Consider the following 57,671-nt stretch of genomic DNA (forward strand, 5'->3'; position numbering starts at 1 on the left):
CATTGTTCCATGACATTCAGGCGGGCATCCTTAAAGTGCACATGCTTAATGCGGCCGATATGCTTCTCAAGCATCCCCATGTAATCGCCGTCAGAAATATACGCATGGCCTGTATCATAGAGGAGGTGTACATGCGCAGGGTCTGTTCCTGCCATCAGGCGGTCCACTTCTTCCGCTGTTTGGACACCAGTGCCGAGATGATGATGATAGACAAGCTTCAAGCCATGCTGAGCGGCAATTTCGCCAAGGTGATTCAGCCCTTCGCAAAGCCGCTCCCATTCATCATCCGTAAAGTGCGGCTTCTCTGTGAACACATTTTTCTCCAAGCCTTGCACGCTGTACGTTTGTTCAGAGACAACTGCGACATCCGCGTTTACTTGCTGCAAATACTCACAATGCAGGGTAAATGTCTTTGCCGCTTCACCAAGTCCGTCACGCAAAATAAAACTGCTGAACCATTTTCCTGCAATGCGTAAGTTCCGAAGCTTCAGCTCTTTGTTCAGGATGGCAGGTTCGGGGAAAAAGCCCCCGACCTCCGTGCCTTGAAAACGTGCGACAACGATATCACTTAACAAATGCTGAAGTGTATTTCCCGCTCCAATTTCAGGCATGTCATCATTCCGCCACCCAATGGGAGCGATTCCCCACAGGATTTCATTTTTGCCCATCTATGGTGCCTCCCCTCTAATACTGCTTCGCAGATTCCAGCTTTTTCTCTTTTGCTTCGTATGCTTTCTGAACGCTTTCTTGTTCAGATACCTCTGCCACCCCGACATGCCACCAGCTGTCATAGCCGTCCGTCATTGTTTTAGGCAGAACCTTCATTTCAATTAATGTTGATACATTCTGTTTCTTCGCATCCTCTAACGCCGCTTTTAATTCTTCTACTGTGTTTGCACGGTAGGTTTTCGCGCCGTATCCCTCAGCGACTTTCGCGTAATCGACATTCAGGATTTGGTTGTCATCTGTGCGGAACTCGCAATAGTAGCTGCCGCTGCCGTGATCCATTTGCAGGTTGTTGATGCATCCGAATCCTGAGTTGTCAAAGAGCAGCACATTGATTTTCTTGTTGTATTGAATCGCCGTGATCAATTCAGAATGAAGCATCAGGAAGCTGCCGTCTCCGACGATTGAATACACTTCTCTGTCAGGGTGGGCCAGTTTAAGACCGAGTGTCCCGGACACTTCATAGCCCATGCAAGAATACCCATACTCCAGGTGATACGTATTCGGAACATTAGAATGCCACAGACGCTGCAAATCTCCTGGGAGTGAGCCTGCTGAACAGATGATGACACTGTCTTCAGGAATCGTCTCGTTGATTGTCAGCAATGCCGTTGTTTGCGGAAGCTCAGTATTCAACGCGTCAGCATATTCATTCAGGACCTCTTGAGAAAAATGATTTTTGATTTCCGGATCAAATGCTTCCCGCTTAAACGTCACTTTGCTGAGACGCTCGCGTTCAGCTAGCCATTCGTCCTTCAGCTCCCGAATCGTTGTGCCGAACTCGCTCTCATAGCCTTCAAGCAAGCCATGCAGTTTGCCAAGCGTCACTTTCGCATCCGCTACCACTTGGAATGCATCAAGTTTATACGCCTGCATTCGGCTGACGTTAATGTTCAAAAACTTCGCTTTATCAAAATCAAAAGCGGTCTTAGAGGATGTCGCAAAATCTGTATACCTTGTGCCGATGCCGATAATCAAATCAGCTTGGCGGGCCGCTTTGTTTGCCGCAAGTGTACCTGTGATGCCCATTCCGCCAAGGTTGTTCGCAAAATCTGCCTCAACAGTGGACTTTCCTGCCTGCGTTTCAACTAACGGAATGTTATAGGCTTCAGAAATGGCAACCAATTCATCGCGCGCACCGGAATATTTTGCGCCTCCGCCGACGAGAATCACAGGTTTTTTGCTGGATTTAATCAGCTCCGCCGCTCCTTGAAGCTCGCGCTCGCTCGGCTGCATGCGATCAATATAGTGAACCCGTTTGACGAAGAAACTTTCATCAAAATCGTATGCTTCCCCTTCAACATCCTGAGAAATACAAATCGTTGCCGGACCTGCTTTTGCCGGATCAGTCATGACTTCAAACGCGCGCAGCAAACTGCTCATCAGCTGCTCAGGGCGCGTAATGCGGTCCCAGTATCTCGATACAGGCTTCAATGCATCGTTTGTCGTAATCGCCGCACTGTATTCTTGCTCCATTTGCTGCAGTACAGGGTCTGGCTGTCTTGTCGCAAATGTGTCTGCCGGAATCAAGAGAACTGGGATATTATTTGCCAATGCAGTGCCGGCTGCCGCCACCAAGTTAGCCGCTCCAGGTCCGACGGATGTAGACACCGCATATATTTTTCTTCTCAGCATTTGCTTGCTGTACGCCATGGCCGCATGCGCCATTCCTTGTTCATTTTTCCCTTGATAGACTTTCAAATGGCCTGCATCCTGCTCAAGCGCCTGCCCGATCCCTAATACGTTTCCATGACCGAAAATTGTGAAAATCCCTTCGACAAAAGGCTCTTCCTTTCCATCTACATGGATGTACTGCTGGTTTAAGAATTTAATCAGCGCCTGCGCAGTTGTTAAGCGAATTTTCTTACCCACAAACGATCCCACCTTTACTCGATCTTTTTCAATTATGACTGTGCTTCAATAAGCTGTACGATTTCATCCGCAGTCGGCATCGCTTCTGACGAACTGTGCTTGCTCACCACAATGGAAGCTGAAGCACTGCCGTATTTCAATGCCGTTTCGATGTCTTTTCCGGTGACAAGGCCATAGATAAAGGCTGACGCATAGGAGTCACCGGCCCCAAAGGTTTTCAGCACTTTTGTCTTGTACGCTTGAGCGCGGAATACCTCGCCGGATTTGCTGTATGCGTAAGAGCCTTCGACGCCGTGTTTGATGACAACGAGGTCGGCTGAATGGCCAAATAAATGATTGACGGATTCTTCATTGCTTCCGCCTGTGCGGTTTTCCATCACATCAAATTCATCGCGTGTGCCGATGACGATATCAGACTGCTCGGCAACCAAAGAATAATAAACGGCTGTTTCATCTGATGACTGCCACGTATACGGGCGGTAATCCAGTTCGAACACCACTTTAACCTGATGCTTCTTCGCGTATTGAACAGCTTTTAATACCGCTTCCCGTGACGGGCTTTTGGCGAGCGCTGTCCCGGAAACAAGCAGCATTTTCGCATTTGCGATGTAGTCCTCGCTTACCTCTGAAGGCGCAAGATAAAGATCCGCCACATCATCGCGATACATTAAAATGCTGCATTCTTCAGGGCTGAGGATTTCTGTAAATGCAAGGCCTGCTTTGTGTCCATCTTGATCAACAACCATCTGTGTTGTATCAACGCCGGTCTTTCTCATATAGGACTCTATGAATCTTCCATGCTGGTCATCCGGAATTTTGCCGATGAAGCCCGCTTTTAAGCCAAGCTTCGCGCTGCCGATCGCGATATTCGCAGGTGAACCGCCGACGTATTTGGAAAATGTCATCGTCTCTTCCATTGGGCGGTTGTATTCGACTGCGTTCAGGTCAATACATGCCCGGCCGATGGCAACAATATCAAAAGCCTTCTCTTCATTGAATGTATACTTCATCGTAAACAGCCACTCCTCACTTGTTAGCGTTCTAAAATCCACTCATGCGCCGGGTCGTTATGAAACTTCCATTTTCGCGTCGGCCCTGCCATGACATTTAAATAGTAGGATGTGTATCCGTCCGGAACGCCTACCGGGTGGTATCCCGCAGGAACGATGACAACGTTTTCATTTTCTACAGTCATTGTCTCGTCAATAGAACGGTCATCTGTGTATACGCGCTGAAACACAAAGCCCTGTCCCGGGTCTAACTCATGGTAGTACGTTTCTTCTAAGAAAGATTCTTCCGGCAAGTTGTCTTGGTCATGTTTGTGAGGCGGGTAGCTGGACCAGTTGCCGCTGTCTGTATAGACTTCAACTACTAATAGACTGTTAGCTGAAGGGTCTGAATCCGGAAGAATGTTATGAACAGTACGTTTGTTTGAAAATTGCCCGCGATGCTCAATTCCGTTGTCTTCCGCTTTGATCAGCTTTGTCGGAAGCTGCTTTTCCGATGGAGAATAGCAAAGCGCCACTCTTGCGTCGCTGACCGCTGTGATCTCAAATGCACGGTCATTTGAAATATAGACGCTGTCTGTCGGTTTTCGTTCAAATACGCTTTCGCGCGTGCCGATATTCTCAAAAGTCGACTCATGATCTGTCACTGTAATTTTCCCCGTTACCGCCACAATACAGATTTCTTGTTTTTTCAATTCTTCTGTATAGCTTGAACCTGATGCAAGATCTAACACTTTAAACTCTACATAAGTGAGATTAGAGTTGGATGTCGTTACTTCGTGCACGAGTTTGACCCCATTAGACACTTCATGCGACTGCGGCTTACGCAACAAATAACTCATAGAGAAGCCCTCCTCTTTCTATTGGCAGAATGAGTCCGAACAGCGCACATGGACGCCGTTCGGCTGTTCGTCGTTTAGTTGAAATCAGGTGCCGGATATCTTGCCGTCACCACTTTTTTACGTGTATAGAAGTCGACGCTGTCTTTTCCGTTCGCATGCAGCGTTCCAAAGAATGAAGATTTCCAGCCTGAGAATGGGAAGAACGCCATTGGAGCCGGCACACCAAGGTTGATGCCTAGCATTCCCGCATCAATGTTTTCACGGAAGTAGCGGATTGCGTTTGAGTTGGATGTGAACAAGCATGCGCCGTTCGCAAACTCAGACTTATTGGCGATTTCAATCGCTTCTTTCAGGTTTTTCACACGGATGACAGATAAGACCGGAGCAAAAATTTCATCTTTCCAGATCGTCATTTCTGTTGTGACATTGTCAAAGATCGTCGGGCCGACAAAGTAGCCGTCGTCAGACACATTTTCACGTCCGTCACATACGAGTCTGGCACCTTCTTCAAGACCTTTTTCGATATAGCTGAGCGTGCGCTTCTTGTTGTCTTCGCGAATCACCGGTCCTAAGAACACGCCGTCATCAAGGCCGTTACCGATTTTAATGTCCGCCACTTTTTCCTGCAGCTTCGCCATAAATTCATCGGCGATTCCTTCTTCAACCGTCACAACCGCACAAGCCATGCAGCGTTCACCGGCAGAACCGAAGGCAGCTCCGACGATGTTTGTGACCGTGTCTTCAAGATTCGCATCGTTCAAGACAATCGTATGGTTTTTCGCACCAGTCAGAGATTGAACGCGTTTTAAGTTTTCGCTTCCTTTTTTGTAGACGTATTCGCCGACTGGCTTGGAGCCTACAAATGAAATCGCTTTAATTTCGGGATGCTCAAGGATGCCGTTCACAACGTCATGCGCACCGTATACGACGTTGAATACCCCTTTCGGAAGGCCCGCTTTTTCAAAAAGCTCAACCAATTTCTCTGTTAACAGCGGAGTTCGCTCAGATGGTTTTAAAATAAATGTGTTGCCGAGCGCGATCGCCATCGGGAACATCCAGCAAGGAACCATCATCGGGAAGTTGAATGGCGCGATTCCGCCGACAACTCCGATTGGGTAACGGTAGTTCGCCGCTTCAACGTCCGTTGCGATGGAAGCAAGCGAGTCACCCATCATCAGGGAAGGTGCTCCAGCGGCGAACTCTACGTTTTCAATCCCGCGTCCCACTTCACCTAAAGCTTCTTTTGTGTTTTTTCCGTTTTCAATGGTAATTAGATGAGCCAGTTCTTCTTTATGCTGAGACAGCAGCTGCTGGAAGTTAAATAGAATTCTGGCTCGGCGCGGAACCGCCACCTTTGACCATGTTTCAAACGCTTCAGCCGCCTTTTGCGCTGCGTAATCAATATCCTCTTTTGTAGAAATCGGCACTTGGCATAGCACTTCTTTCGTCGCCGGATTGACGACATCTTCATATTGATCTGTTTTGCTTTCAACCCATTCACCGTTGATATAGTTTTTTAATTTTCTGATTTCTGCCATTCTTATTGCCTCCTTCATTAGTAAACACATACACTTGTATGGATGGTTCAGGATAGATTCATATCAATATCCACTTTTCAGTAAGCCAAGAATTAAACGCTTTCAAAAAAACCAAAAAAATAAATGGCGGATGCATATTTACATACAAGCAACCATCTCATGCACAACAGGTTACTTTTTGGTCATTTCTTGGTTATATTCTAATCGCATAATACCCATAAGTCAATCATAAACACTAAATTTTTTCATTATTTTTATTATATTAATCTTTTAATCAAGTAAGAGAGGTAAGAGAAGGCCGTCCAATCTTGCAAAAGATATACACCGATGTTATCATTTTTTAAGCAACTATTGATTAACTTTTGGTTTTTATTATATATTTATGTTACGTAAAGATTCAAGAAGGAGTTTTTTATATGAAACTGATGCGGATTCAGGAAATGGAGGAGTACATTTTATCGCATGGCACTGTTTCCTTAGATGAGCTGTGCCAGGTGTTCAATGTCTCCAAAAACACAGTCAGACGTGATATCAACAAGCTAACAGAAAAGGGTGCGATTGAAAAAGTATACGGCGGCGTAACATCTATTGAAAAAACCGCATTAGTTCCTTTTGAAAATCGCACCATTCAGCACCAGGATGAAAAAACAAAAATCGCCCATTATGCTTCCCGATTTATTGAAGATCACGATTTGGTCTTCATTGATTCAGGAACGACGACAAAGTCTATTCTTGATACGCTTGATCCAGCCAAAAATGTCACCATCTTAACCAACAGTTTAGACATTATCAATGCGGCGTCAGCTTTGAAGAATATCAACTTAATCATTATCGGAAACAACTATAAGAGAAAAACCCGCTCCTTTGTCGGCATGGACGACCCGGCTATGCTTGATAAGTACAATATCAACAAAGCCTTTATGTCCGCTACCGGAACGACGCTGACTCACGGATTGACCAACTCGGATCTGCTGGAGTATGAAATTAAAAAGAGGATTTCGGAAAAAGCAAAAGAAGTGTATCTATTGGCTGACCATTCTAAATTCGGAAAATCAACGCTTCTGACGTATGCACCGTTTGACAGGCTGCATTGCATTGTGACCTCTCAGCCATTAGACGACGAGTACACGCAGTACTGCAATGAGCATCAAATCGGCATTCATCTGGCCTAACGTTTACAATAGTGTTGAGAGTCTATCATCCATTTTATTCTAGGAGGCAGATCATGAAAAAAGCGAAGCTTGGAAAATCAGACTTGCAGGTATTCCCTATCGGATTAGGAACAAATGCTGTCGGAGGACATAACCTCTACCCGAACCTAAATGAAGAAACCGGAAAAGAATTGGTGCGCGAGGCGATCCGTAATGGCGTGACAATGTTAGACACCGCTTATATTTACGGGATCGGCCGTTCCGAAGAATTAATTGGTGAAGTGCTGCGTGAATTCAACCGTGAAGATGTTGTCATCGCGACAAAAGCCGCTCACAGAAAACAAGGCAATGACTTTGTCTTTGATAATTCACCAGAATTTCTTAAAAAATCAGTTGATGAAAGCCTGAAGCGCTTGAATACCGATTATATCGATTTGTTCTACATTCACTTCCCTGACGAACATACGCCTAAGGATGAAGCTGTTAACGCGCTGAATGAGATGAAGAAAGCCGGAAAAATCCGCTCCATCGGTGTATCCAACTTCTCTTTAGAGCAATTGAAAGAAGCAAACAAAGACGGTTTGGTAGATGTATTGCAAGGCGAATACAACCTGTTAAACCGTGAAGCGGAAAAAACATTCTTCCCGTATACGAAGGAGCATAATATTTCATTTATCCCTTACTTCCCGCTCGTATCAGGTTTATTGGCAGGAAAGTATACAGAAGATACAACGTTCCCAGAAGGCGACCTGCGAAACGAACAGGAACACTTCAAGGGCGAGCGTTTCAAAGAAAATATCAGAAAGGTCAACAAGCTTGCGCCGATTGCCGAAAAACACAACGTGGATATCCCTCACATCGTATTAGCCTGGTATTTAGCAAGACCGGAAATTGATATTTTAATCCCGGGAGCAAAACGTGCCGATCAGCTGATTGATAACATCAAAACAGCTGACGTGACGCTTTCTCAAGAGGATATTTCATTTATTGATAAGCTGTTCGCATAAGAAGAAAACAGCCTTCTCCAATGGAGAAGGCTGTTTTTTTGTGCGATAAATTCCTAAATAACTGATTTTGAAGCAAAACCTTACAAAATGAGCCATAAATCCGATAAAATAAAGGTAGTTTATCTCAGAAAGAAAGTGATTGAGAAAGCAAAAGTATGAAACGTTCATATCATCCAGCTCATATGAAATAAAGCTGACCCAGCTTCTTTTATTTGCTGGTCAGAATAGCGGACCGTTTCGATGGTCTATGGAGGAAACAGAATGAAACTTAAATATGTGAAAGCCTTAGTTGCAGTAACCGTTGCTTTAGGTGTACTGCTGCCATCAACGATTTCTCATGCAAAGAGCTTTAGCGGCCGCTCATCATCTAGTTACAGCAGCCGGAGTTCAAGCTCGTCATACAGCGGAAGCTATAAATCAAGCCCGAAATCAAGCTACAGCTCAGGATCAAGCTCTTCTAGCAAAAAATCCAAGACGTCGGACGATTCATCATCATCGATTTCGCTTAAAAAGAAGCCTTCGGAAAAGGCAAGCTCATCAAGCTCTAAAAAATCGTCAGGGACCTTTTCCGGCGCTACATCAAAAGTAAGCGGAAAGACATACAGCGGAAAAACGTCTAAAGCTTATGTTGGCGGACGTTATGTTTCAGTGAATCATTACTATCACGCAGGTTTCGCGCCATCAGGATGGTTTGGATATTATAGCGGATTTACAATGGGTATGTTCATGATCAGCATGATGCACCCATGGGGTTACACCTATCATCCAGTCGGAGGCCCAGGCTATGTTTCGTATGGCGCTTCACCCATTGCCTGGATCGTTGATATCATTGCTTTGATCATTATTTTAATCATTGTCATCGCATTGATTCGCGCATTTAAAGCACCGAAGACGTACAGAAGGAGATTTTAGGCGATGAGATTAATATTAAATGAGCAAGAAATTGTAGACGGAATTTGCGTGTATATTTCCAATGAAGAAGATATCTACCCTGAAGACGTTGAAGTAAAAGAACTATCGTACAACAAGCGTACAGGGTTCTTCGCTGAAGCCACATTTGGCCTGCACCACAAGCAGCTTATGTCAGATGACATTTCAGAAGGCATTATTCAGTTCTTAGAGGAATACCACAACTTCAATCCGGAAGTTACCGTCGTTGAATTGCAATTTGATAAGAAAAAAGGCTTCTCCGCCTTGGTTTTCGTCAACGAAGCAGAAGAATAAAAATGTCTTAATCAAAACCTTACTCCACGCGGGTAAGGTTTTTTATAATGGTTTTCCAGTAGACAGGTAGAGCATCTCCCCTTTAATCAGCAGACCGCCTGAGAGATAACATGCAAAACCTCCTTTTACTCATATCCTTGCGTCAAAAAGGTTTTGGCGCTTACAATGATTTTGAAAGGAATGATCACAATGGCAAATGCTCAATTCCCTCTTATCACACAAAACCTTTCTCTCGATCTCGTGAATACTGAAATTGTAAGCTATGATAAACGGCACGATCTCATCCAGTCAGAAAAAGATCTGATGGCATGGTTTGAAATAATGGGAGAAACTGCTCCTTTTCTCAATTCTTTGACGCTACAGGAAGTCCGAGGACAATTGCAGCGGATTCATCAATTCCGGGCTGAGCTGAGAAAACACTTTGAGCGTATCGTCGAAGGCAGTGAACCCTCTCATGCTTTTATCTCTTTCCTGCAAGATCAAATCGCCGCCGCTCCCTTTTCTTATCAAATCATAGATGGCAAACTAGCCCGCATTCCGAATGGAAAACCAGATGATTCCATTTTATCGCTTATCGCTTACGATGCGTTGTGGCTGATTCATACAAAAGAAATTCAACAGCTGAAACGGTGCGCAAACGAAAAATGCATTTTGCTTTTTCTTGATAAAACAGGAAGGCGAAAATGGTGCTCCATGAAGATATGCGGCAACAGGCATAAGGTTTCACGCCATCAGAAAAAAATGAATCATGAGTAAGAATCCGTTCCCCAGCGAACGGTTTTTTTATTGACTCAAAAAACTAACCTCTAAAAATAAAATTGACAGGTTAGTTTTTAACTATTATTCTATACATACTGGAGGGATAAATTTGGAAAACAACTTCTTTTTAAAAATGAAAGGAAATGGAAAAACACCCTTGCAGGTGAACGGCAAAGATGCTGTTACAGGGCTTATCGGAGGATTTATTACCATATTGACACTGGCTTCGTTGACCGCTTATACATCAAGCTTATGGTTAATGGCGCCTTTTGGAGCGAGCTGTGTGCTCGTATTCAGCGCTTGGAATGCTCCATTATCACAGCCAAGGAATGTGATTGGCGGCCATTTTATTTCCGCTCTTACTGGGATTGTTGTCCTTCACATATTCGGCGCCCACCCATGGACCTTTGCATTGGGGACAGGGCTTGCTATTTGCTTGATGATGCTGACCAAAACCACTCATCCTCCTGCCGGCGCAGATCCGATTGTCGTCATTCAAGGTGCATATGCTTGGAGTTATTTAGTATTTCCCGTACTCATTGGATCTGTCATCATCGTGATCATCGCTCTCATTATTAATAACTTACGCAAAAATCGCCAATACCCAGCATTTTGGCTTTAATGTTTCCGTTTGTTCAAAACAAATGTTTCAAATGAGATAGGAAATGGGTACTAATCTATTAACTTTGTTATACATTTTAGATACTCATTGGCTCAACAACTGAGGAGGAGACATTTGTGAAGAAAGACACAAGGAAATATATGATCTACTTTTTCGGCGCTTTAGGGGGACTGCTATATGGTTACGATACAGGCGTTATCTCAGGAGCACTCCTGTTTATCAATAACGATATTCCTTTAACGACATTGACAGAAGGATTGGTTGTCAGCATGCTGCTCCTTGGCGCGATTTTCGGTTCTGCCTTGAGCGGCACATGCTCAGACCGCTGGGGCAGGAGAAAGGTTGTATTTGTCCTTTCCATCATTTTTATTATCGGTGCGCTCGCTTGTGCATTTTCTCAAACAATCGGCATGCTGATTGCATCTAGGGTGATACTCGGGTTGGCCGTCGGCGGTTCAACGGCACTTGTGCCCGTGTATCTTTCCGAAATGGCACCGACGAAAATTCGCGGGACACTCGGCACAATGAACAACTTAATGATTGTCACCGGGATTTTGCTCGCCTATATCGTTAACTACCTGTTCACACCGTTTGAAGCGTGGCGCTGGATGGTCGGTCTGGCCGCAGTACCTGCCGTGCTTCTATTAATCGGCATCGCGTTCATGCCGGAATCGCCAAGATGGCTCGTGAAGCGCGGCCGTGAAGAAGAAGCGAGACGCATCATGAACATCACTCATGACCCCAAAGACATTGAAATGGAATTGGCAGAGATGAAGCAAGGAGAAGCGGAGAAAAAAGAAACGACACTTGGCGTGCTGAAAGCCAAATGGATTCGCCCCATGCTTCTGATTGGCGTCGGCCTTGCCATTTTCCAGCAGGCGGTCGGCATTAACACGGTCATCTACTACGCGCCAACCATTTTTACGAAGGCCGGTCTTGGCACATCAGCTTCGGCGCTCGGCACAATGGGAATCGGCATCCTCAACGTCATCATGTGTATCACTGCCATGATCTTAATTGACCGTGTCGGCCGCAAAAAACTTCTGATCTGGGGAAGTATCGGCATCACACTGAGCCTTGCTGCTTTATCAGGCGTGCTCCTAACGCTCGGACTTTCCGCATCAACAGCGTGGATGACAGTAGTCTTTCTAGGTGTCTATATCGTCTTTTACCAGGCGACATGGGGTCCGGTAGTGTGGGTGCTCATGCCTGAGCTCTTCCCGTCCAAAGCACGCGGAGCCGCGACAGGGTTCACGACTTTGGTGTTATCGGCGGCCAATCTGATCGTGTCGCTCGTCTTCCCGCTGATGCTAAGCGCGATGGGCATCGCATGGGTCTTTATGGTTTTCTCAGTCATTTGTCTTCTCTCATTTTTCTTCGCGTTCTACATGGTACCGGAAACCAAAGGGAAAAGCTTGGAGGAAATTGAAGCAAGCCTGAAAAAACGGTTTAAAAAGAAGAAAAGCACCCAAAACCAAGTGCTGAATGAGCGTACATTATAAAAAAAGGAATCGTCTCCTTATGGGACGATTCCTTTTTCTGTTTACACCATGACCTTGCAAATATTGTTCGTAAATTCCACAGGGTCCTGAATCGGCAGGCCTTCGATGAGAAGCGCCTGATTGTACAGAAGGTTTGTGTACAGGCTCAGCTTCTCTTTATCTTGTTCAAACGCGTCCTGCAGCGTTTGGAATACCTCGTGATTCGGGTTGATTTCCAGCACTTTTTCCGCCTTCACATTTTGGCTGTCAGGCATCGCGTTTAAGATTTTTTCCATCTCAATTGTCACTTCGCCGTCAGCAGCAAGGCAGACTGGATGTGATTTAAGCCGTTTTGAGATTCTGACGTTTTTCACTTTGTCTGACAGAATGTTTTTCATTTCCTCAAACAGATCCTTATACTTGTTTTCCTCTTCCTCGGACTGCTTTTGATCCTCATCCGTGTCTATGCCAAGGTCTCCGCTTGATACGGACTTGAATTCTTTTTCCTGATAAGAAGCCAGCATTTTAATTGCAAACTCATCGATGTCCTCAGTAAAGTAGAGGATTTCATAGCCTTTGTCCGCCACCATTTCCGTTTGCGGCAGTTTCTCAATGCGGTCGTAAGAATCACCGGTCGCGTAATAAATGTATTTCTGCTCCTCTGGCATTCTGGAAACATACTCGTCTAAGCTGACCAGTTTTTTCTCTTTTGAAGAGTAGAATAATAGGAGATCCTTCAATTGATCCTTATTCGCGCCAAAATCATTGTACACGCCGAATTTCAGCTGTCTGCCGAACGACTTGTAGAACGTCTCGTATTTCTCGCGGTCTTTTTTCAACAGGCTTTGCAGCTCGCTTTTGATTTTCTTGCTGATGTTTTTCGCGATCAGCTTCAGCTGGCGGTCATGCTGCAGCATTTCTCTGGAAATATTCAGCGATAGATCCTCAGAATCGACCATGCCCTTCACAAAGCTGAAGTGGTCCGGTAGCAGGTCTGCGCACTTATTCATGATCAGCACGCCATTGGAATACAGCTCCAAGCCTTTCTCATATTCCTTGGAATAGTAGTCAAACGGCATGTTTTCAGGGACGAATAGAATCGCGTTGTAGCGAACCGCTCCATCCACGCTGATATGAACGTGTGTCAGCGGTTTATCAAACCCGTAATGCTTTTCAGCATAGAATTTTTCATAATCCTCATCTGTCAGCTCGCTTTTGTTTTTTCTCCAGATCGGCACCATGCTGTTGACCGTCTGCTCTTCCTGCACCTCTTCAAATTCATTTTCGCTGCCTTCCTTCGGCTTATTAATGGTTGTATCCATTTTGATCGGGTAGCGAATGAAGTCGGAGTACTTCTTGATGATCGCTTTTAAACGATATTCCTCTAAAAACTCGTCATAGCTATCATCTTCTGTGTTCTCTTTGATTTTCAGGATAATGTCTGTACCGACAGAATCCTTTTCACACGGTTCAATCGTATAGCCGTCTGCACCCGCAGACTCCCATTTATAAGCTTCTTCGCTGCCAAGCGCTTTACTGATGACTGTCACGACATCGGCAACCATAAATGCCGCGTAAAAACCGACACCGAACTGCCCGATAATGTCATGTCCGTCTTTCAGCTCGTTTTCCTTTTTAAACGCGAGGGAACCGCTTTTTGCAATTGTTCCAAGATGCTGTTCAAGCTCATCCTTTGTCATTCCGATCCCCGTATCAGAGATGGTTAATGTTCTCGCATCTTTGTCAGCTGCGACCTTTATGTAGTAACTGTCTTTATCAAACGTAAGCGCTTCGTCCGTAAGCGCTTTGTAATAGATTTTGTCAATCGCATCACTCGAATTGGAGATTAACTCGCGCAGGAAAATTTCTTTTTGGGTATAAATGGAGTTAATCATCATATCCAGCAAGCGTTTAGACTCTGCTTTAAACTCTTTTTTCGCCACTCTTGATCGCTCCTTTACCATTATGTAAACCCTTTTCAGCATCTATTTATCACATAAGATGTCAATTGTCAATTAGATTGATAGATGCATATATATGTAAATTTAACATTAGTTGGATTTGTTTTCACTCTTTTTCTCACTCATTCTCATAAAAAAGAGAGGCTTCATCATCCTCTCTTTTTTTCTGTGTCATTCCAGCGGCCAAACTCCCGCTTCATCCATATATGCACCGGGTAGAAAAACAAACCGAACGGTATTAAAAACAATAGATTATGCCATGAAGCATTCAGAAATGCGCTTGCAGTCACCGGAAACGTAATCTCTTGCAATAAAAAAGAGATGACAGTCAGCACAACAAATGCAGATGGAATGGTAATGAAGCAATAAAACTTGAGCTCCTTCTTATGCTGTACCTTCAAACATACAAACCTCCCAACAATTTCTAATTCATCTTAACATATGCTGGCCTTTCTTTTCTCGCATGTTTATCACTGCACATAGCGGGAAGACAAATAGAAAAAGGAGGTCTCGTATCATGGGAAGACTTGAAAACAAAACAGCAGTGATCACAGGCGCCGCGACAGGCATTGGGCAAGCGACGGCAGAGGTTTTTGCCAATGAAGGCGCGCGTGTGATCATCGGAGATATCAATAAAGATCAAATGGAGGAAACAGTTGACGCAATCAGAAAAAACGGAGGACAGGCAGAATCCTTTCACCTCGATGTGTCAGATGAAAACAGTGTGAAAGCATTTGCTGATCAAATCAAGGATGCATGCGGAACGATTGATATTCTGTTTAATAATGCCGGCGTTGATCAGGAAGGCGGAAAGGTGCACGAATATCCGGTTGACCTGTTTGACCGCATTATCGCCGTCGACCTGCGCGGCACATTCCTTTGCAGCAAATATCTGATTCCGCTCATGCTCGAAAATGGAGGCTCCATCATCAACACCTCCTCCATGTCAGGCCGGGCCGCGGATCTCGACCGCTCCGGCTACAATGCTGCAAAAGGCGGGATCACGAACCTGACTAGAGCGATGGCGATTGATTACGCTCGAAACGGCATCCGCGTCAATTCTATCTCACCGGGCACGATCGAAACACCGCTGATTGATAAACTGGCAGGCACAAAAGAACAGGAAATGGGCGAACAATTCCGCGAAGCCAACAAATGGATCACGCCGCTCGGACGTCTTGGCCAGCCCAAAGAAATGGCAACAGTGGCACTGTTCCTCGCATCAGACGACAGCTCATACGTCACGGGAGAAGACATCACCGCAGACGGCGGCATCATGGCGTACACATGGCCTGGGAAGATGCTGATTGATGAGAAATGGAAGGAAGAAACGAAATAAGAGAGGGAGCCCCCTCTCTTTTTGTCTTTTAAAGCAATACAACCTTATATTTCTTCACATCCAAAAACTGCAAAAACTCCCTCGCCAGCACTTCTGGCTCATGTGTCTTTCCTTCATCCAGCCGAAACAATATCAGACCGATAATCATTGCGGATACATAGTAGGCATAAAGCTTTTTCTCCGCTGGAATATCAGTCTGCTGTTCCAGATAAAAGGATTCCAGCGCTTTGATCATCCCGGGTATCACATGAGGAACACCCCACTCCCGATTGAGAAAATGGACAATGGGCATGCGTTCCGATAAAGCAGAAAGCAGACTGGTGAGCGCTGTCTCTGCTTCCTCTAAGGAAAGCTCATTCGGATTGGATGCAATCGTCAGGTGTTCAATGATCTCTGTACACGACTGCTGAATCATGGTTTGCAGCAGTTCCTCTTTACTGGCATAGTGATCATAAAAGGTTGCACGGCGGATATTGCTTTTCCGGGTAATATCCGAAATTGTGATGGCTGCGTAGTCTTTTTTCTCCGCCAGCACGTCCAGAAATGCCTTCTGGAGCGCCTCTCTCGTTCGAACCACACGCCTGTCGATTTGCTTGTCCTTCTCTCGCTCTCCTGGCACAGCTTGTCCAAACAGCCAATAAAATCTCTTTTGAGAAACAAGCTCCCATACCTTTTGGCTGATAGCTTCCGGAGTCGCGGCCGCATCCTCATTCAGCCAATACAGGATAATCGCGTACGTGTACAAGGCCCGGTAATGTCCGTAAATTTCCCGTTCGATCGGCGTCAAATTCACATGGACCGGAGTCAGCAGCACATCCTGCTGAAACACATCCCTAAAAAAACGATGGAAATGCCCTCTGTTCATCATCACAGAAAAAAAGGATCGATGCTCATGAACAAAGGACAGCGTCGGATGCACCGTTTGCCGTTTTTTGTTCAAATGAAGGGTATCCATATGACTGAAGGCGTCAAAAAGCGCTTTGCCCAGTCCTTCCTTCATGTCTTCGATCACATCCTCAATGATTGAAAACTTATCCTCATAATAAAGGTAGAGCGATCCGCGGCTCACTTTGGCCTTCTCAGCGATTTCTTTCATTGTGATGTGTTGAATATCTCTTTCTTTCAATAAAGCCAGCAGCGCCTCTTTCACTTGAGCTTCGGCAGATTCCGGCACAAAAGACACCTCCAATCATTAGACAGATCTTAGATATATGTACGGTAACGTATAGATGGTTCACCGTTGTCTTTCTTACAGAAAAGGTACCACCTTATAATAGGTCCGAGAAAAGAAGAAAGCAAATGAGGGGGATTTTACAATGGAACAGCAAGTAAAGGACGACATCCAGCGTGTCTTTCAGCTTCAGAAAAAACAGCAAAAAGCCTTGCGCGCTTCAACAGCGGAACAGCGGAGAGAAAAGCTTCAACGCTTTTTAGATTCCGTCATCGCCCATGAAGAAGAAATCATCGAAGCGATCCGCAAAGACGTCCGCAAACCATATCACGAAGTCAAAAAAGCGGAAATCGAAGGAACAAAAAAAGCGATCAGAGATAATATGAATAACCTGGAACAATGGATGGCGCCTAAAGAAGTCGGTTCATCGTTAAGCCCTGACGCAAACGGAATTCTTATGTACGAGCCTAAAGGCGTCACACTCATCCTCGGCCCGTGGAACTATCCGTTTATGCTGACGATGGCGCCGCTTGCCGCTTCTCTCGCAGCCGGAAACAGCGCGATTGTGAAGCTGTCCGATTTCACGATGAACACGAGCAACATTGCCGCTAAAGTGATAAGAGACGCTTTTGATGAAAAAGAAGTCGCGATTTTTGAAGGAGAGGTTGAGGTGGCAACCGAACTACTTGATCAGCCGTTCGACCATATTTTCTTCACTGGAAGCACAAATGTCGGGAAAATCGTCATGACAGCGGCTGCCAAACACTTGGCATCTGTCACACTTGAGCTTGGCGGCAAGAGCCCGACGATTATTGACAGTGAATACGATCTGATGGACGCAGCGAAAAAGATCGCCATCGGGAAATTCGTAAACGCCGGCCAAACCTGCATCGCACCTGATTACCTGTTCATTAAAAAAGACGTTCAGGACAGGTTCGCGGGGATTTTACAAACAGTCGTCAACGCTGGATTTATGGAGGATGATCATACCCCAGACCGCAGCAAATTTACGCAGATCGTCAATGACCGCAACTTCAACCGCGTCAAAGATCTGTTCGACGATGCCATCGAAAAAGGGGCGGAAGTGGTGTTCGGCGGCGTATTTGATGCCAGCGACCGCACGATCTCGCCAACCGTTTTGAAAAACGTCACGCCTGACATGAAAATCATGCAGGAGGAAATCTTCGCACCGATCCTGCCAATGATGAACTATGAAGACATCGACGAGGTCATCGATTACGTAAATGACCGCGATAAACCGCTTGCACTTTATGTGTTCAGCCAAAACCAAGACCTGATTGACAACGTCCTTCAGCACACGACATCAGGAAATGCCGCCATCAATGATGTCGTCGTCCATTTCAGTGACGTCAACCTGCCATTCGGCGGCGTCAACACAAGCGGAATCGGCTCCTATCATGGGGTATACGGATTCAAAGAGTTTTCTCACGAAAAGGGTGTATTTATTCAAGCCTCTAAATAATCGTAATGAAGAGAATCTGCATCATCTTGCAGGTTCTTTTTTTATCTTTATATCACCTAAATAAAGTGATTAAAAGTGATAAAATACCATTTTTATTACGAGACCAAATTCCTCTAGTATATCTCATTTAAACCTCACAGCCTCTAACGTATAATATCCCAGAAAACTTCAAAGGAGTAAAATGATACATGGAAAAACCAGCAGGATTTTGGATCCGGGCAGCAGCCTCTATTATTGATGTATTCATTATAGCTATATTCTCTTTCATTATGATTTTCATTAACACCTTCATTGTGTTGCCACTCATTGATGCAGCAGGTACACACATGTCAGAAGCCCAATATGAGTTTTTCATGTTGATCATTGGCACAATCCCTGTTTTGGCCATCATATTTATTTTCGCTATTCTATACTATAGCTTGCTGACTTCTTCAAACATGCAAGCAACATTGGGAAAAAAACTCATGGGCATCATCGTTGTCAATCAGTATGGTGAGCGTATTTCTTTTTGGCACAGCTTCGGCCGTTTCTTCGCTTACACATTATCTAAGATCTTATATATCGGTTTTATCATGGCGGCCTTTCCCTCTAAACTGGCATTACATGATTATATTTGCGGGACAAAGGTTGTCTATAAAAATAAATATCTTGATTGATCAAAAAACAGGCTGCCGAGTTAACCTCGCCAGCCTGTTTTACTATTTCCCAAAAGCCATCAGCTTCGTATAACTTCCAATATAAAGCGTTCCGTCCTCAGCGAGCTGAGGAGAAGACACGACGTTGCTGTCGGTTTGATAGCTCCATAATTCATTGCCGTTTGCGTCTGCCGCATAAACCTTCATATCATCTGACCCGAAATAAACCGTTCCCTTCGCGTCAATCAGCGGCGCCGTTCTGACAGGGCCGTCTGTATAGAATGACCAGTTCATATCCCCGTTTTTGCTGATGGAAAACAGCTCGCCGCTTCCTGAGCCGATGTAGATATTGCCATTATGATCAATCGCAGGAGATGAGCTGGAGAACCCGTTTAGCGGGAATGTCCATTTCAAACTGCCTGTTGATGTATAAGCATACAGCTGTCCATCTTGGTTGCCGGCATAAATGTTTCCGTCCTTATCAATCACCGGATATCCTTTAAACGCATTTGACGTCGTTCTGGACCATTTCACCTGTCCGGTTCCGGAGTTGATCGCATAAAACACGTAATTATATGTGCCGACATACACGGTGCCGTTTTTGGCAAGCACCGGCACAGAGCTGACGACACCATTTGTTTTCAACTTCCAGCGCTCTGTCCAAGTTGATTTTGACGTCGGTTTGATCGCGTGAACATAATTATCAAGTGTTGAGAAATACAACGTCCCGTCTGAACCGATCACCGTTTCAGAGCTTGGCCCGCCGCTTAACGGAACCGTTGTTAAAATTTCTCCCGTTTCTTTGTCAATAAAATAAATCTTTTTGTCATAGGATGCCAAATAGATAACGCCGTTGGTCCCAAGTACAGGAGATTGCGTATATGTTTTTCCAAGATTGCCCGTCACCCATTTGACTGAGCCGTCTGGATTAAAGGCTTTCATTTCCCCGTCTCTGGAATGAAGATATACTGTGCCGTCTCCGTCAATCACAGCCCCCGCTCCATTTTGCGGAGTCGTTCTGATGTCGTTTTGCCATTTCAGCGTCCCGTCTGTATTTCCGGCGAACCGGCTTTCGCGTGACCAGTTAAACATGGCAGGCGCCATCGCTTGTACATCATATCTTCCTGTCAAAAAGCCAGATGCTCCATTATTTTGAGAAAATACCGTTTCCGCCGCATAAGCAGCTGTCGGCTGAAACACTTTGGCAGCGGGCACATCAGAAACAGCACCGGCCGAAACAGCCGCCGCCACCGCAGCTCCCGCAATCAAAGCTTTCATACGAAATGACTTGACCATCATTGAGACCCCCATTATATGTAACTTCTAATTTGTGACCATCATAACATATTCATCCATTTTATAAATCTATTTCACAAAAACATCACAAACTAGAAAACTATGTAAGAGTATTCACGGACGTTTTTTCAGCACCCGGCCGAAATGCAGCCACAAACCAAATGACGTTGGCAGCAGCCGCAGCGAGACTAATTCCGAAAACAAAGATCACCTCAGAAAGCAGATGGTCACTAAAGAAACTAAACATCAAGATAAAACCGGCCGAAGACAAATGAATCAAAAGCCCGAAGCCGCAAAGCACCGCCATGACATACCTCATTGCATCGACTCCGAGCATATAAACGAGAAATGGAATGAAATACAATACAAGGATCATACCGACAGCTGACCACATGCCAATCGAATTAAACTGATTGGCCGCCGCTCCCGTTCCGGCCAGCGGCGAAAGTGAAGCCGCCACAATCACGGCGCAAAAAAGAAACGCAGAAATGGTTGTCATGATCGACACGCTATTTTTTTTAGACATCAAACTCCTCCTTTAATAGAAATATTAACCTTTTTTATTATAAGTAAGTTGAAAGTTATATTCATTATATTTTTTAAAAAATCCAGAACATACAGAAATGATATGATTATTTCTAGTATATTTATATAGTAAAAAACAAAGGATAAAAGACTCATTTTTCTGCAATATCAGGATTTTATCACCATACTATATTGCATGTACTTGTTTTTCAAAGTATACTATTCCAGATTAATTCAGAGGAGAGAGAAAAATACATGGAAAAACCAGCAGGATTTTGGATTCGTTTTTTAGCTTATTTTATTGATGGCATTATTGTATCTGTTCCTAGTTATATTATTCTATTTGTGATCAATTCTGTTTTTGTAGCTGGGGCTGTGGCAACAAACCCTTACATGACGGAAGAAGAGTATTTAGTGAAATACATGACGCTTGCATTTTTGCCTACTATGCTGATCATGATCGTCATCAGCGTGTTATATTACGGGCTGCTCACAGCTTCTAAAATGCAAGGCACACTTGGCAAAAAAATTCTTGGCCTGAAAGTGGTCAATGAACAAGGTGAACGGGTTTCTGTCGGACAGGGAATTGGCCGTTACTTTGCCTATATCTTATCTGGAATCATCTTTTATATCGGGTTTATCATGATCGCCTTTGGAGAGAAAAAAGGCCTGCATGACATCATTTGCAAAACACGTGTCGTGTATAAATAATAGAAAAAAGTCTAGACGCCAATAGGCATCTAGACTTTTGTTTTCTTTACAATAGGCTGCCACGACAGATACGTAGCGCTTCTCCACAGCCACTCAAACGGCCCCATCCGAAAGACACGAAGCCAAAGGTGGCTGAAGACCATTTGAACGGCACAAACAGCAATTGTAATGAGCACACCGGCAGCAGGGTACACTTTTCCATACAGGCCCAAGCCGTAATGATAAAAAATCCAAGTACATACAATAGACTGCATCAGATAATTGGTAAATGCCATCCTCCCAACAGCGGAGAATGATTGCAGCACTGTTCTCACTCTTGTTTTATGATAAAGATAGACAACCGTTGTAACATAGAAAAACATGAGGAAAGGCGCGCCAATCAGCAAACATATTTCTTTATCCGTTACACTGTACAGCACCTGGGCGCCGATGCCGATGACAAGCCCAGCCATCCACAATCGTTTTAATCCTTTGCGATGCTTTTCTGGTTCATGCAAGTACCGAGATTTCGCTGTCGCAGCTCCCAGCAAAAACATACTGAAATATGGAATGGATGCAAAGAAGAAGTTGAGCGGATTATACGTAAGCATGCCATTCGAAGACATGTAAACAAGACGGTCGTGGATCCGCTGTTCTGCAATATCCTTCAGGCTGCCGCTTCCATAAACATGAATCGCTTGTTTTGCCTGCTGTGTTACCGCTTGTACCCATTCCTGTCCGTTTGATTGATCAAAACTTGTCAACATGAACGGAATGGAAAACAGAAGATACAAAGAGACCGCCCATATCAGCAGTGTTTTCGGCTTTGCTTTTCGAAACAAGAGCAGGACAAATCCGAGCAGGGCATATTCTGTTAAAATATCCCCGTCCCATATCAAAAAGGCATGAATCGTTCCAAACAAGAGAAGCGCCATTAACCTTCTCACATATAACGGAACAAACCGTTTCCCTTTGTTTTCTGCTCTCTCCATCATGACAACCATGCCAAATCCAAATAAAAAGGAAAACAATAAAATACATTTTGTTTGAATGAAGAATTTCAGTATGTCTGCGGCGGCAAAATCAGCTTCAGACCACTTATCCATGAAAAAATTCTCTTTTCCAAGCATAGACAAATACATATCCGGATAACTGAAATGTGCCAGATTGACAAATAAGATGCCGAAAATCGCCATTCCTCTCAGCACATCAAGCACACCGATCCGCTCATTTGCCAAAGTCGGCTGTAATGAAGACATAGCCATCACGCTCCTTTTTTCTGTACCTTAAGGGTATGAAAAAATGAAGCGCGGAAACATCGATTTAGGTGTCAGGCCGGCATGAAAACCTTACAATCTTGTCATCTTTATGGTTTCATCACCTTTAAATCTAATGCTTCGATATTCTGCAAAACGCGATCAAAACGCAAAGCCTGAGGCTCACATGGGAAGATGTGGCCTTCATACGGGTCGCCCAACGTCCGGAAAAACGGTTCAAATAAACCAGGAACCAATACGCCCACCATCTTTGTATAGTGAGAATCAAGGCGATAGGAGTGAACGGTATTTGCAGGGACATGCAGGAAATCTCCCGGATTCAGCTGAATTTCCTGGCCATCTGCCCACATCGTCATCTGGCCTTCAAGGCAATAAAATGTTTCTGTATGATGTTCATGGTAGTGATCAACGATTCGGTCACCTTTAGGGCCTTCAGAGGATACAACGATAAACTGGCCATCTGTATTTTTTTGTGCAGCCACAATGCGGTGAAGCTGATCTCCAGTCAACAGGCGATCTCCTTCTCCAGATTCAAGAACGTATGGAACCGCTCCATCTGGCAGCTCTGTAAGTTCCGCTAATTTGGCCGAACATGCAGGCTTTTCTTCATCTAGAAATACAATGTCCGCTACAGCGGCTGCTTCTGCAAATCGCTCGTTTGAGACTTCTTCGCTTGCGTACGGCGGATGTTCAGCGTGATCATACGGATTCCCAATAACGGAATACAAGTGCGCTACGTTTCCTTTCATCGTGTAAGATACCAGTCTTGTTCTGTGGCTCTGCATCCGGTAGCTGTGCGGTGTTCCCGCCGGAATGTTCGCATAATCACCTGATATTAATAAATAGCGTTCACCATCAAGTGTCAGTTCCAGTTTCCCGTCCAAAACGAGAATTCCTTCATGTGTGTCCTTGTGGACGTGAAGCGGAAAGGCATCTCCTTTTCCCCCGGAAAGAAGCACGATCTCAAACAAATCACCTGTGCTCCTCCCATTCGCCATCACCGTGGCAACCTGTCTGCCGAACAGATAGCGCTCGCCTTCTCCGCTCCGGAGCAAATAAGGCATTTTTTCTTTAGGCAATGAATGTGTACATAATGTTTTCATATTATCGCTTCCTCCAATTTAGACCAGTCTATATATTATCATTCATTTGTCTAGACCGTTCTATATAATTGTAGGAGAAAGGATAACAAAATGCTACCCTTTTTTTCTCACCAGCACTGGTATTTGTTCGGCAATGAGAAGAAGGGGCGTTTTGTCTTTATTCGTTAACGAAAGCATGATGCCGCCCTCAATCATCGAATTAATCAGCGTTCCAAGCTGATTTGCTTCTTCTTCTGCAAATCCGTTTTCCATTAATTTTCTGGCAAAAACCGCTTCCCAGCTTTTAAACACCTTCATGCAAACCGTCCGCAGCGGTTCACTGATTAACGCTGTCTCACTCGCCAGCAAACCGACTGGAATACCTTTAATGCTTTCTGTGTTGTCAAATTGGCTGGCTGTTTTTTTGATAAAAAGCTGAATCGCTTCTGTTGGATCAGAGGACTCATCCATGCTTTGCTGTATCAGATGTTCAACGATCTTACCTGTATATGTAACCGCTTCAATTGCTAATTCTTCTTTGCCATTCGGAAAAAAGTGATAAAGCGATCCTTTTGGAGCACCGCTTTCTTTTACAATCTGGTTCAAACCTGTCGCGTGATATCCTTGCAGCTGGAACAGACGTGACGCCGTGTGAAGGATTTTTTCACGTGAATCTCCTCTGCTAGTCATTAAAACATTCCCTCCTAGGTATGGTAGAGCGACTTATATAATATAAAAAAGAACCCTGTGATTGTCAAAAGGGGTAAGACCCTTCCGGATGGGGTAATGTACAAAAACAGCGTCTAGGAGGGATCTCTCAATGACAATCGATCATTCAGTCACGAATACAGAACAGCTTGAACGACAAAACCCCGCCATAAAAACAAAGCTCAAACTGAAAAAGCTTAAGGATCAGGTGATCGTCATTACCGGCGCTTCAAGCGGAATCGGACTTGTCACGGCACGAATGGCAGCTGAAAAAGGCGCAAAGGTCGTGGCAGCAGCGCGAAATGAAGACGCGCTGAAGGAGTTCACTGATGAACTTAAGGAAAAAGGGCACGACGCCATATGGGTAAAGGCGGATGTCGGAAAAGAAGAGGACGTCAACCGCATCGCAGAAACCGCGATCAGCACATTCGGCCGCTTTGACACATGGGTCAACAATGCGGCCGTCTCGACTTTCGGACATGCCATGGACGTCACCGTCGAAGACATGAAGCGCATGTTCGACACAAATTTCTGGGGACCTGTTTACGGAACAAGAGCGGCTGTCAAACACTACACCGGCAGAGGTGTGCCGGGCGCACTCATTAATGTAGGAAGCCTGTTCGGAGACAGGGGAACAGTCATTCAATCCACATATGCGTCTGCCAAATTTGCGCTTCACGGCTGGACGGAAAGCATCCGAATGGAGCTTGAAAAGGAACAGGCGCCCGTCTCAGTAACGCTCATCCACCCGGGCAGAATTGACACACCATATAACGAGCATGCGCACAGCTACCTCGACAAACAGCCGGCTCATTACCGCTCCATGATCTATCCGCCGGAAGCGGTCGCCGAAGCGATCCTGTTTGCCGCCGAACACCCTAAGCGCGACATGTACATCGGCTCACAGGCCAAAGCCATCGCCATGCTGGGCGCGCTTTTTCCTCGTCTGACCGACAGACTGATGGAAAAAATCATGTATCACAGCCAGCATGCCGAAAGACCGTCCAAACCGCGAGAAGAAAGCGCTCTTTATGATGCGGGCTGCGGTATGCATGACAGAGGCACAAATAAAGGATGGATGAGGTCAAGAAGCTACTACACAAAAGCGACGAAGCGCCCAATTGTATCGGCGGCTGTTATTGCCGGACTAGTGGCTTGGGCTGCCGCCAAACGATGCAGGTAATCTCTGACCATAAGAAAAACCCATGCTGTTCCAGCGAACCATGGGTTTTTCAGCTGTTAATCGATAAAAGCCTTGTTCATACGCTGCAGCAGCTCGCCGAACATCTCTTTTTCCTGTGTTGACCATTCTTTCAGCATCTGTTCATAACGTTCAAGGCGCTTTTGCTGATCGGCTTTTAATAGTTGTTTGCCGAGTTTTGTAATGGTAAACAGGCTGACTCTCCCATCAGATGGGTCTGAGAAACGATAGATGAGCTCCTTTGCCTCTAATGCAGCTGCTTGTCTTGAAAGAGTAGAAATATCAAGCTTAAACGATTCTGCCAATTCCTTAACACGAGCAGGCCCAAACTCATCCAATTGTCTCAGTAATAAGTACGAAGATCTCTCCAAATTCCCTGTTCTTTTCTCTGATTGATCCAGATAAACAGCTCTCCTGATAAAAGTCGTCAGCTCATATTCAATTAATTCAACTGGATTTTGATTTTGCAATCGCTCTCGCTCCCTATTCCAATCTCCGGCATTGACAACATCATATATACTTGTATAATACAAATGTACATTAACTGAATAAATACAAGTCGTTATATGACTAAATCAATCATTATACTTGTATAGTACAATCATATAAAAAGAAAGTAAAGCGATTCCTCAGAACCATCCTAGAAGCAAGCACCAGAAAGGAGGAAGCTGTTCTGATTGGAGAGCAGCACTTGATGTGAAAGTCATACGAATTATTTTGCAAGTGTTGATATTATATGTATTTTTTATGATCGGGGAAGCCATTCAGCATCTGTTTCATTTACCCGTGTCAGGAAGCATCGTTGGATTGGTATTGCTTCTGATCTGCTTGGGCCTCCGTATTGTTCCCGTCTCCATCATTGAAGACGGAGCAGGGTTTTTATTATCCTTCCTTCCATTGTTGTTCATCCCGGCAATGACAGGAGTGATAAACTATCCGTCTCTCATTTCATTCAATGGCCTGATGCTGCTGATTACAGTCGTTCTCAGCACCATCGTCACGATCATTGCGGCTGGATTCGCCAGCCAGCTATTAGAGAAAAAAGCAAAAAAACGGGAGGAGAAAGAGAAATGCAGCAAGCATGTATCGCGATCATTATAATTCTTTTAACAGTTGCCGCTTATTTAGCGATGGTCAAACTCTATAAGCGATTCCCGCTTCCATTTCTGATCCCCGTTCTCACAACGACCATTTTGATTGTAGCGGCTTTGATGATGTTCCATGTTTCCTATGAAGGCTATATGATCGGGGGGAAATGGATCAATTCTTTGCTTGGGCCGGCTGTTGTGGCGCTGGCCTATCCGCTTTATAAGCAATGGCATATCATTGTCAAACATTGTGTTCCCATTTTAGGCGGCGTCCTGGTCGGCTTATGCATGGGAATGATCAGCGGGCTGATCTTCGCAGAAGCATTCGGGATTGATCATGATCTCTTATTATCCATTCTGCCAAAATCGATCACAACCCCTGTCGCTATTCAGATCGCCGCCGGTCTTGGCGGCGTCCCTTCCATGACAGTCGTATTTGTCATGATTGCGGGCTTTTCAGGCGTCATCCTCGGGCCGCTTTTCCTAAAATGGCTTCGCATACGCAGTTCCCTAGGACAAGGCATTGCATTAGGCAGCGCCTCCCACGCACTGGGTACCTCCAAAGCATTGGAATATGGGGAACTGGCCGTATCCATGAGTTCCGTCTCCATGACGCTTTGTGCGGTGCTCGGCTCATTCTTCGGCCCGCTCGTCGTCTGGCTGTTTCATATTTAACAAAGAAAGACTGCCCCGGGGGGAGGGCAGTCTTTTTCGTTTATGAAGCAAAAAAATCAATCAGCGGCTGAAAGTCCTTAGATAAATCAACGTCATTCGGTTCTGCTTGAAGCAGGCGGTCAATCATACGCTCCAGCTCCTCAACATCATTCTTATCCGTATACTCAATGAAGTTTAAGCTTTCAAGCCAATCCCGGTATGAATGTTTGGCTTTGCCATAGCTGTTTCCAAAGACAAGGCAAGGTGTTTTGGTGATAATCGAGAAAATCATCGCGTGAAGGCGGTCGGTAATCACCAATTTACTGGAGCCGATGCGGTCCAGCATCTCCATAAAATGCTTTTCACGATCAGCGTAATCGATGGTGTCTACCGTATCCAGCACCGTATCGATACGCTCTGTGTAAGTTGTTTTTTCTGCCCATTGCTTCATCTGTGAAATAAAATCTTCGTCAGTCACTTTCTCCTTATCCGCTCTTAAAATAAAGAGAACGCCGTCCCGCTCGAGCTCTCGCGGCACAATATCCAAGGAAAGCACCATGTCCGGTGTAAAGATCACATTGGAGTTGAAGGTCTCCTTCACAACATCCAGTGTTTGCGTCTCACGCGCAGCAATCGTTAAGTTTGTATTTTGATGGTACGCATCCTGTGTTTTTTTCTTTTCCTTCTGTCCTTCCTCTGTATCCTCAAAATAAACGGATTGTGGCAGAGAAATTGATTTGTAGTCTTTAAACGCCGAAAAGACCTTTCTTCTGTCTTCCTCAATATCAAGATAAAGGTTTCCTAAATTCCCTCCGCCTGTAAAGCAGACAATATCGTCTTCACGAATGATCTCCTTCACCAGTTCAATGCCCTCATCCGTCGCATAATCCATAATCTCAATGTATTCATAATACGGAAAATGATTTTTGATAAATTTCTCTTCCGCATACGCAATCGCTTGGTCGCCAATGTTTGTGTAACTAGGGGAACCAAACAAAAATACTTTTCGTTTATCATTTAACAGAGCTTCCGGCTCCACATTTGGCGCAATGCCTTTTACTAGTTTTTTTCCTTTGATTTCTTGTACAGTCATATCTGCGTCCTCCTTCTGGGATGAATTCCTCATTGTGTGTTAACTGTCTCTACCCAAAAAGAAGGATGGCTATGCATTGGCGTGTGCATCGGCTATATCAGAAACATCGTTTTCGCCAATTGGATAGACGCTGCAATGTCCCGCGCCGTTCTTTCCATATATTCCGCGGCATGTTCAAACGCGTCTTCTAGCGGCACGGCTCCGGGAACGATGCTGAAAAGCGCATCGATTCCGTGTTGATAGACGGCATCACTGTCTCGTGATACTGATCCCGCAATACCGATGACGGGCACATCGTATGATTTAGCCGCCTTGGCTACGCCGATCGGCGTTTTTCCATGAACCGTTTGGCTGTCGATCCGTCCCTCGCCGGTAATCACAAGATCTGCATCCTGAACGATACTTTCAAAATCAACCGCATTAAGGACAATATCAATGCCTCTTTTCAGGTCAGCCTGAAGATAAGTCAGCAGGCTCCATCCAAGACCGCCCGCTGCACCGGCGCCCTCTGTATCTCGGAAGGTTGATCCGAGCTCTTTTTCTGCCATATCAGCGAAATGGCTTACGTTCTGGTCTAGTACATCCAGCATGTCGGCCGTCGCGCCTTTTTGCGGCCCGAAAACAGCCGTAGCACCCTTTGGTCCTGTTAACGGATTGTCCACGTCACAGGCAACTTCCAGTTTGACATTCCGCAATCTGGAATCAAGCCCGCTAACATCTATTGATGCAAGCTGAGATAACGCGCCGCCCCCTGGGCCAATCTCGCTGCCTGAGTTATCAAGAAGCCTTCCGCCCAATGCCTGAATCATCCCGGCTCCCCCGTCGTTCGTGGCGCTTCCGCCGATTCCGATGATCAACCGCTCCGCTCCCGCATCAAGAGCTGCTCCGATTAATTCTCCCGTTCCCCTTGTTGTAGTGATGAGCGGATTTCGCTTATCTACAGGCACCAGATGCAATCCTGAAGCAGCAGCCATTTCAATCACAGCTGTTCTCCCATCTCCCATCATGCCAAAGAAAGCTCTCACCGGTTCCCCCAGCGGCCCTGTGACAACTTGCTCTATGATCCTTCCGTTGGTCGCATCGACCAGAGATTGAACAGTTCCCTCGCCGCCATCCGCCATCGGCAATTTTCTGTAATCAGCACCCGGAAAGACCGACTTGAAACCTCTTTCTATCGCGTCTGCGGCCTCCAGAGCTGATAAGCTTTCCTTAAAAGAATCAGGTGCAATGATGATTTTCATCCAAATCGCCTCTTTCAAAACATGATTCACTTATGCTAGTTATCTCCAATGTACCATATTCCATTTAGAAATAAATACCATAATGATTGGGAAAAATTTTATTAAAAATTAGAAATGAAAGTGTTTGCATAAAAGAAATATTCACGTTATCATACTTGTATACAAGTATACTTCTTGAGTGAGGAAGGTGAGTGTATGCTAGACTCCAAAGACCTGTTGTATCCCGCAAAATGGCTCTCAAAAGCGTCAACCGGGGTTCGTGTCGCATACGAGCTGAGAATGCGGATCGTTTCAGGCCTGATTGAAAGCGGTACCATTTTATCAGAAAATACAATCGCCGCCGAGTTTTCAGTAAGCCGTTCGCCGGTTCGCGAAGCGCTAAAAATACTCGCATCCGAAAAAATCATCCGCTTAGAACGAATGGGAGCGGTCGTAATTGGTTTAACTGAGAAGAAAATCGCGGAAATTTATGATGTGCGGTTACTATTAGAAACATTTGTCTTTGAACGGCTTGTCAAAATAGACATTGAGCCTTTAGTTAAGGATCTCAGCAAAATTCTTGAAATGATGAAAGTCTCAATCAAATATGAGGACGCTGACGAATTTTCATTTCAAGATGTGCTGTTCCATGAAACCATTATCCGAGCGATTGATCATTCATACATTCAGATGATCTGGAACAATCTAAAACCCGTCATGGAAAGCTTTATTCTTTTATCGATGCGGGTACGGTTAAAGGAAAAGTATGAAGACTTCACAAGGATTTTAGATAACCACGAGCTTTATATTCAAGCCATCAAAACAAAGGATAGGGCGCTGATGATTCAGTCTCTTCACCAAAACTTTGATGATGTGCAGGATAAGGTAGAAGACCTATGGCTCTCACAACAAATGCTGGCAAAAGGAGCTGAATACAACAATGACTAGTTATATGTTAGGAATCGATATCGGCACGACAAGCACAAAAGCTGTGCTGTTCAGTGAAAACGGAGATGTGGTACAGAAAGAAAGCATCGGCTACCCGCTCTATACACTGGACATCTCAACAGCTGAACAAAACCCGGAAGAGATATTTCAGGCAGTCATCCATACAACAGCGAGAATTACAAAACAGCATCCCGAAAAACAGATCTCTTTCATTTCGTTCAGCAGCGCCATGCACAGCGTCATTGCAATCGACGAAAATGACAAGCCGCTGACACCATGCATCACATGGGCCGACAACCGAAGTGAAGGCTGGGCGCATAAGATCAAAGAGGAATTGAACGGACATGAGGTGTACAAACGGACGGGAACACCGATTCATCCGATGGCACCGTTAAGTAAAATTGCCTGGATCACGAATGAACGGAAAGAAATCGCTTCCAAGGCAAAGAAATATATCGGCATCAAAGAATACATTTTTAAACAGCTGTTCAATGAGTATGTCATCGATTACTCATTGGCATCAGCGACAGGCATGATGAACCTGAAAGGCTTGGATTGGGACGAAGAGGCACTGCGCATCGCAGGCATCACGCCGGATCACTTATCCAAACTCGTGCCAACAACCCAGATCTTTCAGCACTGCAGCCCGGAAATAGCGATCCAAATGGGAATCGATCCGGAAACGCCTTTTGTCATCGGCGCCAGCGACGGCGTGCTGTCCAACCTCGGCGTCAACGCCATTAAAAAGGGCGAAATCGCCGTTACCATCGGTACAAGCGGTGCCATCCGGACGATTATTGACAAGCCGCAAACCGATGAAAAAGGGAGAATTTTTTGCTATGCCTTGACGGACAAGCATTGGGTTATTGGGGGACCTGTGAACAATGGGGGCATCGTCCTTCGCTGGATCAGAGACGAGTTTGCCTCCTCCGAAATCGAAACAGCGACACGGCTGGGCATTGATCCATATGACGTGCTGACGAAAATTGCCCAACGCGTCAGACCCGGTTCTGACGGTCTGCTGTTCCACCCATATCTCGCCGGAGAACGCGCTCCGTTGTGGAATCCGGATGTACGCGGCTCATTTTTCGGCCTGACCATGTCGCATAAGAAAGAGCATATGATACGCGCGGCATTGGAAGGCGTCATTTACAACCTGTACACGGTGTTCTTGGCGTTAACTGAATGCATGGATGGCCCGGTAACCCGCATCCAAGCGACAGGGGGATTTGCAAGGTCGGAGGTTTGGCGCCAAATGATGTCGGATATCTTCGAATCAGAGGTTGTCGTTCCGGAAAGCTACGAAAGCTCATGTCTCGGCGCCTGCATTTTAGGCCTGTATGCAACAGGAAAAATTGACTCATTCGACGCCGTGTCCGACATGATCGGCAGCACATACAGACATACGCCGATCGAAGACTCAGCCAAGGAATACAGAACATTAATGCCGATTTTCATCAATCTATCAAGATTATTAGAAAATCAATATACACAAATTGCAGATTATCAGAGGGGCTTAATCACACACAAATAGTACATGACATGAAGGGGAGGGCATTACCATGCCGTTAATCATCGTTGCACTTGGGATCTTAGCATTACTATTTCTGATTATGGGCTTAAAATTAAACACATTTATTTCCCTGCTGGTCGTATCGTTCGGCGTGGCACTGGCACTCGGGATGCCGTTCGATAAAGTTGTCAGCTCCATCGAAGCAGGAATAGGGGGGACTCTTGGCCACATCGCGCTCATCTTCGGACTCGGTGCGATGCTGGGCAAGCTGATCGCGGATTCAGGAGGCGCACAGCGCATTGCGATGACGCTCGTCAACAAATTCGGTGAGAAAAATATTCAATGGGCCGTTGTCATTGCCTCATTCATTATTGGGATTGCGTTATTTTTTGAAGTAGGACTGGTTCTATTAATTCCGATTGTCTTTGCGATTTCAAGAGAATTGAAGATTTCTATTTTATTTCTCGGAATCCCGATGGTCGCGGCACTATCCGTCACACACGGTTTCCTGCCGCCGCACCCGGGACCTACGGCGATCGCCGGTGAGTATGGCGCAAACATTGGAGAAGTGCTGCTGTACGGCTTTATTGTTGCTGTTCCGACAGTGCTCATCGCAGGGCCGTTATTTACAAAGTTCGCGAAAAAAATCGTTCCTGCATCATTTGCGAAAAACGGCAATATTGCATCACTCGGCACACAAAAAACGTTTAACCTTGAAGAAACACCCGGCTTTGGAATCAGTGTCTTTACCGCAATGCTCCCGATTATCATCATGTCGGTCGCGACCATTATCGACCTGCTTCAAGAAACAATCGGGTTTGCAGATAACGGAGTTTTAGCTTTTATCAGATTGATTGGAAACGCATCGACTGCTATGATTATTTCGTTATTGGTCGCAGTCTATACAATGGGCATCAAGCGCAACATTCCAGTCAAAACCGTGATGGATTCTTGTTCAACTGCCATTTCACAAATCGGCATGATGCTTTTGATCATCGGAGGAGGCGGCGCCTTCAAACAAGTGCTGATCAACGGCGGTGTCGGCGATTACGTAGCAGACTTATTCAAAGGAACGGCATTATCGCCAATCATTCTGGCATGGCTCATCGCGGCGATCCTGCGCATTTCTCTAGGATCAGCGACTGTTGCCGCACTAAGCACAACAGGTCTGGTCATTCCGTTATTGGGCCATTCTGATGTTAACCTGGCGTTAGTCGTACTCGCAACAGGCGCCGGAAGTGTCATCGCTTCACACGTCAATGACGCCGGCTTCTGGATGTTCAAGGAATACTTCGGATTAAGCATGAAAGAAACATTTGCCACATGGACATTGCTGGAAACCATTATTTCCGTTGCTGGACTGGGATTCATTTTATTGTTAAGTTTAGTTGTATGAAATTAAGAAGGAGCTGTAACACATGTTCAATACGATTGGTGTCATAGGCTTAGGCGTAATGGGAAGCAACATCGCCTTAAACATGGCAAATAAAGGCGAAAACGTCGCTGTCTATAATTACACCAGAGATTTAACGGACCAGCTTGTCCAAAAGCTGGATGGACAATCTCTCAGCCCGTATTACGAGCTTGAGGACTTTGTTCAATCGTTAGAAAAACCAAGAAAAATCTTTTTGATGGTCACAGCGGGAAAACCCGTAGATTCCGTCATCCAATCATTAATGCCTTTGCTTGAAGAAGGCGACGTCATCATGGACGGAGGAAACTCCCACTATGAAGACACAGAAAGAAGATATGACGAGCTGAAGGAAAAAGGGATCGGCTACCTGGGAGTCGGCATTTCCGGCGGTGAAGTCGGTGCATTAACAGGGCCTTCCATCATGCCGGGCGGAGATCGCGACGTCTATGAGAAAGCCGCTCCTATCCTGACGAAAATCGCAGCTCAAGTCGGAGATGACCCTTGCTGTGTCTATATCGGACCAAAAGGGGCAGGGCACTTTACAAAGATGGTGCACAACGGCATTGAATATGCAGACATGCAGCTGATTGCAGAAGCGTATACGTTTCTAAGAGAAACGCTTCGTCTGCCGCTAGATGAAATTGCATCTATTTTTGAAACATGGAATCAAGGTGAGCTAAAAAGCTATTTAATAGAGATTACAGCTGAGATTTTACGCAAAAAAGACGAAAAAACAGGACAGCCTCTGATCGATGTCATCCTTGATAAAACCGGACAAAAAGGCACCGGAAAATGGACGAGCATGCAGGCGATTGATAACGGCATCCCGTCCACGATCATCACAGAGTCCTTGTTCGCCCGCTACTTGTCATCCTTAAAAGAAGAACGGATGGCAGCTCAAGATGTATTAGCAGGCCCAGAAGCCGAAGAAAAACACTTGGATAAAGACACCTGGATTGAATACGTCAGACAGGCTCTTTACATGGGGAAAGTATGCGCCTATGCACAAGGCTTTGCCCAATATAAGATGTCATCTGAGCTTTACGGCTGGAATCTGCCGCTCAAAGACATCGCCTTGATTTTCCGAGGCGGCTGCATCATCCGCGCTGATTTCCTAAACGTGATCAGCGAAGCATTCAGTGAGCAGCCAAATCTGGCTAACCTGCTGATCGCGCCTTATTTCACAGATAAGCTCCATGCCTATCAAACAGGCCTGCGAAAAGTCGTTTGCGAGGGTATCAGCACCGGAATCTCTTTCCCATGCTTAACTACCGCGCTCTCTTATTACGACGGCTACCGCACAGGGCGTTCCAATGCGAACCTCTTGCAGGCACAGCGCGATTACTTTGGCGCTCACACGTACGAACGGACTGATATGGACGGCGTTTTCCATACGAATTGGTCTGAATAACCTGTCATCAAAAACACGGTCAGTTTTCAACTGAACCGTGTTTTTTTCTTCTATCTCAAACAACAGAAGACATAAGTTATGTTTTAAATATCATAAACAGTGATACAATAATAGCTAGAAACAATCCCCAAGATTATCATGTGACAGCAGCTTGCTGTTCCGTTCTATTCTGCTTTTTGTCATTGTCCTTTGCCCCTTGCCCATGGTGTCATAAAATGTTCAAATGCCAAAACGGCCTGTCATTCTGATTTACAAAAGTCCCTGAAAACCTTGTCTAATTGAGAATCAGCCTCTCATTTGTTATAAAAGAAATACCTAAATCCTACCTGTCATACCTTAAATAAGTTGAAAAAAAGTAGGTTATCGCTTGACAAAAAATATATATTAATTAATAATTCATATATAATTAGAATTATTATTGAAAGCGAATATGCTTTCTAATACATTTTTAGGAGGAATATACATTATGTCTTTAATCGGTAAAGAAGTACTTCCATTCGAAGCAAAAGCATTCAAAAACGGTGAATTCATCGATGTAACAAACGAAGATTTGAAAGGCCAATGGAGCGTATTCTGCTTCTACCCAGCAGATTTCTCTTTCGTATGCCCAACTGAGCTTGAAGATCTTCAAGAACAATATGCTGCTCTTAAAGAATTAGGTGTTGAAGTATACTCTGTTTCTACAGATACTCACTTCGTACACAAAGGCTGGCATGACAGCTCTGAAAAAATCGGCAAAATCACTTACGCAATGATCGGTGACCCATCTCAAACAATCTCTCGCAACTTCGATGTTCTTGACGAAGAAACTGGTCTTGCTGACCGCGGAACATTCATCATCGATCCAGATGGCGTTATCCAAACTGTTGAAATCAATGCAGGCGGTATCGGCCGTGACGCAAGCAACCTTGTAAACAAAGTAAAAGCAGCTCAATACGTTCGTCAAAACCCAGGTGAAGTTTGCCCGGCTAAATGGGAAGAAGGCGGCGAAACTCTTACACCTAGCCTTGATCTAGTAGGTAAAATCTAAGGAGTGCATTCAATTGGTACTTGATGCAAACATCAAAGCACAATTAAATCAATATATGCAGCTAATTGAGAATGACATTGTTCTCAAAGTTAGCGCAGGCGAAGATGACACTTCTAAGGACATGCTGGCTCTCGTTGATGAGCTGGCTTCCATGTCATCGAAAATTTCAGTTGAAAAAGCTGAATTAAACAGAACGCCAAGCTTCAGTGTCAATCGTGTCGGAGAAGACACTGGCGTAACTTTCGCTGGTATCCCTCTGGGCCACGAATTTACATCATTAGTGTTGGCGTTGCTCCAAGTGAGCGGCAGACCGCCTAAGGTGGACCAAAAAGTCATTGATCAGGTGAAGAAGATCAGCGGTGAATACCACTTCGAATCTTATATCAGCCTGACATGCCACAACTGTCCTGATGTTGTACAAGCTTTAAACATGATGAGCGTGCTGAATCCGAACATTACGCACACGATGATTGACGGTGCAGCATACAAAGCAGAAGTTGAAAGCAAAAACATCATGGCAGTGCCGACCGTTTACCTGAATGGCGAATCCTTCGGAAGCGGCCGTATGACGCTTGAAGAAATCCTTGCGAAAATGGGCAGCGGCGCAGATACATCTGAGTTTGCTGACAAAGAGCCGTTTGACGTTCTTGTTGTCGGAGGCGGACCTGCTGGTGCAAGTGCAGCGATCTACACTGCACGTAAAGGCATCCGCACTGGTGTTGTCGCTGAGCGCTTCGGCGGACAGGTGCTCGACACCATGAGCATCGAAAACTTCATCAGCGTCAAAGCGACGGAAGGACCGAAGCTTGCGGCAAGTCTTGAAGAGCATGTGAAGGAATATGATATTGATGTCATGAACCTTCAGCGTGCGAAACGCCTTGAGAAGAAAGATCTGTTCGAACTTGAACTCGAAAATGGCGCTGTCCTGAAAAGTAAAACAGTGATCCTTTCAACAGGTGCACGCTGGCGCAATGTCAACGTACCCGGTGAACAAGAGTTCAAAAACAAAGGTGTCGCATACTGCCCGCACTGTGATGGGCCATTGTTTGAAGGCAAAGACGTTGCGGTAATCGGCGGCGGAAACTCTGGTATCGAAGCAGCGATTGATCTTGCAGGTATTGTCAATCACGTTACTGTACTAGAATTCGCGCCGGAACTGAAAGCAGACGAAGTCCTGCAAAAACGTCTCTACAGCCTGCCTAACGTTACTGTCGTGAAAAACGCACAAACAAAAGAAATCACAGGTGATCAGAGTGTTAACGGCATCACATACGTAGACCGCGAAACAGGCGAAGAAAAACACGTTGAACTTCAAGGTGTATTCGTCCAAATCGGTCTCGTGCCAAACACAGAATGGTTAGAAGGAACGGTTGAACGCAACCGCATCGGCGAAATCATTGTCGACAAACACGGCGCAACAAGCATACCAGGCTTATTTGCTGCCGGCGACTGCACAGACAGTGCGTACAACCAAATTATTATTTCTATGGGATCAGGTGCAACTGCCGCCCTCGGCGCGTTTGATTACCTAATCCGTAACTGATATAAGAAAGCCGCAATATTGCCAGATTGGCAGCATTGCGGCTTTCTTTTTTATTCCAAAAATATTGCATGTTTTATACAACTGTAATATAGTTGTAATGTTAGTGAATGGTCACTTCACACTCAGCATATTTGCTGTTTTTAAAGCGATACGCACTGATTTTCTATTTAACGTGCCCTGATACTTTTTGACCTTTTTTTTCAGATCTTTAATGGTTTTTTCCTTTTTGGCATTTTCTAATGCCACTAGCGTTTCCCAGCGTTTCGCTGTTTCTGTGGAACTGCAGCCGCTAACTGTAGTCACAGCCGGAAGAAGCTTCGTCTTAGATAGTTTTTCGTCAAAAGGAACGGTATCAGGAATCGCTTTCTCTTTATAAATATGGTCTAATTCATTTTGATTCAAGAAGCTGATGAAGTGGTCAAAGTTTTGCGCTTGCCGTTTCTCAGGCTGATGAAAATCAAGTGTTTCAATTAGTTCTGACAGTTTTGTCTGATCGGTTATCTCATTTGCCATGACATGCGTTAATTGATGGTACTCAGCTAATTCACGCATTCTGGCATCTTTCGGAAGCAACAGGCTCGGTGTACCGGCAATCGTCGCTGCGATATTTCCATGCAGCCTTGCGCCAAAGCTCAAATCGGCTTTTCTCAGGAAATCCAGCCAAGTCGGCACATTTAAAAAGAATCGGACTCTATCATTCTGATAAGCCGGGTCTTCCATGCTGACCGGATAATTATCAGCAGGCTTCGCTAGCGCAGGCGCACCCGCATACGTCAGAATCATTTCTTTTCGCCATTGCGGGATAAAGTAATGATTCGGGAACTCTTTCATGCTTCTCGTAATAAAGTCCAGCACATGCTTTGGAGACAGCCTTGATGAGTTAACCGTCACCATAGATTCTGTTGTGATATTAGTTTCTCTTATCTTCAGTTCTCTGCCAAACGCATACATAGAAGGACACCCAATCACCGTATGGTCAATGCCTTCACGGAAGCCTAATCTGGAAAGGTATTTCGCTGTAATTTCACCGCGGACACCGATCATATTTGATCTCTCCAGCACAGCACTTACAAACGCTTTTACATCCTCATCAAAAGGAAAACCTTCATTTAATTTTGGTTCAAACGGAGCCCGCAAACCAACACCAATCACAACAACCGGAATGGTTAGTTTCTTAATTAATTGGGTATATTTCCGTAAAGAAGGCACGAAATCCTCGCGGAATGCATCTGCCAGCGGAATAATATACATATCATAATTTGTATTAATTTGTTCAGCATCCGCTGGATTAATCCGATAATAATCAGGAGTAATCGTCGTTCCTTCTGTCATCAGCGTGCGAAACACACTGTAGGCATATACTAGGTTTCCTACGTTGCCGCCAATGGAGTTGCGAACAATCATTTCAGCTGCATTAAATGTATCAAATGGTGATATGCCAGCTCTTATTAAAATGTTTTTCAATGTGATGTTGCCCCTTCCTCGCCAAATTTTTTTCAGGAGATTTGCTTAGGGAACTCTATCATGATCTTAAAACTTCAGCCGGACACCCGCTTTCATCCCTTTTTACTCACAAACTCTCTCCCTTTCTTCCATTCTAATATTAAATTATACAAAAAAGGATCTTACAGGTGAAATCATAACATACAATCAGCGCTAGTAATCTATTCCCATTATTGGATATCGGGTCGGATCATATCAAAAACCCGAACCAGGCACTCCGGTAAAAGTGCTCGATTCGGGCCAGCTTCTTATAGTTCCTCTCCGTTCGTTTGAATGACATTTTTGTACCACTCAAAGGAGTCCTTCTTATACCGTTTCATGGATCCGTTTCCTTCATTGTCACGATCAACATAGATCATGCCGTAGCGTTTTTTCATTTCGCCAGTTGTGAAGGAGACAATATCAATAATGCCCCACGGCGTGTAGCCAATTAAATCAACACCGTCGTACGTGACCGCTTTTTCCAATGCTTCAATATGCGATTTTAAATATTGAATGCGTTCCGGATCATGAACCTTGCCGTCCTCCTCCAGCGTATCCACTGCGCCAAAGCCATTTTCAACGATGAATAACGGGATTTGGTATCGGTCATAAAAACGATTTAACGTATATCTCAGCCCGGTTGGATCAATCGCCCATCCCCAGTCACTCGATGTGATGTACGGATTTTCGACACCATTCGGCAAGCCGCCATTGACAATATCGCCAGTGTTATCATTTTTCACATCGCTTTTCACAGTTGTTGACATGTAATAGCTGAAGCCTAAGTAATCGACGGTTCCGTTTCTCAAAATCTCATCATCGCCGTCTTCGAATGTGATGTTGTAGCCTTCGCGTTCAAATTCCTTCAACGCGTAGCTTGGATAATAACCACGCACCTGTACATCAGGGAAGAAATAGCGCTGCCTCATTTCTTCTTCAGCCAGCATCACATCTTCAGGATTGGAGGAGAAAGGATAAATCGGCACGTGTGATACCATGGCCCCGATCTGGAACTCTGGATTGATGTCTTTTCCTTTTGCCACTGCTAATGCGCTCGCCACTAGTTCGTGGTGTGCCGTTTGATACATGACCTCCTTGGCGTTTTCGTTTTCGCCAACCACAACACCTGAATTCGTCCATAGGAACAACGGATTGTTCACATCCATTTGGTTGTTAATCTCGTTAAATGTCATCCAGTACTTCACTTTATCTTTGTAACGGGTAAAGCAAGCCTCTGCGAAGTTGACGAAGAAGTCCACGACTTTCCGGTTTCTGAAGCCGCCATATTCTCTTGCCAGGTGCAGCGGCATTTCAAAGTGAGACAGGGTAATGACCGGCTCGATCCCATGCTTCAGCAATTCATCAAACACATCATCATAAAACTGCAAACCAGCTTCGTTCGGTTCAGCCTCATCGCCTTTCGGAAAAATCCGGCTCCAGCCGATGGACGTCCGCAGACATTTTAATCCCATTTCCGCAAACAAAGCGATATCTTCCTTGTATCTGTGATAGAAATCAATGGCTTCATGGTTTGGATAAAATTCGTTTTCTTCAATCGTGTCAGTGATTTTTCTCGGCACGCCGTGCGCACCCGCTGTCATCACATCGACGACACTCGGCCCTTTACCGCCTTGATTCCATCCGCCTTCAAATTGGTGGGCAGCTAAAGCACCGCCCCATAAAAAATCCTTTGGCATGTTTCCCATGTTTAATTCCTCCTCAGCTTACGACTGTAAATATTTTTTGATGCAATGCACTTTCCTCAATCTCTTCAATCAGAATTTCCTGGTACGCATGTGAATTCGTGATGATGACAGGGGTAATCGTTGTTAACCCTTTCTCTTTAATGAAAGCTTTATCAAACTCAACAAGCACTTCGCCTTTTTTAACGGTATCGCCTTCTTTTACCTTCAAGGAAAAAGGAGTGCCGCCTAATGTCACCGTATCCAGCCCGATGTGCGCAAGCAATTCGACGCCGGACGCTGAACGCAGGCCAATCGCATGCTTTGTAGGCGTAACCATGACAACCGTAATGACGCCGGGATGGTAGCATCGATTTCACGATATCCTTCGCTTTAGGGGTAGACCGCTTCAGCACCAATCGAAGTCTGGTAGCGCAGCGAGAAGCCCCAATCACATTCTCTTCCCCGCCTACGGCCTCTAAAATGTCTTTTGCTAGTCTCGTATAACCTCTCACTTTCCCCGACATTTCACCCACCCCTTCGTTTTGGTTACGCTTTCATTATAATTGTACCGGTATAATTTATCAATGCCGAAACAAAATATTTACGCACTAACTATCATTGTAAGCGGTTTATGCTATAATTTTGACAAGTGAAACTAAACGAATAAATGAGGAATGCGTATGTTAAAATACCAGCAAATCGCAGCGGAAATTGAAACATATATAGAAGAACACCAGCTTCAGCAGGGAGACAAACTGCCAGTCCTAGAAACCCTCATGGCCCAGTTTGAAGTCAGCAAAAGCACCATCACAAAGTCCCTCGAGCTATTAGAGCAAAAAGGCGCGATCTTTCAGGTCAGAGGAAGCGGCATTTTCGTCAGAAAACATAAACGAAAAGGCTATATCAGCCTTCTGTCGAATCAGGGATTTAAAAAAGACCTCGAGGATTTCCACGTCACCTCAAAAGTCATCGAACTGGACGTGAGAAAGCCAACACCGGAAGCGGCAGAAAATCTGAACATCGAAATAGACGAGGACATCTACTATGTCAAAAGGGTCCGCTACATCAACGGCCAGACCCTTTGCTACGAAGAATCCTATTACAACAAATTGATCGTGACGTATTTAAACAACGAAATCGTCTCCCACTCCATCTTCCATTACATCCGGGAAGGACTGGGGTTGAAGATTGGTTTTTCTGATTTGTTTCTGCACGTGGGCCAGCTTAATGAGGAGGAAGCGGAATATTTGGGATTAGAGGCTGGACTGCCGAAGCTGTATATAGAAAGTATTTTTCACCTGACAAATGGGCAGCCGTTTGATTACTCGAAGATTTCGTATAATTATAAGCAGTCGCAGTTTGTCGTACAGGCTAATAGTTTTTTATTATAGGGCTGCTTCACTATGGAAGGTGGTCGACATGTACAAAATCATCATTCCTGCAATACTAGCCATCTTTGCGCTCTGGATACTCTTACAGATTTCACTAGAGATGAGCATCGTTAAGAATCCAATGAACTACTTTATCGTATTTATTATCTTTTTCCTTTTTATAAAGATGGTGAAAGAAAAACAATAATAGTTTGGGCGATGCAAACAGTAAAACATCCTTCCCTTAACAAACTCAGCCAGTCACATGCATTAATCTTGATGTTAATGATATATAGGTGCACATAAAAAGCTACTTCATTGTGAAGTAGCTCCCTTTATTAAATGCCCATTTTGATCCATCTAGTTTTAGAAAAGCGAAGGATAATCGCATTTATGATAATAATTGAAACTAAATACAAAATAATAAATAAAACATCATTACTCCCAAGTGTCATGTTATCAGATTGCAGCACTCTTTCTATTCGGGGATACATAGTGTTACCTGCCTCAAAAGGAGCAATGAAACCAAACGTTTTATTGCTTATAGCTACTAAGATAACAGAAGTCATCCAATAAACGATACTGACACCTATACTAATTAATATATTAGGACATAACATGCTTATAGTTCCGATAATTAGAATATACTGCAGTATAACTGCAGAAAATAAAAAAAGTAATAATGCAAAATGCGAAAAATCATGGTACATCAACGATATGATTAGCAGGCCTAGCGCTATAAATGCAAAACATTCTAAAAATAAAACAGCTATCTTTTTATAAAAGAAAGTATAGATGTTCTCTCCAATTAACTTGTAAAAGAGAATATTTTTGTTTGAATACTCTCTATTAATAAAGAAAGCTATAACAAATGAAAATAACATCAAACCAAACTGGGTCGCAACAGTATAGGAGCTAAAGAAAAACATTTCAGGTGTAACATTACTGACTTTATCAATTCCAACAAGTAAAAAATAACCCAGCAAAAATAAAAATACAAACATTGCTCCTAAAATAATGATAACTTTGTTGCTAATACTCTTTTTAAACTCTAATTTCATCTCAAGCCCCCACTGTTTTATTACTCATTTATATACACTTCAATTAATTTATCCACTGAATGATATTGTTGAATTTCTTGGTGATTAAATATATAATAATCCCCTTCTATCGCCTTTAAATCAGACAAATCATGTGTAATGTTGATGATAATCTTCTCGGGGTTCTCCTGAATATACTTGTTTAAGAAGCCATGAATCTCTATAACCGTTTTTTTGTCTAATGAATTCGTTATTTCATCTAAAACAATAATATTTTTATCCTCTAATAAGAAACTGAGCAATTTTAATTTTTGCTTTTGTCCATCACTCAAATTTTTGATCAGAACTTTTCCATCAATATTATCCAGATTAAGTAAATGTGCGATTTTATCTATCATTTCTGCATCAAATTTTTTACTCAAAAAGTGTAATAAAAAGTCCTTAGAAACATCATTAGGTATATTCGACGAGCTGGATATTAAAGAAACATTTTGACGAATATCTCTGCCGATTCTTTTGCTATTATTCAACAAAAAGTCTTTAGCAAGCTGTGATTTACCGACTCCATTTTTTCCGACAACATGATTAATTTTCCCGCTCGAAAAATGCAAGTCGGTGTCCTGAAGTAACGTTTTGCCTTTCACTTTTAAAGTGTAATTCGCTATATTCATATACATACTCCTAGGAAATATTTGTATTTTCAAGGTACCTCTTTCGTTTCCGGTTTGGAACTGTAAGAAATGTTTTTCGATGATTAATCTGGATATCTTTTACTCTAGTTTACAATATATAACACTCAATGTACAACAACGGCAGTTTCCTCAAGGCAATTCCTTACAAGATAACTGACAAACAAGCTAAATAAATGGATCGTCAATACCATATCAATGCATATTGATAACAACAATAAGGAGGATACTGAACCTTTTAGCCTAAGCCCTTGACTAAATAACCTCCTCCGTAGATTCTGCTGAAAGGTTTTTCAGCTCTAGCTGCCTTAATCTTTCACTCGTTTTAATTGTCTCTAAAAGCAGTTATGCGGTACTATCATATAAAGGTCCAATGTTTAAAAATAATGACATACTTTTAAATTCACCTTATCATGCACATGATCATATATAGGGGTTTATTCTAAAAAGGGGATGGACGATTTTGGAAAGCAAGTACCTAGATCTACTCGCTCAAAAATACGATTGTGAAGAAAAAGTGGTAACAGAAATCATTAATTTGAAAGCGATATTGAACCTGCCAAAGGGCACTGAGCATTTTGTCAGTGATTTGCACGGGGAGTATCAGGCATTCCAGCACGTGCTGCGTAATGGTTCAGGACGAGTCAAAGAGAAGATACGCGACATCTTCAGCGGTGTCATTTACGATAGAGAAATCGATGAATTAGCAGCATTGGTCTATTATCCGGAAGACAAACTGAAATTAATCAAACATGACTTTGATGCCAAAGCAGCGTTAAACGAGTGGTATAAAGAAACGATTAACCGAATGATTAAGCTCGTTTCTTATTGCTCCTCCAAGTATACCCGCTCCAAACTGCGCAAAGCACTACCTGCCCAGTTTGCTTATATTACGGAGGAGCTGCTATACAAAACAGAACAAGCAGGCAACAAGGAGCAATATTACTCCGAAATCATTGATCAGATCATTGAGCTTGGCCAAGCCGATAAGCTGATCACCGGCCTTGCTTACAGCGTTCAGCGGCTGGTGGTCGACCATCTGCATGTGGTCGGCGATATTTATGACCGCGGCCCGCAGCCGGATAGAATTATGGAAGAACTGATCAACTATCATTCTGTCGATATTCAGTGGGGAAATCACGATGTCCTTTGGATTGGCGCCTACTCCGGTTCCAAAGTGTGCCTGGCCAATATTATCCGCATCTGTGCCCGCTATGACAACCTGGATATTATTGAAGACGTGTACGGCATCAACCTGAGACCGCTGCTGAACCTGGCTGAAAAATATTACGATGATAACCCAGCGTTCCGTCCAAAAGCAGACGACAACAGGCCAGAGGATGAGATTAAGCAAATCACAAAAATCCATCAAGCGATTGCCATGATCCAATTCAAGCTTGAGAGCCCGATTATCAAGAGACGGCCGAACTTTAATATGGAAGAGCGGCTGTTATTAGAGAAAATAGATTATGACAAAAATGAAATCACGCTAAACGGAAAAACATATCAACTGGAAAACACCTGCTTTGCGACGATTAATCCGGAGCAGCCAGATCAGCTATTAGAAGAAGAAGCAGAAGTCATAGACAAGCTGCTATTCTCTGTCCAGCATTCCGAAAAGCTGGGCCGCCATATGAATTTTATGATGAAAAAAGGCAGCCTTTATTTAAAATATAACGGCAACCTGTTGATTCACGGCTGTATTCCAGTTGATGAAAACGGCAATATGGAAACGATGATGATTGAGGATAAACCGTATGCGGGCCGTGAGCTGCTCGATGTATTTGAACGGTTCTTGCGAGAAGCCTTTGCTCACCCGGAAGAAACCGATGACCTGGAGACAGATATGGCCTGGTATTTATGGACAGGCGAGTACTCCTCCCTCTTCGGAAAACGCGCCATGACGACATTTGAGCGATATTTCATTAAAGAAAAGGAAACACATAAAGAAAAGAAAAACCCGTATTACTATTTACGCGAAGACGAGGCAACCTGCCGAAACATCCTGGCAGAATTCGGCCTCAATCCAGATCATGGCCATATCATTAACGGCCATACACCCGTAAAAGAAATCGAAGGAGAAGACCCAATCAAAGCAAATGGAAAAATGATCGTCATCGACGGCGGCTTCTCCAAAGCCTACCAATCCACAACAGGCATCGCCGGCTACACACTGCTATACAACTCCTACGGCATGCAGCTCGTCGCCCATAAACACTTCAACTCCAAGGCAGAAGTCCTAAGCACCGGAACCGACGTCTTAACGGTGAAGCGATTAGTGGACAAAGAGCTTGAGCGGAAGAAAGTGAAGGAAACGAATGTTGGTGAGGAATTGTTGCAGGAAGTTGCGATTTTGGAGAGTTTGCGGGAGTATCGGTATATGAAGTGAGGTATAGGGGGTTCGGTGATGATAATATAACCCTAAAGGTAGACAGATTGGATAAAAAATCTGTTTGCCTTGGGGAGTTTTTTTTATGGCTGGAAAATGAAACTTAAAAGAATAAAAAAACTAACCATACTTTCAGAAAGTAGCGGGAGAACCAGAGTTATGACGTACACTTTCTGATGCGTTAAAGTCGTATGAGTTGTTCAATTGGATAAATCATAGTTACAAGGTATCGAAGAAGTGATTGATTTCTCACGAAAGGACCAAGAACAAGAGTTTTTTGATCTCTTTTATTTATTCATTTATAAGAAGGAGTCAAGTTTGTTCACTCAAATCAATTAGAAAATTGCAAAAAAGTAAACAGCATTGATTTCGCATTAAAGTCGGGGGGAGAAGATGAAGAGGCGCTAAAAACATTTAATGCAGACTGTAACCTTACTGTTCTAATGATTGAGGAAAAATTTCTAACTTAAAGAAAAATGATGAATATAGATAGAAAAACACAAGTGAACTCCAAAGTGTGCGCACCTAAAGTCGGTTAGGTTAGAAACAAGAAAAGATACAAAACTATTGTAAACATATAAAAAACTTAATTGGTATACATAGATAACAAAAGCTCTAACTCAATAAATAAGGATATAGGGAATTCCCCTTAACTGTGTATATAAATTCATTTATTCAAAATCGATTGTACTTACTCAACTCCCACTAAAGTAAAAATATTATCATTTCAGGCACTAACGAGGTCAAAGATCTCACAAAAAAGAACAAGCTAAAGAATGAATTGTTATATTTTTAAACTATGAATAACTCTAGAATAGGATGATTTAGTTATTCAAATAATAGAAGATTTTATCCTTGAATGACATCTCTTTTATCTTTTATAAGATCCTCAATGTTTACTTCTAAGGCATTTGATAATTTTATCAATGTTGTATATGTGGGATTTTTTTGAGCTAATTCAAGCTTACTAATATAATTTCTATGTAGTCCCGCCTTAAAACCTAATGTTTCTTGAGAATAGCCCTTTCTTTCTCTTAAATGTCTAATTCTTTTTCCAAGATCAATTAACGATGCATCAATATGATTCTTTTCGCTTTTCATATGTACTCCCAACTGTTAATTAAAAATTTAAAAGTGTTTATTTGATGTGAAAATTATATTATAATTATTCCACAGAATCCTCACACTATAGTATGAACAATAGAGGTTTCTTAAAGGTGGTAATATATTTGTTCACAAATAATTTTTTCAAAGCATTAAATATCAAGAATCAAAAAGAACTTCTATATTTTTCCAGAAAAACTAGCATTCCTGTTTCAAAATTAAAAATGTACAACGAGGAATCAATTCTTCCTTTTAATGAAGATTTAAATAAAATATTAAAAGAACTTAATATATCTGAATTTGAATTTAAACTAAAACTTGGAATATTAGATTCTGATACTATAGATTTATTAGCGAAGTTTTCATCTGAGATTAATACTCTAATAAAAAATCCACAGTATGATCGAGAAAGTAACAAAAAAAATGATAAATTACCCATTTTCAAAACAGATTTTGGAGAGTTGTATCAAGATGATTGTTTATCTTTAATGCAAAACCTGCCTAAAAATTCTGTTGATCTTATTTTTGCAGATCCACCATTTAATTTAAACAAAAAGTACGAATCAAAAATTAATGACCAGCTAAGTAAAACAGAGTATCTAAAATGGACAGAAAGATGGGTATTAAGCTGCGTAGAATTGTTAAAAGAAGGCGGATCTTTTTTTGTTTGGAACCTGCCTGTATGGAATACTCATATATCATCTATTCTTAATAAATATCTTAATTTTAGGCAATGGATTGCTGTTGATATAAAATATCAATTACCCATTCCAAACAAACTATATCCAGCCCACTACTCTCTTCTTTACTATACAAAAGGGAAAAAACCTAGTACTTTTAACAATCAACGTCTTCCAATAGAAATCTGCAGACATTGTGGAGGAGATATAAAAGATTATGGTGGATATAAACATAAGTTAAATAAGAATGGGCTAAATTTAACAGATGTTTGGCGGGATTTATCACCTGTTAGGCATAGTAAATATAAATCAAGAGAGAGTAACGAACTCCCTTTAAAGTTATTAGAGAGAGTTATAAGCATGGCTTCAGAAGAAGGGGATCTTATTTTTGATCCTTTTGGTGGTAGTGGGACAACCTTCATAGTTAGTGAAATTTTAAAACGTAAATGGGTTGGATGTGAAATTGGACCAATTAATTCAATAATTAAGCGTTTTGAAGACATTGATTTTCATAAAAAACAAATATTAGATATTCAAAGTAAGAAGAATGTATTGTTTACTGAAGAAATGAAAACAATACGTACTCAAAATGGACACTGGTTAGCCGATACTTTTAATGAGTAAACAAAAAGAAGCTGTAATAATACAATTACAGCTTCTTTTTGTTATGGGATTTGGCGTTCTTCTCTTAGTCCTAAAACCATATTTTTAAGATCTTCAATACTCTCATTAAAATTAATATATTCAGGTCCAAACTTTAAACACCTGACGTTGTAGGTTTCTTCCCATTGCTTAATAATATGTTCTGATACTCCCTCTTTTATTACAATGTAATGAGGTGCTGCACTGTTAGAAGTATTACGTATGGACTGCAAGACTAAATTAATATCTGGATCACTCAAGCTATAGCCCAAAAATAATACAGTATGCGTCTGAAATAACGATTTTAATAAAGAATAGAACTCAGGATATTTTTCTTGATTTTCATAATACTGCTTAGATGTAAAAATTATTTCATCAGTATCATCAATAGATCCATGTGCTTTTATAATTATGTTTTCTGGTGACTTAATATTCGAAATAATTGACTTTGTTCTTTGATAATCATAAATAACGTATTGAGACTCATTACAAATGCTATCGTATATTTTGTCAAAATTTGTAGTGATAACAATCTTACTGTCAATTTCTTTTATATCTAAATGAACAGAAGAAGGATTAAATCCTCCCCTAGAAAATTGGTCTTTTAAGTATTTACTATATGCACCCGGATCACATAAGTCATATATTGCTTGAAGAGCTAAAAGATAATTTTTCTGTTCTATCATACTATAAATAAATTTCAGATCCTCTTGTCTAGGATTGTTGATTAGCTTAATAATATTTTCCAAAAAATCTCCCCATGTTTTTGGGGAAACTCCTTCATCATTTTTAGCCGTAGCAGAGACACCAGATCCTAAAAATAGTACACATCTCCGATAAGCCAATTCTTCAACTAAATTATCTGGCCAAATTACATTACTCAATTTCATCACCTATGTTTTTAAGAAAGTTCAATGCGATTTTATGAATAAATTCTGTATATTCCTTTACACTACTAGACTGGTTTCCTCTTATTCCACTCTTATAGTCTAATTTAAAAATTGGTGTATTAGCAGTTTGAGATAATGGCACTATACTATATACATATGGGATATCACCTAATTTGATATCTTCTTCTTTTATATCACTAGGGATGAATTCACCTAAATATTTCAATATAGTACTATGCATTTCTTTAATTACCTTCTCATAAGCTTGTACCGGTCTGACTCTTCCTTTAAATTTTCTTTTGGAATACTGCTGAATAGAATAACCTATAAATCTTGAGTAATTTTTGACATTAGTATTTATACGATATTTATCACTAAATGAGTCAAGATTAAAATCAGGATCACTTTTTTGTATATTCTTTAATGCATCCATATATAGATCCATCCACCTATTTACCCAGGTGCCAATATTCTCTATCCCCAATAAACTAAATATGTCTGAACCCATCGGGGTTGCAAAATAATCTGAATTAAGTAGAATGCTCCTATTTAAAGCACCCAGAGAAGGTCCAACATCAATAAAGACATAGTCATATTCAGAAATCCAAGGTTTCAACTGGTTTAACCAATTTAGCTTTCGTAGTTCACCTTTGTCCTGTCCAAGAGTTCCATTCCAACTACGGCTCATTAAATCATCTATAATTGCCAACTTAGGGTGACCAGGAATTAGATCAATCTGATAATTATTTTCTTCTTTGTTAACAGGTATTTCAATGTGTTTTATATTCGGGTCACCCTCGTCCATATTTTCAAAGTAGTTAAATATTGTATTATGAATTGGGTTTTCCCCATAAAATTTATCCCAATTATCTTCACAAATTATTAGTTGTGTAGAATTAGATTGCGGATCTAAATCTATCAAAAGCACTTTTTTATTAAAATTTATACTTAAATAACTTGCTAAGTTAACAACCGATGTAGTTTTTCCAACTCCACCTTTGTTGTTAAAAAAAGTAACAACTTTCATATTATGCACTCCCATTTTAGATTTATATTTTAATGTACAATCTCACTTATGGTACGGCTCCCCACGATTAATCCGAAAAGCCCGATAAATCTGCTCCACCAGAATAAGACGCATCAACTGATGAGGAAACGTCATTTTTGAGAACGACAGCTTTTCATCCGCTCGCTTCATCACTGCGTCACTCAATCCGAGTGATCCGCCGATGACGAAGGTGACTTTGCTTTTTCCATATGTAGCCAGCTTATCTATTGTATCGGCTAGTTCTTCGGATGTTTTCATTTTTCCTTCGATGGCGAGGGCGATGACGTGGGCGTCGGGACTGATTTTTGATAGGATGCGGTCGCCTTCTTTGTCTTTTATGATTTTCATGTCCTGGTCGCTTAGGTTTTCCGGCGCTTTTTCGTCCGGGAGTTCGATGATGTCGATTTTTGCGTAGGCCGAAAGTCGTTTGGTGTATTCTTCAATGCCTTGCTTGAGGTATTTTTCTTTTAGTTTTCCGATTGTCACAATATTGATATTCACAGGTCATCCCCACTTTAAAAACAAGTTATTCATATATGTTGTCCACAATTGTGGATATCTTTTCTGTATTTTGTGTAAGATCATTCGTTCCCCACTATATATACTGCGGGGTCTCCACATAATTCACAGGCTGTGGATAAACTGTTAGTATGTTCGATTTTTCTGATTTCGGGCGGCAGCTCGTGGTCGTCTATGTACATATCCAGCACCGTTTCGATGTGTTCTTCACAAGAATAATACGCTTGTTTCATGTTCAAATCCTCCGATGTTTTCTTCCATTTTTACAAATGTTCTCTTCTCAATATAACCTATTTATTCACATGTTAGTAGTGCTTCGGGCTGAGTTTTATCCACAATTCGACAAACAAGCTGTTGATGACTCTATTTCGCTCGTGTGTTAGTTTGGATGTAACCGATGTGTGGGGAGGTCTGCATTTGCGCTTTAGATGGGTTTGGCTTTTTGTGATCATGTTGCTGCTTGCTGGGTGTCAGCCGTCTTATTGGGTGTTGGAGAAGGATCGAATCGGTGAAGGCAGTCCAGACTTAGAAATATACGCTAATTATCTCCAAATGCATGATGACGTGAAAGGATATCAAGTCTTCACCATTTTAGAAGGGAGAAAAATGGTTATTGTGTCTCTCGGAAGCAGCGAGAAAGATAAGAAGCTTGAAGTGTCAGACGTCAAATTCTCACCTAAAGAAACGATTGTAACTGTGAAACGAAAACCTGCTCCTACGGCAAATGAGAAAAACCCTTATATTTTGATTGGACTGGACAAAATCGAAGGGGACTTAATTGTCCAAGACGAAACAGGAGATCGCTTTGAAGAAACGGATTACCAGCAATAAAGCCGGCGTTCTGAGAACGTCCGGCTTTTTCTTTTACTTCAATGTTCCATGCGGGTCGATGACGAATTTTTTGGCTGCGCCTTTGTCGAAGTCGCTGTAGCCTTTTGGCGCGTCGTCCAAAGAAATGACAGTGGCGTTGACGGCCTTTGCGATCTGCGCTCTGCCGCTCAGGATCGCTTTCATCAAATTGCGGTTGTATGTCATGGCGGGCGTTTGTCCGGTGACGAAGGTGTGGGCTTTGGCCCAGCCGAGTCCGAAGCGGATCTTTAATGAGCCTGTTTTGGCGTCCGCATCCTTTGCGCCGGGATCTTCGGTCACGTATAAGCCTGGAATGCCAAGGCTGCCGCCGACCTGGGTGACGTCCATGATCGAGTTCAGCACGGCGGCAGGCGCTTCTCCTTGATTGCCGTGTCCGGATGCTTCAAAGCCGACACAGTCCACTGCGGCATCAACGGTTGGTTCACCTAGTATTTGTTCAATTTGCTCGCCGAGGCGGTCGTGTTTTTGCACGTTGACCGTTTCACAGCCGAAGCTTCTCGCCTGTGCCAGTCTGTCTTCGTTCAGATCGCCGACAATCACGGTTGAGGCGCCTAGGAGCTGAGCGGAGTGTGCAGCTGCCAAGCCAACAGGCCCCGCTCCCGCGATATAAACGGTTGAACCTGTTTGCACGCCCGCTGTGTAAGCTCCGTGGAAGCCGGTCGGGAAAATGTCGGACAGCATGGTCAAATCGAGAATCTTTTCTAACGCCTGTTCTTTATCAGGGAATACCAAAAGCTGAAAATCAGCGTATGGCACCATGACATATTCAGACTGGCCGCCGACCCAGCCGCCCATATCGACGTAGCCGTAAGCCGATCCCGGCCGGTCCGGATTGACATTCAGGCACACATGCGTTTTCTGCGTTTTGCACATCACACAGCGTCCGCAGGCAATATTGAAAGGAACGGATACGATATCTCCTTTTTTGATAAATTCAACATCACGCCCCGTTTCAATGACTTCTCCCGTAATTTCATGCCCGAGCACCAAGCCTTCAGGCGCCGTTGTGCGGCCTCTGACCATATGCTGGTCGCTTCCGCAAATGTTGGTTGTAATGACTTTGAGAATAACCCCATGCTCACATTTTCGATTCACATTCGCCTTCGGGACGCCGGGCCCGTCCCTCAAGATTAACTCCGGATAACCGATATCCTCCACCGCTACAGTCCCTTTGCCTTTGTACACAACCGCTTTGTTTCCTGTCAACGCCATTCCTCCCATTCATGTTTTTGGACTCTTGGTCCTTGAACATGACTTCGGTTCGGCATGACTCTTTCCCTTTTTCACGACTGTTTTTTCTGTATTCTTATAACAACAAATATGCCAAGAAAGCAGCCAATAATGGTTCCGCCGATGTCTAAGAAGTCGACTTTACATCCATTTAACAGGAACACAGTAATGGCCGAAACCAGGCTGATCATTACTGCCAGAAGAATAACCCGTTTGGTGCGCATGTAATCCCTCCTTTAGATTCGTTTCTAAAACATACCCAAAATCTCTGCAAACTTCGGTTCAACAAAAAAAGAGACTTCACACCAGTCTCTTTATAATTAGAGATCAATTAAAAAATTTCCTGAGAAATAATGTGACAATACTGGTTACTAACGCAATCGCCGTATATATAACAACCCAAAACATGAATGAGCTATTGCCCGAAGCTAACGTAACTAACAATATCAAGCTCGCGATAAGGACGATGAGCGGTGCCACCCAAAATCTCTTAAATAAAAAATGACCCGCTATACCAAATACACCTGCGATGATCGGAAAACCAAAAACGATAAATAAAACGGCGATGGCTCCCATACTACCCTCCTTGCCTTAAAACCTCTTCATCACCTCAACATCATACAGCTTCAAATGACTCTTCGGCGTCACGACATCCTTTACCTTCCTAATCTCTTTTTCTTTCATTTTCTTTCCGGTTTTCAGACTGTACTGTTCAATGTAGGCAGGCTTGTTATACGTGTATGTGAAGAAATAGAGGCTGCTGCCTTTTTGGGTGATTTCTTTGAAATCGGCTTTCATTTTGTCCTGGGAAAGGGTGAAGGCGATGTTTGTTTTTCCTGTCTTGGCATCGATTTTGTGTACCTTTCCGAAGCCGTCAATGAAATACAGGTTCCCGTCATAAGGGAAAAAGCTGTTTTTAAAGCTGAAGGGCATGGAGCTGTATATCGTTTGTTCGTCGTTTTTGTATTCGGCGATGTCATGCAGCTCTACTTTGCCGCTTTTTTTGTTGATCTTGACCATTTGATAGAGATTGTGGGCTTTTTGGCCGCGAACCATGACATACACAGCTTGGTCGTCCACTGCAAGCTGGGATTCGACTGAGGCTCCTTCCCGGTACTGCCATTCCGTTATCTTGTGGTAAGTGAGCTTCTTTTGATCTGCTTGAATCTGAAGGAGCTCATAGCCTTTTTCGTCATCTGTCGGGACGAGTGCGTAAATGGCGCCGTCATGGAAACCGGAGGCTCGGATGTAGTAGGAGATGACGTCTTTTTTCCACTCACCGTCCATCTGCCGGTACAGCTCTGAGCGGTATCCGTCTTTCTTTTTGTCGTAGCCGGAGTTGTATAAGGTGTAAAAGCCGTCCGTGTTTTGCAGAAAGCCTGCGCTGTCGCCTGTGTGCTGATAGGCTCTTTTATGGGAGCGCAGGCCGTTTTTGATCGTATAAATCGTGTTTTTGTCCTCCAGCATCACGCTGTCACCGTGAACCTTTGCTGAGCCCAGCTCAAGGCCCTTCATCTGAAAGGAAGACAGCGTCCCGTCCTGGCTGATAAACAGGGCGTAGCTTTTCCCGCCGCCAAATGCATCTTGATCCGCAGAGGATGAGAAATACAGCAGGACTTCTTTGTCATCCAGGAAATCGGGGTTTCTGAGATCCTGCTGACTTACGGTTTTATGGCTTTTGAGAGGAGAAATGAAGACAAATAGTGCGATTCCTGCGAGAATCAGCATGGCGATGGTAATCATCCACTTTTTCATATCCTTCTCCTTAGTAAATGGTCATGATGGTTGTCGTATACGAAGAACTTGTGATGTCGCGCGGATACACGCCTAAGCCTCCGTTGCTGTCTATATCAATCCCTGCTTTTAGCAAAAAGGCAGACCATAGGAGCTTTGAACAGTTTTTGGCGCCGTCATGGCCCGTATTTCTGTTATTGACGAAGTTAAATGAGTATGGGTCGCCGACTTTTGATACCGCCCAGTCGGCAGCAGCTGTTTTTTGAGATGAGGATACGCTGACGGTTTGCACAATGGAGTTGTCTTCCACGTCTCTGGCATTATAAGCGATCTGCCTGACGCCGTCGCTCGGGACAGATTCAACAATTTTGTCAGCAGCGGAGTACATGCCGACGTGGCCGTGATTGTAGTAGGCTGTGTAGGAGTTCGTGTAATAGATATTGCCTTTCGCGCTTGTCGGGAGTTTTTTCGTGCCGGACGACCCGCCCATGATAGACATGCCGCTTTCCTTGGCGAGCCGGTCTCCTTCTGCTTTATCAGCCGTGATTTCCTTATAGAACTGTTTTAGGATAACGTCCTGCTTTACGTGCTGCTGTTTGGCAATCTGGCTGGCAGATTTCATGATTTCTTCCGGTGTCGTGCCTGGCTGCAGTGCGGCGATTTCTTCAGCATAATTTGTGGTCTTTACGGCTTTGGCGGGAGAAACAAACAGGCCGCCACACATTGTAAGCGCTACCAAAAACATCGACACTCGTTTCTTCAACTTCATTACATCTCCTCTTTTCTTGTGAGTGTAGGAAAGGTAATTTCCTCACCCACATTATATTAGGAAAATAAGGAAAGTAACTAGGTTATTTACAGAATTTTTAGAAATCGTTTACAGAAAAAGGCCTTTATCAGGCCCTTTTCGTTAAATCTTCTTGCTCATCACTACGTCTGTTTCTTGAAATCCGGTTTGCTCATATAGCTTTCGCGCCGTCTGATTATGGGCAAAGACATGAAGGGACAGCTTGCGGATTCCCATGCTGCGTGCCGTTTGATCTATGCCGCCAATGCTTGCTTTGCGTAGCCCTTTCCCCGATACGGTTCATATAACCCGAAATCATAAATAAACGCTTCCTGCTGCGGATGCTCCGGTTCAGCATGTATCCAGAGCCAGCCAACGATATCCTTTTCATTCAGCTTGAGGCTCCACAAATGGTGATGGGGTGTTTCCAGCCCTCTCGGAAGCAGATCAGTAAACGCCTGCTTAGACAAAAGCTGTGCATCTTCAGGCAGCCATGTTCCCGCTTTTACCTTTTCTTCCGCGTAATGCTTTGTTGTGTATGTGAGATAAGACCGAAATTCTTCTGACTGCATTGTGGTCAGCATGATTGTCATATCATCTCTCCTTCATATATTGACTAGAGGATTTTACATAAAATAGAAAGAGGTGTTACTATCAGAATAAGCAACTGAGATTGATAAGTCACTAGAGAAAGGAGTTTCACATGAATAAGATCGCACCCGCAGAAATCGCTAGCATGCTCAACGATTGGTACCTTGCCATCAAGAAACATGAAGTTGAAGAATCCTCCCGTTTATTTGAAGAAGTGAAGCCTTTATTGGATGACATGGAAGAGGATCAGGAGGTGCTTGCCTACTTCTCCTTATTGGAACTGCGCCACAAGGTTTTGCTTCACGAGGCGAGAGGACAGGGCTTTCAGCATGAGGAGCCTTCTCATATGAATGCTACGTCTGACATGCTGAAATATTACTTTTTTCTGTTTGAAGGCATGTATGAGGCCTATAAAAATAATTATGACATTGCCATTGGGCTGTATAAAGATGCAGAGCAGTATCTCGACAACATTCCCGATCCGATTGAGAAAGCCGAATTTCACCTGAAGGTCGGAAAGCTCTATTATAAGCTGGGACAAAATATTGTATCCCTCAATCATACACGGCAAGCAGTCAAAACATTCAGGGAAGAAACTGATTATAAAAAGAAGCTGGCTTCAGCCCTGATTACCATGTCAGGCAATTTTACAGAGATGAGCCAGTTTGAAGAAGCTGAGGCTTACTTGGACGAAGCAATTCGGATCACGAGTGAATTAGAGGATCATTTTTTTGAAGCCCAGCTTTTGCATAACTTCGGCCTTCTTCATGCGCAAAGCGGCAAATCAGAAGAAGCGGTTTCGAAATTAGAGGAGGCTCTACGGAACGATGAGTATGCCCGCTCCGCCTATTATTATCATTCTGCCTACTTGCTGATACGAGAGCTGTTTAAGATCAAAAAGAAAGAACAGGCCTTATCTTATTACCAAGACGTGAAGGAAAAATTGACTGCTGAGCCGAATAGAATATGTGAGGCAAAAATAGACATTTTATATGCCATTTATGCAGAAGGGGGTCATGCGGAAACGTTTCACTTATGCAAACAACATATGGATGACTTGTTGTCCGAGAAAGAGTATGACAGTGTAAGAGAACTTTCCATTTTGGCTGGCGAACGGTATAGGGAACTTGAGCTTTACAAAGAAGCTGCCCACTTTTTTTATGAAGCATTACAGATTGAAGAACTGATTAAACGAACGGAGGTTATATAAATGAAAAGATTTCTGATTGGCGCAGGCGTCGCAGCGGTGATTTTATCAGGTTGGTTTATTGCGGACCATCAAATCCATTCACAGGAGATGAAAGTCGCTGAGAAAATGATTGGATAAATGAAAAACCCCCGCGGGTGCGGGGGTTTTCTTATTATAGCAGCTTCTTCCCTAGCAGGGATTCTACGAGCTCTACTGCT

The 57,671-nt window shown here is 43.5% G+C and carries 59 protein-coding genes and 2 pseudogenes (2 of these 61 only partly in view); 27 read left to right on the forward strand and 34 right to left on the reverse strand.

Going from position 1 to position 57,671, the window contains the following annotated elements; translation table 11 throughout:
• The 5 genes from iolE to iolA form a co-directional block, all read right to left on the reverse strand.
• Positions 1-668: the 5' portion of a myo-inosose-2 dehydratase gene (gene iolE / locus AC07VD_RS04565; RefSeq protein ID WP_128738473.1), read on the reverse strand. It extends 226 nt beyond the left edge of the window; 668 of the gene's 894 nt are visible here — the first part of the coding sequence; the start codon lies at positions 666-668; its stop codon lies beyond the left edge, outside the window.
• Positions 669-684: 16 nt separating this feature from the next.
• Complete coding sequence (gene iolD, locus AC07VD_RS04570; RefSeq protein WP_024572426.1) at positions 685-2,598, reverse strand: 3D-(3,5/4)-trihydroxycyclohexane-1,2-dione acylhydrolase (decyclizing); 1,914 nt, start codon at positions 2,596-2,598, stop codon at positions 685-687.
• 32 nt (positions 2,599-2,630) lie between these two features.
• Entirely contained in the window at positions 2,631-3,608 is a 978-nt protein-coding gene (gene iolC, locus AC07VD_RS04575; RefSeq protein WP_024572427.1) for a 5-dehydro-2-deoxygluconokinase, read from the reverse strand.
• 23 nt (positions 3,609-3,631) lie between these two features.
• Entirely contained in the window at positions 3,632-4,447 is an 816-nt protein-coding gene (gene iolB, locus AC07VD_RS04580) for a 5-deoxy-glucuronate isomerase (protein ID WP_342819391.1), read from the reverse strand.
• 74 nt (positions 4,448-4,521) lie between these two features.
• Positions 4,522-5,985, reverse strand: coding sequence for a methylmalonate-semialdehyde dehydrogenase (gene iolA / locus AC07VD_RS04585; RefSeq protein ID WP_129092823.1), 1,464 nt, complete (start codon positions 5,983-5,985; stop codon positions 4,522-4,524).
• A 416-nt stretch (positions 5,986-6,401) separates the two neighbouring features.
• On the opposite strand from iolA, the gene iolR reads away from it, so the two are divergent.
• From iolR to AC07VD_RS04620, 7 genes are all read left to right on the forward strand, one after another.
• Positions 6,402-7,157 (forward strand): myo-inositol utilization transcriptional regulator IolR, encoded by a 756-nt coding sequence (iolR, locus tag AC07VD_RS04590; protein WP_003227050.1) that lies wholly within the window; start codon positions 6,402-6,404, stop codon positions 7,155-7,157.
• A 53-nt stretch (positions 7,158-7,210) separates the two neighbouring features.
• Positions 7,211-8,143 (forward strand): aldo/keto reductase, encoded by a 933-nt coding sequence (locus AC07VD_RS04595; RefSeq protein WP_003227049.1) that lies wholly within the window; start codon positions 7,211-7,213, stop codon positions 8,141-8,143.
• Between the two features lie 261 nt (positions 8,144-8,404).
• Positions 8,405-9,055: a hypothetical protein gene (locus AC07VD_RS04600; RefSeq protein ID WP_151869947.1), complete on the forward strand. Its 651-nt coding sequence runs from the start codon at positions 8,405-8,407 to the stop codon at positions 9,053-9,055.
• Between the two features lie 3 nt (positions 9,056-9,058).
• Entirely contained in the window at positions 9,059-9,367 is a 309-nt protein-coding gene (locus AC07VD_RS04605) for a DUF2653 family protein (RefSeq protein ID WP_019712601.1), read from the forward strand.
• A 189-nt stretch (positions 9,368-9,556) separates the two neighbouring features.
• Complete coding sequence (locus tag AC07VD_RS04610; RefSeq protein ID WP_130573071.1) at positions 9,557-10,123, forward strand: CGNR zinc finger domain-containing protein; 567 nt, start codon at positions 9,557-9,559, stop codon at positions 10,121-10,123.
• 136 nt (positions 10,124-10,259) lie between these two features.
• Positions 10,260-10,748 carry an HPP family protein gene (locus AC07VD_RS04615; RefSeq protein ID WP_250503708.1) on the forward strand — a complete coding sequence of 163 codons (489 nt, stop codon included), beginning with the start codon at positions 10,260-10,262 and terminating at the stop codon, positions 10,746-10,748.
• Between the two features lie 116 nt (positions 10,749-10,864).
• On the forward strand, positions 10,865-12,250 hold the full coding sequence (locus tag AC07VD_RS04620; RefSeq protein WP_063335876.1) for a sugar porter family MFS transporter: 1,386 nt from the start codon (positions 10,865-10,867) through the stop codon (positions 12,248-12,250).
• Positions 12,251-12,291: 41 nt separating this feature from the next.
• On the opposite strand, the gene htpG is transcribed toward AC07VD_RS04620, so the two are convergent.
• Together htpG and AC07VD_RS04630 are read right to left on the reverse strand one after the other, a co-directional pair.
• The gene (htpG, locus tag AC07VD_RS04625; RefSeq protein WP_342819390.1) at positions 12,292-14,172 is read right to left on the reverse strand and encodes a molecular chaperone HtpG; all 1,881 of its coding nucleotides are present in this window, start codon (positions 14,170-14,172) and stop codon (positions 12,292-12,294) included.
• A 167-nt stretch (positions 14,173-14,339) separates the two neighbouring features.
• On the reverse strand, positions 14,340-14,591 hold the full coding sequence (locus AC07VD_RS04630; RefSeq protein WP_014481429.1) for a hypothetical protein: 252 nt from the start codon (positions 14,589-14,591) through the stop codon (positions 14,340-14,342).
• A gap of 116 nt (positions 14,592-14,707) precedes the next feature.
• On the opposite strand from AC07VD_RS04630, the gene AC07VD_RS04635 reads away from it, so the two are divergent.
• Positions 14,708-15,529, forward strand: a complete 822-nt coding sequence (locus AC07VD_RS04635) for an SDR family oxidoreductase (RefSeq protein ID WP_129092825.1) — start codon at positions 14,708-14,710, stop codon at positions 15,527-15,529.
• A gap of 28 nt (positions 15,530-15,557) precedes the next feature.
• Here the strand turns inward: AC07VD_RS04635 and AC07VD_RS04640 are convergent, their stop codons facing one another.
• Positions 15,558-16,703: a TetR/AcrR family transcriptional regulator gene (locus AC07VD_RS04640; protein WP_129092826.1), complete on the reverse strand. Its 1,146-nt coding sequence runs from the start codon at positions 16,701-16,703 to the stop codon at positions 15,558-15,560.
• A 142-nt stretch (positions 16,704-16,845) separates the two neighbouring features.
• Here AC07VD_RS04640 and AC07VD_RS04645 point away from each other — a divergent pair, with 142 nt between their 5' ends.
• The gene (locus AC07VD_RS04645) at positions 16,846-18,183 is read left to right on the forward strand and encodes an aldehyde dehydrogenase family protein (protein ID WP_167560799.1); all 1,338 of its coding nucleotides are present in this window, start codon (positions 16,846-16,848) and stop codon (positions 18,181-18,183) included.
• 188 nt (positions 18,184-18,371) lie between these two features.
• The gene (locus AC07VD_RS04650; protein WP_088467468.1) at positions 18,372-18,839 is read left to right on the forward strand and encodes an RDD family protein; all 468 of its coding nucleotides are present in this window, start codon (positions 18,372-18,374) and stop codon (positions 18,837-18,839) included.
• Between the two features lie 42 nt (positions 18,840-18,881).
• Here AC07VD_RS04650 and AC07VD_RS04655 read toward each other — a convergent pair whose 3' ends face one another.
• Both AC07VD_RS04655 and AC07VD_RS04660 read right to left on the reverse strand, forming a co-directional pair.
• On the reverse strand, positions 18,882-20,114 hold the full coding sequence (locus AC07VD_RS04655) for an outer membrane protein assembly factor BamB family protein (RefSeq protein WP_221776977.1): 1,233 nt from the start codon (positions 20,112-20,114) through the stop codon (positions 18,882-18,884).
• A 100-nt stretch (positions 20,115-20,214) separates the two neighbouring features.
• Entirely contained in the window at positions 20,215-20,640 is a 426-nt protein-coding gene (locus AC07VD_RS04660) for a DUF5391 family protein (RefSeq protein ID WP_494721523.1), read from the reverse strand.
• Positions 20,641-20,894: 254 nt separating this feature from the next.
• Between AC07VD_RS04660 and AC07VD_RS04665 the strand changes: the two genes are divergently transcribed.
• Positions 20,895-21,350: an RDD family protein gene (locus AC07VD_RS04665; protein WP_015250840.1), complete on the forward strand. Its 456-nt coding sequence runs from the start codon at positions 20,895-20,897 to the stop codon at positions 21,348-21,350.
• 29 nt (positions 21,351-21,379) lie between these two features.
• Here the strand turns inward: AC07VD_RS04665 and AC07VD_RS04670 are convergent, their stop codons facing one another.
• From AC07VD_RS04670 to yxaF, 3 genes are all read right to left on the reverse strand, one after another.
• Positions 21,380-22,588, reverse strand: a complete 1,209-nt coding sequence (locus AC07VD_RS04670) for a DUF418 domain-containing protein (protein ID WP_326248689.1) — start codon at positions 22,586-22,588, stop codon at positions 21,380-21,382.
• A 107-nt stretch (positions 22,589-22,695) separates the two neighbouring features.
• Positions 22,696-23,709 carry a quercetin 2,3-dioxygenase gene (gene qdoI, locus AC07VD_RS04675; protein WP_003227025.1) on the reverse strand — a complete coding sequence of 338 codons (1,014 nt, stop codon included), beginning with the start codon at positions 23,707-23,709 and terminating at the stop codon, positions 22,696-22,698.
• Positions 23,710-23,802: 93 nt separating this feature from the next.
• Positions 23,803-24,378, reverse strand: coding sequence for a transcriptional regulator YxaF (yxaF, locus tag AC07VD_RS04680; protein WP_019712606.1), 576 nt, complete (start codon positions 24,376-24,378; stop codon positions 23,803-23,805).
• A gap of 130 nt (positions 24,379-24,508) precedes the next feature.
• Here yxaF and AC07VD_RS04685 point away from each other — a divergent pair, with 130 nt between their 5' ends.
• Complete coding sequence (locus tag AC07VD_RS04685) at positions 24,509-25,579, forward strand: SDR family oxidoreductase (RefSeq protein ID WP_494721522.1); 1,071 nt, start codon at positions 24,509-24,511, stop codon at positions 25,577-25,579.
• Between the two features lie 56 nt (positions 25,580-25,635).
• Here AC07VD_RS04685 and AC07VD_RS04690 read toward each other — a convergent pair whose 3' ends face one another.
• Entirely contained in the window at positions 25,636-26,067 is a 432-nt protein-coding gene (locus AC07VD_RS04690; RefSeq protein ID WP_003243994.1) for a MarR family winged helix-turn-helix transcriptional regulator, read from the reverse strand.
• A gap of 226 nt (positions 26,068-26,293) precedes the next feature.
• On the opposite strand from AC07VD_RS04690, the gene AC07VD_RS04695 reads away from it, so the two are divergent.
• Entirely contained in the window at positions 26,294-26,698 is a 405-nt protein-coding gene (locus AC07VD_RS04695; RefSeq protein ID WP_009968420.1) for a CidA/LrgA family holin-like protein, read from the forward strand.
• Positions 26,668-27,360, forward strand: coding sequence for an LrgB family protein (locus AC07VD_RS04700; protein ID WP_003227015.1), 693 nt, complete (start codon positions 26,668-26,670; stop codon positions 27,358-27,360). Before AC07VD_RS04695 ends, AC07VD_RS04700 begins: the two co-directional genes overlap by 31 nt.
• Before the next feature lie 40 nt (positions 27,361-27,400).
• Here the strand turns inward: AC07VD_RS04700 and AC07VD_RS04705 are convergent, their stop codons facing one another.
• Together AC07VD_RS04705 and AC07VD_RS04710 are read right to left on the reverse strand one after the other, a co-directional pair.
• Positions 27,401-28,432, reverse strand: a complete 1,032-nt coding sequence (locus AC07VD_RS04705) for a polysaccharide pyruvyl transferase family protein (protein WP_494721521.1) — start codon at positions 28,430-28,432, stop codon at positions 27,401-27,403.
• A gap of 92 nt (positions 28,433-28,524) precedes the next feature.
• Entirely contained in the window at positions 28,525-29,673 is a 1,149-nt protein-coding gene (locus AC07VD_RS04710; RefSeq protein ID WP_024571488.1) for a glycerate kinase, read from the reverse strand.
• Between the two features lie 195 nt (positions 29,674-29,868).
• Between AC07VD_RS04710 and gntR the strand changes: the two genes are divergently transcribed.
• The 6 genes from gntR (at position 29,869) to ahpF (ending at position 37,511) form a co-directional block, all read left to right on the forward strand.
• Positions 29,869-30,600: a gluconate operon transcriptional repressor GntR gene (gntR, locus tag AC07VD_RS04715; protein ID WP_003243132.1), complete on the forward strand. Its 732-nt coding sequence runs from the start codon at positions 29,869-29,871 to the stop codon at positions 30,598-30,600.
• Entirely contained in the window at positions 30,593-32,134 is a 1,542-nt protein-coding gene (gene gntK, locus AC07VD_RS04720; protein ID WP_217017334.1) for a gluconokinase, read from the forward strand. The genes gntR and gntK overlap by 8 nt, the downstream gene beginning before the upstream one ends.
• 28 nt (positions 32,135-32,162) lie before the next feature.
• Positions 32,163-33,509, forward strand: coding sequence for a gluconate permease GntP (gene gntP / locus AC07VD_RS04725; protein WP_003243139.1), 1,347 nt, complete (start codon positions 32,163-32,165; stop codon positions 33,507-33,509).
• Between the two features lie 22 nt (positions 33,510-33,531).
• Positions 33,532-34,938, forward strand: a complete 1,407-nt coding sequence (gene gnd / locus AC07VD_RS04730; RefSeq protein ID WP_285299775.1) for a decarboxylating NADP(+)-dependent phosphogluconate dehydrogenase — start codon at positions 33,532-33,534, stop codon at positions 34,936-34,938.
• Between the two features lie 466 nt (positions 34,939-35,404).
• Entirely contained in the window at positions 35,405-35,968 is a 564-nt protein-coding gene (ahpC, locus tag AC07VD_RS04735; protein ID WP_015483942.1) for an alkyl hydroperoxide reductase subunit C, read from the forward strand.
• 13 nt (positions 35,969-35,981) lie between these two features.
• Positions 35,982-37,511 carry an alkyl hydroperoxide reductase subunit F gene (gene ahpF / locus AC07VD_RS04740; protein WP_217017336.1) on the forward strand — a complete coding sequence of 510 codons (1,530 nt, stop codon included), beginning with the start codon at positions 35,982-35,984 and terminating at the stop codon, positions 37,509-37,511.
• Between the two features lie 111 nt (positions 37,512-37,622).
• Here ahpF and AC07VD_RS04745 read toward each other — a convergent pair whose 3' ends face one another.
• The 4 genes and pseudogenes from AC07VD_RS04745 to AC07VD_RS04760 all read right to left on the reverse strand — a co-directional run.
• Positions 37,623-38,975: a polysaccharide pyruvyl transferase family protein gene (locus AC07VD_RS04745; protein ID WP_123374087.1), complete on the reverse strand. Its 1,353-nt coding sequence runs from the start codon at positions 38,973-38,975 to the stop codon at positions 37,623-37,625.
• A gap of 287 nt (positions 38,976-39,262) precedes the next feature.
• The gene (bglA, locus tag AC07VD_RS04750; protein WP_069964434.1) at positions 39,263-40,702 is read right to left on the reverse strand and encodes a 6-phospho-beta-glucosidase BglA; all 1,440 of its coding nucleotides are present in this window, start codon (positions 40,700-40,702) and stop codon (positions 39,263-39,265) included.
• 13 nt (positions 40,703-40,715) lie between these two features.
• Entirely contained in the window at positions 40,716-41,018 is a 303-nt protein-coding gene (locus AC07VD_RS04755; protein WP_254149886.1) for a PTS sugar transporter subunit IIA, read from the reverse strand.
• Between the two features lie 106 nt (positions 41,019-41,124).
• Positions 41,125-41,205: pseudogene (locus AC07VD_RS04760) on the reverse strand (PTS sugar transporter subunit IIA); the annotation flags it as partial.
• Positions 41,206-41,361: 156 nt separating this feature from the next.
• On the opposite strand from AC07VD_RS04760, the gene AC07VD_RS04765 reads away from it, so the two are divergent.
• Entirely contained in the window at positions 41,362-42,072 is a 711-nt protein-coding gene (locus AC07VD_RS04765; protein WP_217017338.1) for a GntR family transcriptional regulator, read from the forward strand.
• A 28-nt stretch (positions 42,073-42,100) separates the two neighbouring features.
• On the forward strand, positions 42,101-42,259 hold the full coding sequence (locus AC07VD_RS04770; protein ID WP_087961422.1) for a hypothetical protein: 159 nt from the start codon (positions 42,101-42,103) through the stop codon (positions 42,257-42,259).
• A gap of 130 nt (positions 42,260-42,389) precedes the next feature.
• Here the strand turns inward: AC07VD_RS04770 and yydJ are convergent, their stop codons facing one another.
• Both yydJ and yydI read right to left on the reverse strand, forming a co-directional pair.
• Positions 42,390-43,112, reverse strand: a complete 723-nt coding sequence (gene yydJ / locus AC07VD_RS04775) for a YydJ family epipeptide exporter permease subunit (protein ID WP_003226987.1) — start codon at positions 43,110-43,112, stop codon at positions 42,390-42,392.
• Positions 43,113-43,132: 20 nt separating this feature from the next.
• Positions 43,133-43,762 (reverse strand): YydI family epipeptide exporter ATP-binding subunit, encoded by a 630-nt coding sequence (gene yydI / locus AC07VD_RS04780; RefSeq protein WP_014481448.1) that lies wholly within the window; start codon positions 43,760-43,762, stop codon positions 43,133-43,135.
• Between the two features lie 481 nt (positions 43,763-44,243).
• Between yydI and fbp the strand changes: the two genes are divergently transcribed.
• A complete protein-coding gene (fbp, locus tag AC07VD_RS04785) occupies positions 44,244-46,169 on the forward strand; it encodes a fructose-1,6-bisphosphatase (protein ID WP_494721520.1) in 1,926 nt (641 codons plus the stop codon).
• Between the two features lie 849 nt (positions 46,170-47,018).
• On the opposite strand, the gene AC07VD_RS04790 is transcribed toward fbp, so the two are convergent.
• The gene (locus AC07VD_RS04790; RefSeq protein ID WP_217017349.1) at positions 47,019-47,270 is read right to left on the reverse strand and encodes a helix-turn-helix domain-containing protein; all 252 of its coding nucleotides are present in this window, start codon (positions 47,268-47,270) and stop codon (positions 47,019-47,021) included.
• A gap of 128 nt (positions 47,271-47,398) precedes the next feature.
• On the opposite strand from AC07VD_RS04790, the gene AC07VD_RS04795 reads away from it, so the two are divergent.
• A complete protein-coding gene (locus AC07VD_RS04795; RefSeq protein WP_217017350.1) occupies positions 47,399-48,577 on the forward strand; it encodes a DNA-methyltransferase in 1,179 nt (392 codons plus the stop codon).
• Positions 48,578-48,618: 41 nt separating this feature from the next.
• Here the strand turns inward: AC07VD_RS04795 and AC07VD_RS04800 are convergent, their stop codons facing one another.
• From AC07VD_RS04800 to AC07VD_RS04815, 4 genes are all read right to left on the reverse strand, one after another.
• Positions 48,619-49,479, reverse strand: a complete 861-nt coding sequence (locus tag AC07VD_RS04800; protein ID WP_217017353.1) for an SIR2 family protein — start codon at positions 49,477-49,479, stop codon at positions 48,619-48,621.
• On the reverse strand, positions 49,472-50,512 hold the full coding sequence (locus tag AC07VD_RS04805; RefSeq protein ID WP_217017354.1) for a ParA family protein: 1,041 nt from the start codon (positions 50,510-50,512) through the stop codon (positions 49,472-49,474). The genes AC07VD_RS04800 and AC07VD_RS04805 overlap by 8 nt, the downstream gene beginning before the upstream one ends.
• Before the next feature lie 42 nt (positions 50,513-50,554).
• A complete protein-coding gene (gene rlmH / locus AC07VD_RS04810; RefSeq protein WP_003226975.1) occupies positions 50,555-51,034 on the reverse strand; it encodes a 23S rRNA (pseudouridine(1915)-N(3))-methyltransferase RlmH in 480 nt (159 codons plus the stop codon).
• Positions 51,035-51,114: 80 nt separating this feature from the next.
• Positions 51,115-51,285 carry a CxxH/CxxC protein gene (locus AC07VD_RS04815; protein ID WP_003219122.1) on the reverse strand — a complete coding sequence of 57 codons (171 nt, stop codon included), beginning with the start codon at positions 51,283-51,285 and terminating at the stop codon, positions 51,115-51,117.
• A gap of 184 nt (positions 51,286-51,469) precedes the next feature.
• Here AC07VD_RS04815 and AC07VD_RS04820 point away from each other — a divergent pair, with 184 nt between their 5' ends.
• Entirely contained in the window at positions 51,470-51,883 is a 414-nt protein-coding gene (locus AC07VD_RS04820; RefSeq protein ID WP_029318551.1) for a hypothetical protein, read from the forward strand.
• 33 nt (positions 51,884-51,916) lie between these two features.
• Here the strand turns inward: AC07VD_RS04820 and fdhA are convergent, their stop codons facing one another.
• The 6 genes and pseudogenes from fdhA to AC07VD_RS04850 form a co-directional block, all read right to left on the reverse strand.
• Complete coding sequence (gene fdhA, locus AC07VD_RS04825) at positions 51,917-53,143, reverse strand: formaldehyde dehydrogenase, glutathione-independent (protein ID WP_003226972.1); 1,227 nt, start codon at positions 53,141-53,143, stop codon at positions 51,917-51,919.
• A 62-nt stretch (positions 53,144-53,205) separates the two neighbouring features.
• Positions 53,206-53,376 carry a hypothetical protein gene (locus AC07VD_RS04830; RefSeq protein WP_014481459.1) on the reverse strand — a complete coding sequence of 57 codons (171 nt, stop codon included), beginning with the start codon at positions 53,374-53,376 and terminating at the stop codon, positions 53,206-53,208.
• Between the two features lie 103 nt (positions 53,377-53,479).
• Positions 53,480-53,728, reverse strand: a complete 249-nt coding sequence (locus AC07VD_RS04835; protein ID WP_014481460.1) for a DUF2651 family protein — start codon at positions 53,726-53,728, stop codon at positions 53,480-53,482.
• Between the two features lie 15 nt (positions 53,729-53,743).
• Complete coding sequence (locus AC07VD_RS04840) at positions 53,744-54,907, reverse strand: YycP family beta-propeller protein (RefSeq protein ID WP_101169718.1); 1,164 nt, start codon at positions 54,905-54,907, stop codon at positions 53,744-53,746.
• A gap of 10 nt (positions 54,908-54,917) precedes the next feature.
• The gene (locus AC07VD_RS04845; RefSeq protein WP_015250821.1) at positions 54,918-55,655 is read right to left on the reverse strand and encodes a YiiX/YebB-like N1pC/P60 family cysteine hydrolase; all 738 of its coding nucleotides are present in this window, start codon (positions 55,653-55,655) and stop codon (positions 54,918-54,920) included.
• A 141-nt stretch (positions 55,656-55,796) separates the two neighbouring features.
• Positions 55,797-56,266: pseudogene (locus AC07VD_RS04850) on the reverse strand (GNAT family N-acetyltransferase).
• Between the two features lie 110 nt (positions 56,267-56,376).
• On the opposite strand from AC07VD_RS04850, the gene rapG reads away from it, so the two are divergent.
• Both rapG and AC07VD_RS04860 read left to right on the forward strand, forming a co-directional pair.
• Entirely contained in the window at positions 56,377-57,474 is a 1,098-nt protein-coding gene (gene rapG, locus AC07VD_RS04855) for a response regulator aspartate phosphatase RapG (protein WP_017695778.1), read from the forward strand.
• A complete protein-coding gene (locus tag AC07VD_RS04860; protein WP_014478535.1) occupies positions 57,475-57,591 on the forward strand; it encodes a Phr family secreted Rap phosphatase inhibitor in 117 nt (38 codons plus the stop codon).
• Between the two features lie 34 nt (positions 57,592-57,625).
• Here the strand turns inward: AC07VD_RS04860 and rocF are convergent, their stop codons facing one another.
• Positions 57,626-57,671: the 3' portion of an arginase gene (gene rocF, locus AC07VD_RS04865; RefSeq protein ID WP_003226959.1), read on the reverse strand. It continues 845 nt past the right edge of the window; the window shows 46 of its 891 coding nt (coding positions 846-891); the start codon falls outside the window, past its right edge; it ends in the stop codon at positions 57,626-57,628.

It is taken from the genome of Bacillus sp. GW821-FHT01G09 (assembly GCF_059422205.1).

Bases quoted from the DNA above. Each gene is read 5' to 3' on its own strand.
- AC07VD_RS04860 (WP_014478535.1), top strand. From the start codon at position 57,475: ATGAAAAGATTTCTGATTGGCGCAGGCGTCGCAGCGGTGATTTTATCA.
- AC07VD_RS04650 (WP_088467468.1), top strand. From the start codon at position 18,372: ATGGAAAAACCAGCAGGATTTTGGATCCGGGCAGCAGCCTCTATTATT.
- AC07VD_RS04605 (WP_019712601.1), top strand. From the start codon at position 9,059: ATGAGATTAATATTAAATGAGCAAGAAATTGTAGACGGAATTTGCGTG.
- AC07VD_RS04840 (WP_101169718.1), bottom strand. From the start codon at position 54,907: ATGAAAAAGTGGATGATTACCATCGCCATGCTGATTCTCGCAGGAATC.
- AC07VD_RS04685 (WP_494721522.1), top strand. From the start codon at position 24,509: ATGACAATCGATCATTCAGTCACGAATACAGAACAGCTTGAACGACAA.
- AC07VD_RS04705 (WP_494721521.1), bottom strand. From the start codon at position 28,432: ATGACTGTACAAGAAATCAAAGGAAAAAAACTAGTAAAAGGCATTGCG.
- AC07VD_RS04835 (WP_014481460.1), bottom strand. From the start codon at position 53,728: ATGGGAGCCATCGCCGTTTTATTTATCGTTTTTGGTTTTCCGATCATC.
- iolR (WP_003227050.1), top strand. From the start codon at position 6,402: ATGAAACTGATGCGGATTCAGGAAATGGAGGAGTACATTTTATCGCAT.
- AC07VD_RS04755 (WP_254149886.1), bottom strand. From the start codon at position 41,018: ATGGTTACGCCTACAAAGCATGCGATTGGCCTGCGTTCAGCGTCCGGC.
- AC07VD_RS04845 (WP_015250821.1), bottom strand. From the start codon at position 55,655: ATGAAGTTGAAGAAACGAGTGTCGATGTTTTTGGTAGCGCTTACAATG.
- AC07VD_RS04665 (WP_015250840.1), top strand. From the start codon at position 20,895: ATGGAAAAACCAGCAGGATTTTGGATTCGTTTTTTAGCTTATTTTATT.
- gntK (WP_217017334.1), top strand. From the start codon at position 30,593: ATGACTAGTTATATGTTAGGAATCGATATCGGCACGACAAGCACAAAA.
- gntP (WP_003243139.1), top strand. From the start codon at position 32,163: ATGCCGTTAATCATCGTTGCACTTGGGATCTTAGCATTACTATTTCTG.
- AC07VD_RS04790 (WP_217017349.1), bottom strand. From the start codon at position 47,270: ATGAAAAGCGAAAAGAATCATATTGATGCATCGTTAATTGATCTTGGA.
- AC07VD_RS04765 (WP_217017338.1), top strand. From the start codon at position 41,362: ATGTTAAAATACCAGCAAATCGCAGCGGAAATTGAAACATATATAGAA.
- iolC (WP_024572427.1), bottom strand. From the start codon at position 3,608: ATGAAGTATACATTCAATGAAGAGAAGGCTTTTGATATTGTTGCCATC.
- AC07VD_RS04815 (WP_003219122.1), bottom strand. From the start codon at position 51,285: ATGAAACAAGCGTATTATTCTTGTGAAGAACACATCGAAACGGTGCTG.
- AC07VD_RS04670 (WP_326248689.1), bottom strand. From the start codon at position 22,588: ATGTCTTCATTACAGCCGACTTTGGCAAATGAGCGGATCGGTGTGCTT.
- gnd (WP_285299775.1), top strand. From the start codon at position 33,532: ATGTTCAATACGATTGGTGTCATAGGCTTAGGCGTAATGGGAAGCAAC.
- AC07VD_RS04700 (WP_003227015.1), top strand. From the start codon at position 26,668: ATGCAGCAAGCATGTATCGCGATCATTATAATTCTTTTAACAGTTGCC.
- AC07VD_RS04635 (WP_129092825.1), top strand. From the start codon at position 14,708: ATGGGAAGACTTGAAAACAAAACAGCAGTGATCACAGGCGCCGCGACA.
- AC07VD_RS04830 (WP_014481459.1), bottom strand. From the start codon at position 53,376: ATGCGCACCAAACGGGTTATTCTTCTGGCAGTAATGATCAGCCTGGTT.
- AC07VD_RS04660 (WP_494721523.1), bottom strand. From the start codon at position 20,640: ATGTCTAAAAAAAATAGCGTGTCGATCATGACAACCATTTCTGCGTTT.
- yydJ (WP_003226987.1), bottom strand. From the start codon at position 43,112: ATGAAATTAGAGTTTAAAAAGAGTATTAGCAACAAAGTTATCATTATT.
- fdhA (WP_003226972.1), bottom strand. From the start codon at position 53,143: ATGGGAGGAATGGCGTTGACAGGAAACAAAGCGGTTGTGTACAAAGGC.
- AC07VD_RS04595 (WP_003227049.1), top strand. From the start codon at position 7,211: ATGAAAAAAGCGAAGCTTGGAAAATCAGACTTGCAGGTATTCCCTATC.
- iolB (WP_342819391.1), bottom strand. From the start codon at position 4,447: ATGAGTTATTTGTTGCGTAAGCCGCAGTCGCATGAAGTGTCTAATGGG.
- bglA (WP_069964434.1), bottom strand. From the start codon at position 40,702: ATGGGAAACATGCCAAAGGATTTTTTATGGGGCGGTGCTTTAGCTGCC.
- yxaF (WP_019712606.1), bottom strand. From the start codon at position 24,378: ATGACTAGCAGAGGAGATTCACGTGAAAAAATCCTTCACACGGCGTCA.
- AC07VD_RS04645 (WP_167560799.1), top strand. From the start codon at position 16,846: ATGGAACAGCAAGTAAAGGACGACATCCAGCGTGTCTTTCAGCTTCAG.
- gntR (WP_003243132.1), top strand. From the start codon at position 29,869: ATGCTAGACTCCAAAGACCTGTTGTATCCCGCAAAATGGCTCTCAAAA.
- qdoI (WP_003227025.1), bottom strand. From the start codon at position 23,709: ATGAAAACATTATGTACACATTCATTGCCTAAAGAAAAAATGCCTTAT.
- iolA (WP_129092823.1), bottom strand. From the start codon at position 5,985: ATGGCAGAAATCAGAAAATTAAAAAACTATATCAACGGTGAATGGGTT.
- ahpC (WP_015483942.1), top strand. From the start codon at position 35,405: ATGTCTTTAATCGGTAAAGAAGTACTTCCATTCGAAGCAAAAGCATTC.
- AC07VD_RS04655 (WP_221776977.1), bottom strand. From the start codon at position 20,114: ATGGTCAAGTCATTTCGTATGAAAGCTTTGATTGCGGGAGCTGCGGTG.
- rapG (WP_017695778.1), top strand. From the start codon at position 56,377: ATGAATAAGATCGCACCCGCAGAAATCGCTAGCATGCTCAACGATTGG.
- AC07VD_RS04805 (WP_217017354.1), bottom strand. From the start codon at position 50,512: ATGAAAGTTGTTACTTTTTTTAACAACAAAGGTGGAGTTGGAAAAACT.
- AC07VD_RS04710 (WP_024571488.1), bottom strand. From the start codon at position 29,673: ATGAAAATCATCATTGCACCTGATTCTTTTAAGGAAAGCTTATCAGCT.
- AC07VD_RS04600 (WP_151869947.1), top strand. From the start codon at position 8,405: ATGAAACTTAAATATGTGAAAGCCTTAGTTGCAGTAACCGTTGCTTTA.
- AC07VD_RS04615 (WP_250503708.1), top strand. From the start codon at position 10,260: ATGAAAGGAAATGGAAAAACACCCTTGCAGGTGAACGGCAAAGATGCT.
- AC07VD_RS04610 (WP_130573071.1), top strand. From the start codon at position 9,557: ATGGCAAATGCTCAATTCCCTCTTATCACACAAAACCTTTCTCTCGAT.
- AC07VD_RS04770 (WP_087961422.1), top strand. From the start codon at position 42,101: ATGTACAAAATCATCATTCCTGCAATACTAGCCATCTTTGCGCTCTGG.
- yydI (WP_014481448.1), bottom strand. From the start codon at position 43,762: ATGAATATAGCGAATTACACTTTAAAAGTGAAAGGCAAAACGTTACTT.